Below are 57,340 nucleotides of genomic sequence, written 5' to 3'. Positions count from 1 at the left end.
TGGCGGCGTTGCGGTTGTCGCTGATGAACATCCTGGGCGTGGAAGACGACGCCGAGCGGCAGCACGAGCTGGCCGAGCTGGGCGGCGCGGCGGAGAAGCCGGGGCCGGTGCGCTCGCTGATGCAGGCGCGCGACATGGCGAACATGCTGCGCTTCTTCGATGCCTCCCTGGTGGAGCTTCAGGAGAAGGTCTCCACGACCCGGGCGGATGATCCGAAGATGCCCTACCTGCGCTCGCTCCTGGTGCTGACCAAATCGGTGGAGCTGGAGCTGAAGCGCCAGAACGAGTCGCTCCAGCGGCTGTGGCGCGACCTCGAGGAGGTGCACGACTTCACCCACGAAATCTACCCGAGGGACTAGCACCATGGCCGTCTCCCGCACCGCTCGCATCCTGTCCTCCGCGCCCGTGGGCGAGCGCGGGAGACTCCTCCACCTGCAACTGCAGGGCGAGGAGGAACTCGGCTTCACCGGGGGCCAGTACCTCATCTTCAACACCGGCGTGCCGCGCGCCGATGGCAAGGCGCACAAGCGCGCCTATTCGCTGGTGTCGAGCGACGCGGACCAGCGCACCTTCCGCATCTGTGTCTACCGGCTCGCCGAGGGCCCCGGCTCGGCCATGCTGCACGAGGCCCCAGTGGGCGCGGAGCTGCCATTCAGCGGACCATGGGGCAGCTTCCTCCCGGATGACTCCACGCCCCGGAACACGCTGGTGGTGGCCACCGACAGCGGCATTACCGCCGCGCTGGGGCTGGTGCACGGCCGCGCGTTCGCCCCGCAGCGCGAGCGGACCCGGCTGCTGTGGTTCTCCGAGTCGCCCACGGTGTTCCTGCCCGCCGACAAGGCTCGCGAGGAGGTGGAGGCGCTGGGCTGCCGCTTCCAGCACCAGGACTGCCCGCCGCCGGGCCATCCGGAACGCATCGCGCACATCCAGGCGTTGGCCCTGGAGGCCGCGCGAGCCCATGCGCCCGAGCGCGTCTACCTCGTCGGGGATGGGGCGGTGTTGAGCCCGCTGCGGCAGGCCCTGGTGGAGTCCGGACTGGCGATGGAAGCCATCCGGATGGAGTCCTTCTTCAACAATCCCTCGAAGAAGGCCGCGGGATGAGCGACGCGCCTCCTCCTCGGGACAAGCGCGGCTCACGCACCGGTTTCACCACCGGGGCCTGTGCCGCCGCGGCCGCCAAGGCGGCCACTCGCGTGCTGGTGCGCGGCGAGCGTCTCACCCACGTGGAGACGATGCTGCCCAACCGGCAGCCGGTGACGTTCGCCCTGCACCGTTGCGAGTGGGACGGGCAGAAGGCGCTGTGCAGCGTCATCAAGGACGCCGGGGATGATCCGGACTGCACCCACGGCGCGGAGCTGGTCGCCGAGGTGCGGTTGACGGACGACGAAGGCCGGGTGGTGCTCGAGCGGGGCGAGGGCGTGGGGATCGTCACCAAGGAGGGATTGGGGCTCGAGGTGGGCAGTCCGGCCATCAACCCGGTGCCGCGCCGCAACATCACGGACATGGTGTTGGAGGAGCTGCCCGAGGGGCGGGGCGCCGTCGTCACCCTTCACGTCCCCCGAGGCGAGGAGATGGCCCTGCAGACGCTCAACGCGCGCCTGGGCATCCTCGGCGGCATCTCCATCCTCGGCACCAGCGGCATCGTCCGGCCGTACTCCACGTCCGCCTACAAGGCGAGCGTGGTGCAGGCCATCGACGTGGCCCGGACGCGTGGCAACACCGAGCTCGTCTTCACCACGGGAGGCAAGTCGGAGAAGTACGCCATGGGCCTCTTGCCCCACCTCCCGGAGGAGACCTTCATCCAGGTGGGCGACTTCATCGGCGTGGCCATCCGTCATGCCGCCCGGCGCCAGGCGGCGTGCGTCCACATCGTGGGGATGATGGGCAAGCTGTCCAAGATGGCCGATGGGCGCATGCAGACGCACGCGGCCGGCTCTGAGGTGAACATGGAGCTGCTGGCCACCCTGGCCGCCGAGGCGGGAGCGCCGGAGACCCTGGTGACCAACATCCGGACCGCCAACACCGCCCGCCACGTGCTCGAGCTGTGCGCGGCCAACGGCCTCACCCACATCACCGGACTGGTGTGCCAGCGCGTCGTCGAGCAGTGCACCCGTCACGCGGGAGGGCCGCTCGAGGTTCGCGCCGTCCTCGTGGATTTCAACGGCACCTTGCTCGGGCAATACCCCGAGAGGAGACACGCGGCATGAACGACATGCGGCAGATGACGACGCTCGGGCGTCGCATCGAAGACGAGAGCTTTTCCATCATCGACAACGAGGCCGGTCCGCATTCCTACTCGCCGGGCGAGTGGCAGGTGGTGCGGCGCATCATCCACGCCACCGCGGACTTCGAGTTCAAGGAGCTGGCCCGCTTCTCGCCCGATGCCATCGCCGAGGGCATCCGCGCCCTGCGTGCCGGCAGCCCGGTGCTGGCCGACGTGAAGATGATCCTCGCCGGCCTCAACGAGGAGCGGCTCGCCTCCTATGGCTGCCGGACGCACTGCTTCATCTCGGATGAGGACGTCATCGCCGCGGCCCGTGAGGCGGGCTCCACCCGGGCCATCGAGTCCATGCGCAAGGCGCACCGACTGGGACTGCTCAATGGCGCCATCGTGGCGGTGGGCAACGCGCCCACCGCGCTCCTGGAGGTGGCCCGGCTGGTGAAGGAGGAGGGGGCTCGTCCGGCGCTGGTGATCGGTGTGCCGGTGGGCTTCGTGTCGGCGGCGGAGTCCAAGGAGGCGGTGCTCGAGTTGTCCGTGCCGCACATCGCGGTGCGTGGCCGCAAGGGGGGCAGCACCATCGCCGTGTCCATCATCCACGCGCTGCTGATGCTCAGCGCGGATGGGGTGAAGGCATGAAGCCGGTGGTGGTGGTGGGCATCGGAGACGACGGGTGTCTGGGCCTGTCGGCGCGCGCGGCCAACGCGGTGGCGCAGGCCCGGGTGCTGGTTGGCGGCAAGCGTCACCTGGAGTTCTACCCCCAGTTCTCCGGGGAGCGCCTCTCGTTCAGTGGCGGCATTGGCCCGACGCTGGAGCGGGTGGCCGAGCTCGCCCTGGAGAACCAGGTGTGCGTGCTCGCCTCGGGGGATCCGCTCTTCTTCGGCATCGGCGCGCAGGTCGCCCGGAGGGTAGGGGCCGAGCACGTGGAGTTCATTCCCCATCCGTCCTCGGTGCAGCTGGCCTTCGGGCGCATCGGCGTGTCCTGGGAGGATGCCGAGGTCATCTCCGTGCACGGCCGTCCGCGCGAGGGGTTGTGCACGCGGCTGCGTCTGCTGGCCAAGGTGGCCCTGCTCACCGATGGTGAGAACTCGCCCCCGGCACTGGCCCGCCACCTCCTGGATCACGGCGTGAGCGGCTTCACGGCCTGGGTCTGCGAGAGCCTCGGCAATCCGGAGGAGCGCATCCGCTGCTTCTCGCTGGAAGCGCTCGCGGAGTGCACGGACATCGGGCCCCTCAACGTGCTCGTCCTCCTGCGCACGGATCCGAGCTGGCGCCCACCGCCGCGCATGTCCTTCCTCCACGAGGACGCCTTCGCCAAGCGCATGCCCAAGAAGGGCCTCATCACCAAGCGCGAGGTGCGCCTGCTGTCCCTGGCCCAGCTGGAGATCCGCCCCGACAGCGTGGTGTGGGACATCGGCGCGGGCTCGGGTTCGGTGGGCATCGAGGCGGCGATGCTCGCTCCCAGGGGCCGTGTCTTCGCCATCGAGGTGGACCCGGAGGGTGTGAGCTTGTGCCGGGAGAACGCGCTCGCCCATGGGGTGGACAACGTGCGCGTCATCGCGGGACGAGCCCCGGAGGCCCTCGAGGGACTGGATGCGCCGGACGCCGTCTTTGTCGGCGGCAGCAAGGGCAGCATGCGCGACATCATCGACGTGGCTTTCAAGCGCCTGCGCGAGGGCGGCCGGCTGGTGGTCAACGCCATCACCCTGGACAACGTGGCCGAGGCCTACGCGGCCTTCCGCTCGTACGGAATCACTCCGGACGTGACGATGCTCAACGTGTCTCGCGGCGAGCCGCTCGCGCACTACCTCCGTTACGAGGCGCAGAACCCCATCCACATCTTCGCGGCCACCCGGCCGGCGGCAGCACAGGGAGAAGCGACATGAGTGGCGTGTTGATTGGCGTGGGAGTGGGGCCGGGGGCGCCTGATCTGATGACGCTCCGGGCGGTGAACACGCTCCGCTCGGCGGACGTCATCGCCATCCCCCGGCGCTCTGTCTATGACGAGTCGCTCGCCTGGCGCATCGCCAAGGACAACGTGGGCGAGGTGCCCGGCCAGGAGCGTCTCTTCCTCACCTTCCCGATGACGAAGGATCCCGAGCGGCTGCGGCCCGCCTGGGAGGAGGCCTACGCACAGCTGGCTCCTCGGCTGGCGGCCGGCAAGAAGGTGGCCTTCATCACGGAAGGGGATCCGCTCGTCTACAGCACCTTCATCTACCTGCTGGCGGAGGTGCCCCAGCGCTTCCCCGGAACGCGCACCGAGGTGGTGCCCGCGGTCTCCTCGATCACCGCCGTGCCCGCGGCGGTGCAGATTCCGGTGGCCGATGGCCAGGAGCGCATCGCCGTGCTGCCGGCCACCTACGGGGTGGAGGATCTCACCCGCGTGCTGCGCGACTTCGACACCGTGCTGCTGATGAAGGTGAGCTCGGTCATGCCGCAGGTGGTGGAAGCGCTCGAGCGCGAGGGGTTGCTCGATCGCGCCGTCTACGTGTCGCGGGCCTCCACCGGGCAGGAGAAGGTGGTGCGAGACCTGCGCAGCATCCGCAACGACAAGTGCGATTACTTCTCCATGGTGATGGTGGCGAAGAAGGATCGCAGCGGCGTGCTCGCTGGCCGCTTCGCCCAGACGGCGGAGGTGGCCCGGTGAGTCTCCCCCCGGCACGCAAGCCCTACGCCGTCTACGCCATCACCCTGCACGGGTTGGGCATCGCCCAGCGACTCCTCTCGGGGCTGCCGGGCGCGGAGCTGTATGTCTCCGAGAAGCTCATGGCCAAGGCCCCCGCGGGCGCCCTGCCGATGCCCCTGCCCATGGGGCCCACCCTGTCGCGCACCTTCACCGCCTACGACTGCCACATCTTCATCATCAGCGTGGGCGCGGTGGTGCGGATGATCGCGCCGCTGCTCGAGGACAAGAAGGTGGATCCGGCGGTGGTGTGCGTCGATGACGCCGCGCGCTTCTCCATCTGCGTGCTGTCGGGACACGTGGGCCGGGGCAATGCCTTCACCGATCGGGTGGCCAGCGTGCTCGGCTCCACCCCGGTGGTCACCACCGCCTCGGACGTGCGGGGCACCCTCACGGTGGACATCCTCGGGCGGGAGCTGGGCTGGCGGCTGGATGATCTGGAGCGCAACGTCACCCGTGGCTGCGCCGCCGTGGTGAACGAGACCCCGGTGCTCTTCGTCCAGGAGGCGGGCGAGCCCTCCTGGTGGCCCGAGGACAAGCCGCTGCCTCCGGGCGTTCGCTACACGCGCACCCTCGAGGGGGTGGACCCGGCGGCGTGGGAGATGCTCCTCATCGCCACCGATCGCGACATCCGCGAGACGCACCGTGCCCAGTGGGAGAAGGCCGTCATCTACCGGCCCCGCAGTCTGGTGTTGGGCATCGGCTGTGACCGGGGCACTCCGGAGGAACTGGTGGAGCGGGGCGTGACCCAGATGCTCGCCCAGGCCCTCCTGTCTCCCGCCTCGGTGAAGGCGGTGGCCACCGTGGACCTCAAGGCGGATGAGCCCGCGCTGCTGGCGCTGTGCCAGAAACATGGCTGGGCGCTCCAGACGTACCCGGCCGCCGAGCTGGACGCGGTGCCCGTGCCCACGCCGTCGGAGATGGTGAAGAAGCACGTGGGCACTCGCGGCGTGGCCGAGCCGTCGGCGCTGCTCGCCTCCGGGGCCTCCGAGTTGCTCGTCCGCAAGCAGATCTACACCGAGCCCGGCGCCGGACGCTCCATGACGTTCGCCGTCGCGCGCATTCCTCATTCCCCTCGAAAGGAGCTCACCCATGGCTGAGGGAGGAATCCTGTCCGTCGTCGGCATCGGGCCGGGCGATGGTGCCCACGTCACCCCCGCCGCCCTGGAGGCCATCCACAATGCCCAGGTGGTGGTGGGCTACCGCACCTATATCAAGCTCGTGCGCCACCTCCTCGAGGGCAAGGAAGTGGTGCAGACGGGCATGACGGAGGAGATCGGCCGGGCCCGCGCCGCGGTGGAGCGTGCTCGGGCCGGTGCCAACGTGGTGCTCGTCTCTTCCGGGGATGCGGGCGTCTACGGCATGGCGGGGCTCGTCTTCGAGGTGCTGCGGGAGATCGGTTGGAAGCGGGGGGATGCACCCACGCTCAACCTGGTGCCCGGCATCACCGCGGCCAACTCCTGCGCCTCGCGCGTGGGGGCTCCGCTGGTCCACGACAGCTGCACCATTTCCCTGTCGGATCTGCTCACGCCGTGGGCCGTCATCGCCAAGCGCATCGAGGCCGCCGCGTCGTCCGACTTCGTCATCTCGCTCTACAACCCCGCGAGCGGGCGGCGCACCCGGCAGATCGTGGAGGCCCACTCCATCATCCGCCGCTACCGCGAGGGCTCCACTCCCGTGGCGCTGGTGAAGGGCGCCTACCGCGAGGGGGAGAAGGTGGTGATGAGCGACCTCGATCACTTCCTGGACTACGAGATCGGCATGCTGACCACGGTCATCGTGGGCAACTCCCACACCTTCTTCTTCGAGGGCTACATGGTGACGCCGCGAGGCTACACGCGGAAGTACACCCTCGAGGGAGATGTGCTCCCGGGGCAGCAGCCGGGCCGTTCACTCGTCGTTCGCGAAGAGGAGGTCTGAACCATGGCACGCGTGGGACGTCTTGCGGGTGCGTTGCTCGCCTCCACCGAGGGGGCGTTCTTCCTGGTGGGAGATCTCAAGGAACCGTGTGACTGGGCCGCGGCGGGCTTCGAGCCGCCCGCTCAGCTTCCCGGAGCGGAGTTGCCCTACGTGCGGCTCTCGCCGGTGCGCCCGGTGGAGGTGGCCGCGCCGCTGCTGGTGGTGGAGCTCGAGGGAGAGGCCCTGGCGCGGCTGCTCTTCGAGCGGCTGGTCATCCGCCGCAACGGCTCGGTGTCGGAGCGGCTGTGGCGGCTGGTGACGGAGCACGAGGCGAAGCCGGAGACGGACGCCCGCTGGCTCGGTCTGGTGCCCGGACACGTCTGGGAGCTGGTGCGCGACTCCGTCCTGCGCTGCTCGTGAGGAGAAGACAATGAAGGTCTACATCATCGGTGCCGGACCCGGAGATCCCAAGCTCATCACCGTGCGCGGGGCCGAGCTCGTCGAGCAGTGCCCCGTGGTGCTCTACACCGGCTCGCTCGTCCCGCAGGCGGTCATCGCCCGGGCCCGGCCGGATGCGCGGGTGCTCGACTCCTCGTCCATGACGCTCGAGCAGATCATCGACGTCCTCAAGGAGGCCCATGCCGCGGATCAGGACGTGGCCCGCGTGCACACGGGAGATCCGTCCATCTTCGGCTCCACCGCGGAGCAGATGCGCAGACTCGTCGAGCTCGGCATCCCCTACGAGATCATCCCGGGAGTGTCTTCCTTCACCGCCGCGGCCGCGGTGCTGGGCAAGGAGCTGACGCTGCCCGAGCTGTCACAGACGGTCATCGTCACCCGCGCCGAGGGACGCACCCTCATGCCGGAGGGCGAGAAGCTGGAGGATCTGGCGCGCCACCGTGCCACCCTGGCGCTCTTCCTCAGCGCGGGACTCATCCGCGACGTGGTGGAGCGGCTGCTGCCCTCCTACGGGCCGGACTGCCCCGTGGCGGTGGTGCAGAAGGCCACCTGGCCGGACCAGAAGGTGGTGCGCGGCACCCTGGCGGACATCGGCGACAAGGTGCGCGCCGAGCGCATCAACGCGACCGCGATGATCCTGGTGGGCGAGGTGCTGGAGGCGAAGGACTTCGCCAACTCGCGCTTGTACGACCCGACCTTCACCCACCGCTTCCGAAAGGGGACGGAAGATGCGCCCTGAGCGGCCGTTGCGCATTGCCATCACCGGCGCGGCCGGGGTGGGGAAGACGACGCTCGTGAACGCGCTGGCGAGCCGCCTCGGGCTGCCCATCGTCCCCGAGGAGACGCGGGAGTTCGTCCTGCGCACCGGCAAGCGCCTGGCGCAGTTGCCCGTGCCCGAGCGCGCGCAGGTGCTCCGGGAGCTGTGGGCCGTGCGCCGGCGGCGCGAGGAGGAGCAGCGGGAGGGCTTCGTGGCGGACAACTGCGCCACGGACTTCGCCGCCTATGCGCTCCAGCACGGGTGCGCGGAGCTCGTGCCGGAGTTCTTCGAGACTCCGGCGCTCGGGGGGCACTATGACGCCCTCTTCGTCCTCCCCTGGGGCGTCATCCCCTACGAGCGGGACGGCATCCGGAGTGACAGCCCGATGGACGAGATGCGCTACCAGCTCGTCCTCGAGTCGCTCGTGCGCCGCTCCGTCTCCGCCGCGCGGTTGCACTTCGTTCCGGACTCGCACGCCTCGCTGGAGGAGCGGGTGCGCTTCTGCGAGGAGGCCCTCGGGCGCGGGCGGGACGAACGCCGGGGCGGTTTCGTGTCCCTGGTGGGCGCGGGGCCGGGAGATCCGGGACTGCTCACCGTGCGGGCGCGCACCCTGCTGCAACAGGCGGAGGTGGTGGCCTACGACGCCCTCATCCCCCCGGCGGTGCTCGCGGAGATCGGACCCCAGGCGGAACGCATCCTCGTGGGTCACCGCAACCAGGGCTCCACCCAGGCCGGCTACCGGTTGCACCCGGCGGTGCTCGAGCGGGCCCGCGCCGGGCGGCACGTGGTGCGCTTGAAGCAGGGAGATCCGTTCATCTTCGGGCGAGGCGGTGAGGAGGCGGAGGAGTTGCTCGAGGCGGGCATCGCCTACGAGGTGGTGCCCGGCATCTCGGCCGCGCTCGGCGCCGCCGCCTACGCCGGCATTCCGCTCACCCACCGGCAGTACGCCTCCGACGTGTCCTTCGTCACGGGGCATGACCTCGAGGGGCCTCGCAGCCTCACGAACTGGGAGAAGCTGGGCGCGGCCGGAGGCACGCTGGTGCTCTTCATGGCCACCCGGAAGCTGGAGGCCAACCTGGCCCGGCTGGTGGAGTGTGGACGCAGCCCCCAGACGCCCGCGGCCTACATCGCCGCGGCCACCTCGCCCGAGCAGGTGGTGGTGGTGGGCACCCTGGAGACGCTCGCCGAGCAGGTGCGGGAGCACAACGTGCTGGGGCCGCCAGCCCTGGTGGTGGTGGGCGAGGTGGTGCGGCTGCGCGAGCGCCTCTCGTGGTTCGAACGACAGGAGCGTGGGACGTGAACGCGAGGCCGACGAAGGGACTGCTGGTCGTCTACACGGGAGATGGCAAGGGGAAGACCACCGCCGCGCTCGGCGTGGTGTTCCGCGCGCTCGGCCGGGGGATGAAGCCCGCGGTGGTGCAGTTCATCAAGGGCAAGTGGAAGACGGGCGAGCGCACCTATGCGGAGACCATTCCCGGGCTCGTCTTCCTCACCATGGGCCGGGGTTTCACCTGGGAGAGCGAGGACATCTCCCGGGACAAGCGAGCCGCCCAGGAGGCCTGGGCCGAGGCCCGGCGGCTGATGACGAGCGGCGAGCACGAGGTGGTGGTGCTCGATGAGCTGACGTACGTGCTCAATTACGGCTTCGTCCCCGTGGACGAGGTGATGGAGGCGCTGGCGGCACGGCCCTCCCACGTGCATGTGATCATCACCGGGCGCTCCGCTCCGGAGCCCCTGGTGGCGGCGGCGGAGCTCGTCACCGAGATGCGCAACGTGCGCCATCCCTTCGAGAAGGGCATTCCCGCCCAGGTGGGGCTCGACTTCTGATGGACGGCGCTCCTCTGATTCCCCGGCTGGTGGTGGCGGGCACGTCCAGCGGCGTGGGCAAGACGACCGTCATGGTGGCCCTCACCCGGGCGTTCCAGGCGCGCGGCCTGAAGGTGGCCACCTTCAAGTGCGGTCCGGACTACCTCGATCCGAGCTACCACGCGCGCACCACCGGGGCGCCGTGCCACAACCTCGATGGCTGGCTGATGGGCCGCGATGCCGTCGTCTCCACCTTCCGGCACGCCAGTCAGGGCCACGACGTGGCGCTCATCGAGGGGGTGATGGGGCTCTATGACGGGGCCTCGCCGGACTCGGAGGAGGGCTCGGCGGCGCAGGTGGCCAAATGGCTGGCGGCGCCCGTGCTCGCGGTGGTGGATGTCTCGGGCATGGCGCGCACCATCGCCGCCATCGGCACCGGGCTGGCGGCCTTCGATCCGGAGCTGAAGGTGGCGGGCCTCTTCGCCAACCGCGTGGGCAGCCGCAGCCACCTGGAGCTGCTCCAGCGCGCGGCGCGTGGCACGGCGGTGCCCGTGGTGGGCGGACTGCCCGCCCAGGAGGCACTCGCCTTTCCCGAGCGCCACCTGGGCCTGCTCACCGCTTCCGAGGAGAGCATCCCCTCGGGGCACTTCGACGCCTGGGGCACGCTGCTCTCCGAATGGAATGACCCGGAGACCTTCCTTCGCCTCGCGCGAGAGGCCCCGGCCCTGCCGGAGGCACCGGAGGAGGACCGCTCCGAGGCCCCCATCACCTGCCGCATCGCGGTGGCCCGGGATGCCGCCTTCCATTTCTATTACGCGGACAACCTGCGGCGGCTCGAGCGGCTCGGCGCGCAGTGCGTGCCCTTCTCGCCGCTCGCGGACGCGGCGCTCCCTCCGGACGTGCACGCCGTCTACCTCGGAGGCGGCTACCCGGAGCTGCATGCGCAGCGGCTGGCCGACAACCGCTCCCTGCGGCGCGCCCTCTCCGACTTCGCCGCGCGCGGCGGCCCCATCTACGCCGAGTGCGGCGGGATGATGTACCTCAGCCAGGCCATCCGCACCCTCGAGGGCCGGGACTTCCCCATGGTGGGGCTGGTGCCCGGGGTGGCGGTGATGGCGCCCAAGCTCCAGGCGCTCGGCTACGTGGAGGTGGAGACGACGGTGCGCACCGTGCTGGGCGGAGCGGGGCTGCGCTTCCGCGGGCACCAGTTCCGCTACTCCACGCTGGAGGGAGTCCCCGAGCAGGGGGGCGTCCTGCGCATCCGCAAGCGTCGCGGCGGCACCATCCATACCGAGGGCTTCGGCCCGCCCAACGTGCTGGCCTCCTACGTCCACGCCCACTGGGCCTCCAATCCCCTGGTCGCCGAGGGACTCGTGGCCTCGGCGCGCGCCTTCAAGGAGCAAGGGACATGACGGCCGCCCTCGCCACGCCCGAGGGGGAAGCACCTTCCCTGCGGGGAGGCGGGCAGGTGCTCGTGGTGCGCTTCGCCCGTCCGCATGCCGTCCTCTCGTGGGCCCTCCTCAACGGAGGCCGTCGGCGCGCCCGGGCGGTGGTGTGGCGGCAGGTGCGTGACGACGAGCTGGTGCCGGGCGTGGATCCGCTGGCGCTCCTCACGGCCAGCCTCGGAGAGGAGTCGCCAGGGGAGACGGTGGGCCTGCTCACTTCGCGCGACGTGTCCACCTTCGATGACGTGCACCTCGCGTCCGGGGCGCTCTCGGCGCGCTGCGTGGCCACCGTGGGGCTGGGCAACGCGCTGGCGGCCGGAGATGAGCCCGGGCCCCTGCGGAGCGTGGGCACCATCAACCTGCTGTGTCAGCTGTCCCAGCCCCTCTCGGAGAGCGCGCTGGTGGAGGCCCTGGCGCTCGCGGCGGAGGCCCGGACGGCGGCCCTCATGGAGGCACGAGTGCCCAGCCGCCGCTCGCTGCGGGTGGCCACCGGCACGGGCACCGATTGCATCGTGGTGGCGGCGCCGGAAGGGCCCGGAGGAGAGGAGTACATGGGCAAGCACACCCGGCTCGGCAGCCTGCTGGGAGGCGCGGTGCGAGAGGCCACCGCGCGCGGGGTGCGCCGTTGGCTGGAAGAGCGAGGTGTGCGGTGAGCGGGAAGATCGTCCTGGTGGGCGGCGGCGTGCGTTGTGGCAAGAGCCGCTTCGCGCTCGAGCTGGCCCAGAAGTTGGGAACGCGGCGCACCTTCATCGCCACCTCCGAGCCCTTCGACGATGAGATGCGCGAGCGGGCGCGGCGCCACCGGGAGGAGCGGATCGGTCTCTTCGAGACGGTGGAGGAGCCGCGCCGGCTGTGCGAGGTGCTGGAAGAGGACGCGGCGGACGTGGCGGTGGTGGACTGCGTGACGCTGTGGCTGTCCAACCTCCTGCTTCGGGGGGATGACGCGCAGCGCATCCTCGGCGAGGTGGATCGGCTGGTGGGAGTGCTCCAGCGGAGGCGGAGCGCCACCATCCTGGTGACCAACGAGGTCGGCATGGGCCTGGTCCCCGAGACGCCGCTGGGACGCACCTTCCGCGACGTGAGTGGTGGAGCGCACCAGCGCCTGGCGGCCGCGGCGGACGAGGTGTATTTCGGCGCGCTCGGGCTGCTGCTGCGCATCAAGCCGGGCAACTGGGTGGTGGGGGCGGGCGGATGATGGACGGGGGACTGCATGCGGTCCTGGTGCTGGTGGCCGCGCTCGTGGTGGACCTCACCTGGGGCGAGCCTCCCACGGTGCTGCACCCCGTGGTGTGGATGGGACGCCTGCAACGGCGCCTGCGCCGGCTGGCGCCCCGCGCGCCCGTTCCCGCCTTTCTCCACGGACTGGTGATGGCGGTGACGGGTCCCGTCCTCTTCGGACTCGGAGCGTGGGCACTGCTGCGCCTCGTCTCCCCATGGCCCCTCGTGCAGCTGGCGCTCGAGGTGTACCTCCTCAAGAGCGCCTTCGCGGTGCGGGCGCTCGCCGAGGCGGGCCTGGCCGTCTTCCGCGCGCTGAGCGAGGGGGATGCGCCCGCGGCCCGCTTCGCCTTGCGCAGCCTCGTGTCGCGCGACACCACGGGCCTGGAGCCCCCGCTGTTGGCGGCGGCGGCGGTGGAGTCGGTGGCGGAGAACACCTCGGACTCGGTGGTGGCACCGCTGCTCTTCTACGCGGTGGCGGGCGTCCCCGGGGCGCTCGCGTACCGGGCGGCCAACACCCTGGATGCGATGATTGGCTACCGCGGAGAGCTGGAGTGGTTGGGCAAGGCCGCCGCCCGGCTGGACGACGTCCTCAACCTGGTGCCCGCGCGCCTGTCCGCCGCGCTCCTCGTGCTGGCGTGCGCGCTGTGTGGTGCGTCTCCGGCCCGGGCGGTGCTCTCCTGGTGGCGCGACGGCGCCGCCACCGAGAGCCCCAACGCGGGCCGTCCCATGGCCGCGGTGGCCGGAGGCTTGGGGGTGGAGTTGGAGAAGGTGGGGCACTACCGGCTGGGCGCCGGAGGACGCCAGCCAGGAGCGGAGGACATCCGCCGGGCGGTCTTCCTCATGGTGGCGGCCTCGTTGCTGGCCGCGACGCTGACGGCCGCCTATGTCTATGGGGAGGGGTTCCGTGTTGCCCTCGCCTCGCCCTGAGTTGTGGCACCTGGAGCTCCCCCCGCATGGCGGGGACGCGGCGCCCGGGTGCGTGGACTTCAGCACGGGCATCTCCCCACTGCCTCCCCCGGAAGCGGTGCTCGAGGCCTTCCGTGCCGCCGACGTGCGGCGCTACCCGCACCCCACCGGGCTCCCCCTGCGCGAGCGCGTGGCCGAGCTGCATGGGCTGCCGCTCGATGGGGTGGTGGTGGGCAATGGCTCGGTGGAGCTCATCTGGGCCCTGGCTCGCGCCTTCGCCGGGCCGGGACGGAGCGCGGTGGTGCTCACCCCCGCCTTCGCGGAGTACGCCCAGGCGGTGCGCGCCAGCGGCGCCACGGTGGAGTCCCTCGCCGCCGAGGGGCCGCCCTTCGCTTGGAACCTCGAGGCGTTGCTCGCCATGCTCCGCCGCCACACGCCGTCACTGCTCTTCGTGTGCCGGCCGAGCAATCCCTGTCTCTCCGTCTTCCCGATGGAGGCGGTGCGGGCCGCGGCGGCGGCCTCGCCCGAGACGCTGGTGGTGGTGGACGAGGCCTACCAGCCGCTCTTCGAGGACGTGCCGCCCGTGAGCCCGGGAGGCAATGTCGTGGTGCTGCGCTCCCTCACCAAGGTGTTCGCCCTGCCGGGGCTGCGGCTCGGCTATCTGCTGGGCGAGCCACGGCTGCTTCGCGCGGTGCAGGCGTCCCTTCCGCCCTGGAACGTGTCGGCGCCAGCGCTGGCGGCGGGCCGCGTGGCGCTCGACTGTCTCGCGCAGGTGGATGCGGTGCGGGCCGAGGTGGCCCGGCTGCGGGGCGCGCAGCAATCACTCCTGGCCGAGGCCGGCGCCCGGGTGGACGCCTCCGGGGGCACGTTCCTCCTGTGCCGGGTACCCGAGGCTCGCGCCTTCGCCACGGCCGCGACCCAGGCCGGCATCCGGGTGAGGGATTGCACCAGCCTCGGCCTTCCGCATCACATCCGCCTCGGCGTGAGACCCGAGGCGGACCATCCCCTTCTGCGCGCTGCCTGGCGGCGCGCCCGGGAGTCGCTCGAATGAAGGCCCGTACCCTGATGATCCAAGGCACCGCCTCCAGCGTGGGCAAGAGTCTGCTGGTGACGGCCCTCTGCCGCATCTACGCGCGGCGGGGTTTCAAGGTGGCGCCCTTCAAGTCGCAGAACATGGCCCTCAACTCCGCGGTGACGCCGGATGGAGCGGAGATTGGCCGGGCCCAGTACGCCCAGGCCGAGGCGGCGCGGGCGGTGCCGTGCGCGGAGATGAATCCCATCCTCCTCAAACCGGAGACGACGTCGGGCTCCCAGGTGGTGGTGATGGGCCGGGTGCTGGGCAGCATGCACTTCCGCGACTACCACCGGCGCAAGCCCGAGCTGCGCGAGGTGGTGGGGCAGGCGTTGGACACCCTGCGCGAGCGCCATGAGCTGGTCATCATCGAGGGGGCGGGCAGCCCGGCGGAGGTGAACCTCAAGGATCGCGACCTCGTGAACATGTGGGTGGCCGAGCGAGCCGACGCTCCGGTGGCCCTGGTGACGGACATCGAGCGGGGAGGGGCGCTGGCGGCGCTGGTGGGGACGTTGGAGCTGCTCGAGCCCTCGGAGCGGGCGCGGGTGCGGGCCCTGGTGGTGAACAAGTTCCGCGGCGACCCATCCCTCTTCGAGGGAGGGGTGCGCTTCCTGGAGAAGCGGTGCGGCATCCGCGTGGCCGGAGTCATCCCCCACCTGGGAGACACGGGCATCGCCAGTGAGGACTCGTTGGATCTGCGCAAGGGAGAGCCGGAGGGGCGGGGTGAAGCGCTCGTGTGCATCCTGAGACTGCCGCGCCTGTCCAACTTCGATGAGTTCGAGCCCCTGGCGCGCGAGCCGGGTGTCGAGGTGCGTTGGTGCGAGCGGCCCGAGGAACTGGAGGGAGCGCGGCTCGTCATCATCCCAGGCACCAAGTGCACGGCGAACGATCTGGCCTGGCTGCGGCGCACGGGGTTGGCGGGGGCGCTGGTGCGGCGGGTGCACGAGGGGCAACCGGTGCTGGGCATCTGCGGTGGCTACCAGATGATGGGCGAGCGCATTCTCGATCCGCTGGGTGTGGAGTCGCCGGAGCCGGATGTGGCGGGGCTGGGCCTGCTGCCGGTGGTGACGCGCTTCGAGAAGGAGAAGTCCACCGCGCCGGTGTCCCTGCGGCTCGGGGAGGGGCTGCCGGGGATGCGCGCCGCGGGAGGCGCCGAGGTGCGGGGCTATGAAATCCATTGCGGACAGGTGACGGTGGCGCCGGGCGCACAACCCTTCGGCATGCGAGTGCGGCCTGGCGAGATGGCGGGCCAGGTGCCCGAGGGCTGCGTGACCCGGGGAGGGAGGGTGGCGGGCACCCTCGTGCACGGCCTCTTCGAGAACGTGCCGGTGCGGCGGGCGCTGCTGGCGGAGCTCGGTGTGGAGACGGCGGGTTTCTCACCGGCCGACCCTTACGAGGTGCTCGCCGATCACTTCGCGAGTGCCCTGGATCTCGCGCACCTCGACCAGATGGTGGGGCTGTGAGTCCACGGATTCCGGAGCCGGACCAGGCCGCGGCCGAGCGTGCACGGGAAAGACAGTCGCGCCTCACCAAGCCCCCGGGCAGCCTGGGGGTGCTGGAGGAGGTGGCGGTGAAGCTGGCCGCGCTGCAGGGCACGCCCCTGCCTCGGAGCCGGCCCGCGGCGGCCCTGCTCTTCGCGTCGGATCATGCCGTCACCCGCCACGGTGTCTCGCCCTATCCGCCGGCCGTCACCGGGGCCATGGTGGAGAACTTCCTTCGGGGAGGCGCGGCCTCCAGCGTCCTGTGCCGGCACCTGGGCGTGCCGCTGCGCGTGGTGGACGTGGGGGTGATGCGGCCGCTCTCGCCCCTTCCCGTCGAGGGCGTCTCCTTCCGGCGCGACCCGGTGGCGGACGAGCCGGGGGGAGACCTGCGGGTGGAGGACGCGATGAGCGAGGCCACCTTCCAGCGCGCACTGGCGGCGGGAGCCGCGGAGGTGGACGCGCTCCCGGACGAGGTGCGCCTGGTGGTGCTGGGAGAGATGGGCATTGGCAACACCACCGTGGCGGCCGCGGTGGCGGCGCTGCTGCTCGGACGGGAGGCGGAGGAGGTGGTGGGCCGGGGCACGGGCGTGGACGAGGCGGGCCTGGCGCGCAAGGTGGAGGTGGTACGCGACGCGGTGCGGCGGCTCCGGGGCGCGAGTCCCGAGCGTGCCGTGCGGGCCGCGGGGGGACGGGACATCGCGGCCCTGGTGGGCGCGGCGGGGCGGGCCATCGAGCGGCGCAAGGCCGTGCTGGTGGACGGCTTCATCGTCTCGGTGGCCATGCTGGCGCTGGAGCGGATGGCGCCGGGAGCGCGGGAGTGGATGCTGTTCGCCCACCGCTCGGCGGAGGCGGGCCACCGGCATGTCCTGGAGGCGCTTGGCGCCAGGCCGCTGCTCGAGCTGGGAATGCGGCTGGGGGAGGGCAGTGGCGCGCTCACGGCCCTGCCGCTGGTGGACGCCGCGTGCGCGCTTCACGCGGGCATGGCCACCTTCGAGGAGGCCGGGGTTCCAGACAAGGGACGGGGCTGATGCCGCTTCCTCCCGTGCTTCGGGGCGCCCGTGCGGCCTTCGCCTTCTACACCCGCATTCCCGTGGGGGGCTTTCCCTACGCCCCGGCGGACTGGCAGTGGGCCTCGGGCTGGTTTCCCCTGGTGGGCGCGAGCCTCGGTGGGCTGCTGGCGTTGATCTGGCTGGCCGTCGAGCGGGCGGGGCCGCTGGTCGCCGCCGCGTTGGTGGTGGGCGTGGGGATGCTGCTCACGGGGGCGCTTCACGAGGACGGCCTGGCCGACACCGCCGACGCGCTCGGGGGGGCGTATGACCGCACGCGCCTCTTCGAGATCCTCAAGGACAGCCGCATCGGCTCCTTCGGCGCGGCGGCGCTGTGCGTCGTGCTGGTGCTGCGCATCGCGCTGCTGGCGAGGCTCGATGAGGCCGCGCCCCTGGCCCTCGTGCTGAGCCAGTGCCTGGCGCGCACGCCGCCCATCTGGCTGATGGTGAGCCTGCCCTATGTGTCGAGCAATGCGACCTCACGCAGCCAGAGCATGGTGCGCGTCTCCCGGGCCCAGGCGATGCTGGCCACCGCCTGTCCCGTGCTGCTGATGGGAGCGCTGCTCTGGCGGGGAGGGTTGGAGCCGGCCACGGCGTGGGCGCTCCTGGCGGCCGCCGGCCTCACCGCGCTCGTGTGCGGCTGGCGCTTCTGGGTGCGCGCGGGGGGCATCACCGGGGACTTCCTCGGGGCCACGCAGCAGGTGGGGGAATGCGCCCTGCTGCTCGTCCTGGCGCTGGCACGGGGTGAGGTGGCCTGAGCGAGGTCGTTCTAGGGACCGATGAAGCTGATGGGTAGTCATGGCTCACTCCTTTGAGTGATTCGGCGGGATTCGGCGGTGATTAGGGTGGCCACCGCTTGCACCGTCTTTTGTACAGATGGGTCGATTGACCTGAACCTTGGTATGGGGTCGTTCAAACCCCGGTACGATGGAGGGTCGAAGCCCAGACGTGCAGGATCACGGTTGTCTGTTCCCTCACACGCTGAAAGGAAACATCCATGACCACCCAGACGGATTCGCTCGCCGAGCGCGCGGGCAAGATCTCTGGCAGCTATCTCACCACGCGGGACGGCACCCAGATCTACTTCAAGGACTGGGGCCCGAAGAATGGCAAGCCCGTCGTCTTCTCTCATGGCTGGCCGCTCACCGCGGACGCGTGGGAGGATCAGATGCTGTTCCTGTCGGCGCGGGGCTACCGCACCATCGCCCACGATCGCCGCGGTCACGGCCGCTCGTCACAGCCGTGGGACGGCCACGACATGGACACCTATGCGGATGATCTCGCTCAGTTGACCGCCGCGCTCGGCCTCGAGAAGGCCATCCATGTCGGTCACTCGACCGGAGGCGGCGAAGTCACGCGCTACATCGGCCGTCACGGAACCTCGCGTGTCGCCAAGGCCGTGCTCATCGGCGCCGTGCCACCGATCATGCTCAAGACCGACTGGCACCCGAACGGCCTGCCCATCGACGTGTTCGATGGCATCCGCGCCGGGGTGCTCGGTGACCGCTCGAGCTTCTTCAAGGAGCTGAGCGTGGCGTTCTACGGCTTCAACCGCCCGGGCGTGAAGGTCTCGGAAGGTCTGCGCGACAGCTTCTGGATGCAGGGCATGATGGGCGGGCTGAAGGCCGAGTACGACTGCATCAAGGCCTTCTCGGAGACCGACTTCCGCGCCGATCTCGCCAGGTTCGACGTGCCGACGCTGGTGATGCACGGCGACGACGATCAGATCGTGCCGATCGACGGCGCGGCGAAGCTCACGGTCTCGCTGGTCAAGGGCGCGCGGCTCAAGAGTTATCCGGGCTTCAGCCACGGCATGTGCTCGATCAACAAGGACGTCATCAACCGCGACCTGCTGGCCTTCATCCAGGAGTAGGGCAGGAGGAGGGCACCTCACCTTCCTGTTCGACAACGACGCTACCTCCGCCGAAGCGCGGGGCCTCGCCGGTGCGCCAGAGGAGATTCTTCCTGGCGCACCGGCGTGACCTTACCTGAGGATCTCGTATTGCACGGGGATGACGCCGAGGTCGGTATTGGCGATCTGCGTGAACGCTCCGTAGGTGAGGTCCAGGCACGTCGCGCCGCCAAAGCCTCCGCGATCATTGATGGTCACGGTGACGGACCGGCCCTGGTAGGTCACCTTGACCCGGGTGCCGAACGGCAGGGAGTTGTGCGCGGCCTTGAGCGCCCAGCGGCTGAAGGGCTCACCGCTGGCGGTCGGCCATCCCTCGGGGATTTCGCCCTCCGCGCCGTACCAGGTCGCGTTGCAGGTGGCCAGGGTGCTTGCCTGGGAGGCATTGGCGGAGGGCACGACCAGGGAGCCCGCCAGGCCGAGCAGGCCCATGACGGTCGCGGAAATGGCGGTTCGACGAACGAGCTTCTTGTTCATACGGGCCTTCCTCTCTTGCTACCGGGAATCGGTGTGGGTCGGGTCTCACTGCTTCGAGCAGGGACGCGATGTCGCCTAGGAGCAATCGGCGCATTTTTTCGGGTTTAAGCGCGCGTTCCCGCGAGGACGTGACACAAACTCCACCCTCCAGCGACGGTGACACCCTGCATGTCCGGTACTTGCCACGGGCATGACATCCCTCTTGTCTTCCTTTCGCCCGTCCACCTCGCGGTGGCTGCTGATGAGCCTGCTGGCCTCCGTCGCCGGCTGCAACGAACCCCGGCCACCCCACGCCGAGCCGTTCCCCGACAGGCCCCAGCTCTTCGGCCGCGCCGTGCTCCCGGCGGACACCTTCGCCGAGGGCCCCGCCTCGGGCGAGTTCTCCGGCACCAACAAGAACGGCGTCCAGGTCCCCTTCGCGAAGCAGCCCGTGCAGGGCTTCTCCGCGGTGCTGGACAACCGGGACGGCTCGTTCCTGGTGATGGCCGACAACTGCGCACCGTCCACCTCTTCGGGGACTCGCCGGTGTACGCGGACCCGGCCGTCAAGGGCTCGGACGAGGGCACCAACCTCCAGCCCGAGGGGGCGCACACCACGCCGTGGCTCGGAGGCCTGCCCTGGCCGTACCGCTCCACCGCTCCCGGCTTCACCTTCCGCGTGAATGGCAGTGGCGGCTTCGAGGGCATGGCCCTCACCCCGGACGGCAAGAAGCTGCTGCCGCTGCTGGAGAAGACGCTGGTCGGAGGCAAGGACAAGACCCTGCTCATCCACGAGTTCGACATCGAGAGCCGCCGCTACACCGGCGTGAAGTACGAGTACGTGCTCGAGGAGAAGGGCACCAACATTGGTGACTTCATCCTCGTGGACGACACGCACGGGCTGGTCATCGAGCGCGACAACTTCGAGCGCGAGCAGGCCGTCCACAAGGCCCTCTTCGAGGTGAAGCTGGAGGGGGAGGGGAGGCCCGTGCGCAAGCGGCTGGCGGTGGACCTGATGAAGATCACGGACCCGAATGGCCTCTCCAGCGGCTCGGAGGGCCTGGGACTGGGCGAGACCTTCTCCTTCCCCTTCACCACCATCGAGGACGTGGTCGCCTTCGACCGTCGGCGCATCGGCATCATCAATGACAACAACTATCCGTTCAGCGCCGGCCGTCGCGCGGGCAAGGCCGAGGAGACGGAGTTCATCGTCATCGACCTCGACCAGGAGCTGGGCAGGCTGTGAGGCACGCCCGCTGCCCCGGAGGGAGAATCCTCCGGCAGCGGGCCGGTCTCCATTCGTCTCATGATTTTAAAAGCCGGAACGCTTCGCGCAGGAGCTGAACGCGCCAGTACAGCCCCGATCTCTCTAAATCCCGGAGCTGGGTCTCCTCGAGCGTGTCGATCATCTCCATCATGGCCTCGATCTCCTCTTCCTCCAGGTCGTGCGTCTCGCCATACCACTCGACAAAGCGCCTGGGCTCGATCCAACTCGCGCGAATCCTCGCCTTTGCCTCTAGAGTCCGTACCTTGGGCAATGCCGCGAACAGGCGCCCACGCTCCAGGTAGTACAAAATCAGCACCGCCAAGGGAAAAGCGTCTGTCCATTCGCTAAAATTCACATACACGACGCCAATACTTCGCGAGTAGTAGGAGTCTCCCTCCGTGGCCACCACCCTGTTCAGCAAACCCTGACACTGGGGTCTCAACTCCGGGGCGTACTGGTCAATCAGTGCCAGTGCCTCCCCGGTGAGTTCCTGCTGAGCGGCGTCGCCGCATACCAGCACGCCGCCCATCAGCCGTTGGGGCAGGTCGGTCCCGGCGATGAGAAGCTCCAACCACGAGATGAATCGCACGGCCGCACCTCCCTTCGGGAACTCTCCGCCACGCTACCATGTCCCCTGCTTCGAGGGGGCCTGGGCCGGCGTGTGCCTAGAGGGAACTGCACGGCCTCTCCTCCTGTTCGCGGGGAGCGCGCATGCTCGTGTCGGCGGGGAGGTGGAGTGCGTGGATGCGGCGCACGGTGCGGTCGAGTTGGGTGGGCGCGGCTTCGTGGGGGCGCGGGTCCCGAGAAGGGTGTCAGCCTATTCTTAGGGACGGCTCGAACAGCGCGAGGTGTCGCAACGAGTTCTTTGGCACCTTCTCTGTGTCTTCATTTACTTCGCGGCGTGGCTGGCGCCCGAGCCTGTTTTCACCAAGGCCTTCGTGGTGGCACTGACGCTCCGGCTGACGCTGGCGGTGGGCGCGTGGGAACTCACCCGGGTTGCTCGGGCCTGCCTACAGCTGTACCAGGAGGCAGAAGCGGCGAGAAGTGTGCAGGAACTCGAAGCAGCGGCCGAGCGCTTCGGCAAGGCGATGGGAGGCACTGGGCTGAGGGTGCTGATGCTGGTGGCCAGCATGGGAGTGGCCAGGGGCTTGCCCAATGTCCCCACGGAAGGACTCGGAGCGTTGCTGAGTGCGCCCCGGTTCTCGTTACCCAGAGGGATGACGATGGGAGGCGCGTTGACGGTGCAGATGGCGGCCGACGGCACTGTCATCGTCACGGGAGTGGCGGCGGGCACGGCGGCGGCCACCGTGGGCAGCGCCTGCACGGATGGCTCCGATAGCCAGGACGGCTATCACTGGCACCATCTCGCCACGAACAAGAACGAAGTCTCCGCGCTGAACGGAGGACCCTGGACGCCACTGTTCGAGGAGTTCTTCAAACTGGCTGGAATGAGCCTTGATGCGGCTGAGAACCTCGTCTATCTCAAGGGCCACAAAGGTTCGCATCCAGCGGAGTATCATCAAGAGGTATACAAGAGGCTCGGCGCGGCGACTGAAGACTGTGGAACCACCTCTCAATGCGGGAGGAAGTTGCAAGCGGCGCTCAGGAGGATCGCTGATGAGGTATGCACCCCGGGGTCGCTGCTCCACCGACTGGCGACGAAATCTCGAGACTGAGGCTGGAGTGGAAAACATGTCCAGGTACTACGAGTTGATGGATGACAGGTATCACCCAGGGCGCTGGCACTTGAGAAGCCCCGTGGATGAGAAGGGTGAGCAGATCAATCCCTGGCAATTCTTCAAAGGCAAGCAGATTGAGCTTCAGAGGATAATCCGGTTCCCAGTGAAGCCTGATGGGCTGGCGTTGGACTTCTGCTGGGCCGCTTTCTCCATTCCCGTGGTCCACACTCGATTCGTCCAGCTCTTCGCGCGCCTGGACATCCAGGGCGTGCAGTTCATCCCCGCCCAGGTGGAGGGGCACGCAGGGCCCTTTTTCATCCTCAATACGCTGCGCACAATCCGCTGCATCGACGACGCCCGGTGTGAGGATGTGCAGTACTGGAAGCATGAGGACGGTCAGCCCGAGAAGGTGGGAATGTATCGGGTTGTCGCGGGCTTGCGCATCAATACATCGAAAGTGGGGGACGCGCGCATCTTCCGCACCTGGGGCTGGTCCCAGGGACTCATCATCTCCGAGGACATCAAACAGGCCATGGAGGCGGAGGGTTTCACCGGCACGCGGTTCGTCGAGGTGTGATGCGTCGCTCCAGGAAGGGTCCTGCCTTGCGCACCTGGACAGGACTCGGCAGGAGCGGTGCCTCCTGTGCTGCGGCCCATGGACGGGCTCACCCTGCTCGTCACGGCGAGGTCCGGCGAGCATGGACGAAGCGCACGGCATCCACCACGACTCCTGGCTCCGTGAGTTGCGGGAAGTGCCCGCTTCGGCTGGCGATGATCTGCTTTCCCTGGGGCGACAGTGCGGCCAGACCCCGCTGGTGTTCCGCTCGAGCGGCGAGGGCTCGAGCCGGGGTGGCCCAAGTCATGGCGGGTTTCCCTCCCGTCACCACGACGAGTGGGACGTCTGGGAAGGGGCCCGCGCGCTGGATGAGCTCGACGGTGCGTGAAACGTGTTCCGTCTCTCCGAGTTCATCCTTTCCGAGGAGCGCATCGAGCGTGCGTTGGGCGAAACGCTGAACGCCGCCCTGATGCCTGGCCATGACGCTGACGTCCTCGGGAGCGGTGGCCTCGAGCAGCACCACGCCCGATACCTCCTCTGGGAATGTCCGGGCGAAGAGGTTGACGGCGAGGCCGCCGAGCGAATGACCCACCAGGAGGTAGGGCGGAGACAGGTGGGCGTGACGCAGGAGCGCACGAAGCGACTCGACGATGACCTCTCCGGTCTGCGGGACCACCGGCTTCCCGCTGCCGCCAATCCCTGGGCGGTTGTACGCGAAGACGGTCCCCAGCGTGGACAGCGGCTCCCATACCCTGAACCATCCTTCGATTGGGCCACCGGCACCATTGACGAGCACGAGGGCGGGCGCGCCCTGACCCGCGATGATGTACTCGAGGGTCTGACCGTTGATGTGGGCGTTCTGCTTCGGCGGAAGAGGCTTCATGATGGGAGGGGGCCGTCGATCGGGTTCACAGCGCGAGTGTCCTCCAGCATCCCCTTTTCCCCTGGATTCTGTTGAAGGTCCGTCCCGATGCGTTAGACACCTCCGGCTCGAACTGGAGGTGGCGCGTGGCCGTGCAAGCTGTCGACATCAAGACCTCAGAGGGAACGCTGGACGCCAGGCTGTACCATCCTGACGGAGAGGGACAGTGGCCGGCGGTGCTCCTGGTCACGGATGCCATGGGCATCCGTCCCGCGTTCGAGTCCATGGCGAACCGGCTGGTGGCGGCGGGCTACGTCGTGCTGCTGCCCAACGTCTACTACCGGGAAGGCCGCGCGCCGCTGCCCGGCCTGACGGAGGGCTCGTTCGAGGACGAGGCGTTCCGCAAGCGCATCTTCGGGCTCATCGCCTCGCTCACGCCCGAGCGCATCAGGACCGATGCCGCCGCGCAGCTCGACTTCCTCGCCGCCCAGCCCCAGGTGAAGGGCTCTCGCGTGGGCGTGGTGGGCTACTGCATGGGTGGCGCCGTCGCCATGCGCGTGATGGCCGACTTCCCGGACCGGATTGTCGCGGCGGCCTCGTACCATGGCGGGCGGCTGGCCACGGATGAGCCCTCCAGCCCGCACCTCCTCGCCAGCAAGCTCAAGGGCGAGGTCTATTTCGGCCATGCCGATCAGGACTTCTTCATGCCCGCCGAGGCCATCTCGCGGCTGGAGGCGGCGCTGAAGTCGGCGGGTGTCAAGCATCAATCCGAGCTCTACGTCGGCGCCCGCCATGGCTTCGCGGTGGAGGGCTCGCCCGTCTACGACAAGGATGCCTCCGAGCGGCACTGGCAGACGCTGCTCGCGTTGTTCGGCCGGACGCTCAAGGGCTGAGGCGTTCAGTCCCAGGCGAGCAGGAGCTGTTCGTGGTGGCGCACCGGGCCAGGGACCAGCCGGGGCGGTTCCACGATCCGCAGCCCGGGCAGTCGACGGGCGAGCACTTCCAGCATCACCCGCGCCTCCAGCCGGGCCAGGCCCGCGCCCACGCAGACGTGGATGCCCCGGCCGAAGGCCAGGTGTTGCCCCAATTGGGGCCGCTTGGGGTCGAAGCTCTCCGGCTCGGGGAAGCGCCGCTCGTCCCGGTTCCCCGAGAGCACCACCATCAGCACCCGCGCTCCGGCCGGGATCGTCACCCCTCCCAGCTCGGCCTGCGTGGCGGTATGGCGGGCCAGGATGGCCATCGGCGTCTCGTAGCGCAGCACCTCCTCGACCACCCGCGGAAGGGTGTGCGGCTCCTCGCGGAGCTGTCGCCAGCGCTCGGGCTGCTCCAGCAGGACGCGTACCGCCATTCCCATCAGGCTGGAGGTGGTCTCGTGGCCGGCGGAGATCAGTAGCATCACCATGGCCGCCAGATCCGCCGCCTCCAGGGTGGTTCCCTCCATCAGCGATTGGGACAGCACGGTCAGGCCATCCTCGCGCGGGTGGGCCACGCGCTCGGAGATGAGCTCCGCCACGCAGCGCTGCATGTCCGTCACCCCGCGCACGCACTCGTTCTGCAGCTCCAGCGTCCGGGCCTGGAGCGACAGCATCAGGGTGAGATGGTGGGACCACTTCTTGAAGTTGTCCATCAGCTCCAGCGGCAGGCCCATCCACGCGAAGATGACCCGGATGGGCAGCGGGTAGGCCAGTCGGCTGACCAGCTCCACCTGCCGGTCCTGGGCGAACCCGTCCACCAGCTCCTCGGTGATGGAGCGCACGAGCGGCTCCAGCGCGGCGAGGTTCTCCTTGGAGAAGAGCCGGGCGACGATCTGCCGGGAGCGCGCGTGCTCGGGGGGGTCATCGTAGATCAGGGGCATCTTGCGGTAGCCCACGTCCGCCATGTACGCCCGGGGCTCCGGCAGCAGCGCCTCGAAGATCTGCGAGTCGAGTTTCGAGGAGAAGCGCTGCGTATCCTCCACGGCGGCGCAGATGTCCTCGTGGCGCGTCACCACCCAGGCGCCCATGACCTCACTGAAGAAGACGGGCTGCTCGCGCCGGGCCTGGGCGAAGAGGGCCTGCATGTTCTCGTGATGGGGGGGCGCGAAGGGGTTGAAGGTCCTGCCCGAGAAGGGGCAGCCGGATGCGCTCGCGGCCTCTGGACGCGGGGACGTGGGGGAACTCATGGCTTCTCCTGGCGGGCGGCCCGGCGTGGAGGAGACGGTGGCCGGGTTCGCCTCGGGCAGGAACTATGGACGAGGGAGGCCACTGCCTCAATCCTCGAGGGGGAGCCAGATCCGACTCCATGTCCTGGTCTCTCGCCGTCCGGCGGAGGGTGTGCAGTCCCCTGGGGGATGAACACCCTCCGCGGCGGCGGAGGCGTCCGAGCCAGGACGGTGCACGAGGGCCCTGGCGTCGGTTTCTTCGTCTTGCTCGCCGGGAGGGCTAGGGGGTGCGTGTCAGCCGCAGCTCCGAGCCCGCGCGATCGGCGGGAATCGAGAGGCGCAAGGTGCGCGTCGCGGCGTCGTAGCGGACGGAGGGGGAGCCGCCCCGGGCGAGGGTCGCGGAGGTGCGGGCCTCGGGCCAGTCGTGGACCACGATGTCCACGCTCTTCCACCAGGCCGGGTAGCTGCCCGTGGGCCGGGCCAGCGTCACCTTCAGCCCGTTCGCCTCGACCTGGCAGGAGAAGCGCTGCCGCAGCCAGGCGCCCTTCTTGTAGGCGAGGCTGTGGCCGTCATCGAGGTAGAGGTCGCCCTGGCAGTCCGGTCCCGGGTAGACGCGCAGCTCCAGGGGGCCCTGGGGAACTTGCGCCGTGTGCTGCACCAGCGGCTGAAGGGGAAGGATGCTGCCGGCCCGGACGAACACCGGCAGCTCGTCCAGCTTGGGCGTCACCTTCAAGGTCGAGGGCGTGGATGCATTGGCTGGCGCGGTGCCGCTCCGGGTGCCCTCGGCCTTCCGGCCCGTCCAGAAGTCGAACCAGTCCCCGGGGGGCAGGGTGACGGGGTACACATCCGGGTTCTCGGGGAAGGGCGGGGGCGCCACCAGCAGGGCGCGGCCGAGCATGAACTCGTGGCCGGCATCGAGATCCAGCGGATGCTTGTCCTCGGTGGCCACGGGGAACTCGAGGAAGAGGGGACGCATCATGGGCAGGCCCGTGCGCGAGTTCTCCTCCGCCAGGGTGTAGAAGTAGGGCAGCAGCCGGTAGCGCGTCTCGATGTAGCGGCGGCGCACGGCCGCGGGCGCGGGGCCATGGGCCCAGACCTCGTGGTCGCCGGTGCCCTTCTCGGCGTGGCTGCGGAAGAGGGGATTGAAGGCGCCGACCGCATACCAGCGCGTCAGCAGCTCTTCCGGGGGGGTGCCCGAGTATCCCCCGACATCGACCCCCGAGAGCGAGAAGCCGCTGAGCCCCAGGTTCAAGAGCATGGGCGTGCTCAGGCGCAGCTGGTTCCAGGTGGCGCTGTTGTCGCCCGTCCAGGTGGCGCCGTAGCGGTGGCCTCCCGCGTAGGTGGCGCGGGTGAGGACATACGGCCGTTCCTCGGGCTGGAGCTTCAACAGTCCCTCATAGGTGGCGCGCGCGTTCAGCAGGCCGACGACGTTGTGCACCTCGGCGTGAGTGGCGTTCCGGCTCTCGAAGCCGGGCTCCTCGATGCGGTGCACCGAGTCGAGCGGCAGGGTCTTGAGGGGAGAGAAGACCGAGGGCTCGTTCATGTCGTTCCAGTGGCCCGCCACGCCCTGCGCCACCAGCTCCTTGTAGAGCGAGCCCCACCAGGCACGCGTCTGGGCGCGGGTGAAGTCGGGGAACACCGAGTCGCCGGGCCAGACACGGCCGGCGAAGAGGCTGCCGTCCGGGTTGTGGACGAAGTGGTTGCCGGCGACCCCCGTGTCATACGGCGCGTACCCGGCGTCGGGCGCCTTCGCGATGTGCATGTCGGAGATGGTGATCACCCGGAAGTTCTGCTGGCCCAGGTCTCGGATGAGTCCGGGCAGATCCGGGAACTTGCTCTTGTCGACGGTGAAGGCGCGGAAGCGATCCAGGTAGTCGATGTCCAGGAAGAGCACGTCCGAGGGGATCTGATCGGCCCTCAGGCGCGAGGCGACTTCCCGCACGCGGGACTCGGGCTCGTAGCTGAAGCGGGACTGCTGGAAGCCGAGCGCCCAGCGCGGGGGCAGGGGCGCGGGACCGGTGAGGAAGGTGTAGCCCTCGAGCACCTTCCGGGGCTCGGGCCCGTGCAGGAAGTAGTACTCGAGCGGGCCGCCCTCGGCGCCGAAGGAGTAGGCGTCGCGCCACTGCTTGCCGAAGTCGAAGTGGGTGCGCCAGGTGTTGTCGAGCAGGATGCCGTGGGCGCGGCCCGCGCGGACGGCCATGAAGAACGGAATGCTCTTGTAGATGGGATCGGTCGACTCCTGGTTCCGGTAGGCGTCGGTGTTCCAGAGGGTGAAGGCCTGGTCGCGGCGGTCGAGCGGGCCCGCCTTGTCGCCCAGGCCGAAGTAGTGCTCGTCCGCGGGCATCTGCTTGGTGAGCTGGAAGCCGCCTCCGAGGAACTGCGTGGGGCGGCCCACCGCGTCGGCCGACAGGAGGTTGCCCTGGAGATCGAGGATGAGCAGCCGCAGGGGATTCTTCTCGACCCGGACCTCGAGCGCCGCGGTGCGGAAGCCGACGGCGGCCTCGCTCTCCGGCAGGGCCTTCACCTTGACGCGCTGGGTGCGGGCCTCGCGAAGCACGGCCCACGAGGCGTCTTCCGGCGCGGTGGCCCCCGGGCTGACGCGGATTCTCAGGATGTCGTCACGCAGGGCGGAGATGCGCAGGGTCGCCTCTCCCGCGCGCAGCTCGAGTCCATCGGACAGGGCGCGGGAGGAGGTGACGGATGTGAGTGCTTGCGGAGCCGCGGGGAGCGGGGCCGCGGTGAGCCAGAGGGCCGCGAGGAGTGGGAGCATGGAGCCGCTCCCTACCAAAACCCGTCATCCCCGAGTGGGACGGTTCGGCGGATTGCCAGAAGGAAGACGCTGCTTCAGGCGGAGTGGGCCTCCGCCCCATCCGGTGCCTGGCCCTCGGCTCGCGGGGCCCTGTCCCGCGCCGGGGGGTGGCTGTGGCTGCCATGGCTGCGGGCGTACACCTGGGTGAACTCGGCCCCGAGGAAGAGGATCTGCGCGGAGTAGTAGACCCAGAGCAGCACCACCGCCAGCGAGCCCGCCGCGCCGTAGCTCGACGCCACGGCGCTGCGGCCCAGGTACAGCCCGATGAGGAACTTGCCCAGGCTGAAGAGCAGCGACGTCACGGCGGCCCCCAGCCACACGTCCCGCCAGGACACGTGGGTGTCGGGCAGCAGCTTGTACATCATCGCGAAGAGCACGGTGATGACGCCGAAGGAGATGAGCAGGTTGAGGCCCTGCCACATCATCGTCCAGCCGGGCAGCAGGTTGGAGAACCAGGCGCCCAGCGCCGCCAGCACGGCGCTCACCACCAGCGACACCAGCAGCAGGAAGCCAATCACCAGCACCATGGCGAAGGACAGGAAGCGGCTGCGCAGGAAGGCGATGACCCCGTTGCGCGGCTTGGGCTTCACGTTCCAGATGTGGTTGAGCGAGTCCTGCAACTGCACGAACACGCCCGTGGCGCCGAAGATGAGGGCGACGAGGCCAATGGCGGTGGCGAGGATGCCCGCGCCCGGCTTGCGCGCGCTGATCATCATCTGCCCGATGACCTCGGCGCTGCTGCGGCCCACCAGGTCCTCCAACTGCGCCTGGATCTGCCCCCGCGCCGCTTCCTCGCCGAACACCATGCCCGCCACGCTCACGGCGATGACCAGCACCGGGGCGATGGAGAAGAGGGTGTAGTAGGAGAGCGAGGCGGCGAACATCGGAGCGTTGTCGTCACTCCACTCCGAGACCGCCTGCTTGCCGAGCTTGAAGATGTTCCGGGCACGACGCGCGATCGTCATGCCCGTGCGTCCAGCACATCGTGTGCCAGCGGCCCGGTGGGCCCGCCCGGCCCTCGCGTCCGAGGGAAGCCCTGCCCCCGGGGACGAGGACTCCCGCGCGAAGCCGTAATTCTTTCAGGCCTCTTCCAACACTTCGACCGGATCGCCCACGCGCAACACCCCTCCGTGGCGCGCGATGACGTTCTGGCCGAACAGCACCTTGTTGCCGTGGTTGCGGTACGTGGCGAGGGTGCGCAGGGGCTGCTGGGCGGGGTCGGGCCGGGCCGTGCTCGCATCCACGTTGATGAAGACACAGCGGGCGCACGGCTTGACGAGCATCAGCTCCACCTCGCCGATGCGCAGCCGCTTCCAGCGATCCTCGGCGAAGGGCTCGCAGCCGCTCACCACGAGGTTGGGGCGGAAGCGGTTCATCCGCACCGGCTGGGGCAGACGCGTGTTGAGGTCGGTGAGCGAGGCCTCGGAGATGAGCAGGAGCGGATAGCCGTCGGCGAAGCCGACCCGGTCGTCGGGCGCGGCGTACTTGGGATCCACGGGGCGCAGCATGCGCGCGTCCACGTACACGAGCCGCGCGGGCTCGCGCAGGTACGCGGAGAGCCACCGGTCCGCCTCCTCCCCGGCCCAGGCGGCCGAGCAGGTGTCACTCCAGACGATGACCTCGAGGCGGGGCGCGTCGGCCGGAGGCACGGCCACCACGAGCTCGGACATGCCGGGCGCCGACAGGTGGAGGCCCTCGGGCACCGGCACGGCCCGCAGGTGCACGAAGCCGGGCAGCTCGCGCCCCGTCATGCAGGAGCCGTCCGGCCGCACCGCCATCCAGCGGCGATCATGTTGCAGCCCGAGGGGCTCCACCGTGGCGTGGGTCAGCGGCAGCTCCGCGCAGGACTTGAGCGGGTAGATGGAGAGGGAGGAAAGCGTGGGCACCTGTCCTTTGTGCCTGATTTCACGCCCAGGCGCACCTGGGTGCCCGCCCTCCAGGAAGGCAGGAGGAGTCCGTCCGCCATATTGGCGTTCTGTCCACCTTGACGGAGAAAGGCCCGGGCGGTAATTACCGCTCTACTCATGCTGTGTCGCGCTTCTCTGGCCGCCGAGGATCGGGGGCGCGGGTGAGGAATCTCGCCGAGGGCATCGGTCCACGGGGCCGTTGTCCGGCGACACGTACGGCCCGGCCTCGCACGAGGGGCGGGCCGTTCTTTTTTTCGTCGGGGTCCGCCATGTCCGCGTCTTCCTTGTCATCTCCCGCGTTCTCGCCCGAGGAACTGCGCGCCACCTCCGAGGAACTGCTCGACGCTCCCGCCGAGCGGGTGCTCGCGTGGGTGGAGCGGCGCTTCGGAGCCCGCGCGGTCATCGCCTCGAGCTTTGGCGCGGAGGACATGGTCCTCATCGATCTGGCACGCGCCCACGCGCCGAGCCTGCGCCTGTTCACGCTGGATACGGGACGGCTGCCGCCGGAGACCTACGAGGTGATGGACGTGGTGCGCCGCCGCTATGGGGTGGAGATCGAGACGTTCTTCCCCGAGCGCGCGCGGGTGGAGGCGCTGGAGTCCACCAAGGGGTACTTCTCGTTCAAGCAGAGCATCGAGGAGCGCAAGGAGTGCTGTGGCGTGCGCAAGGTGGAGCCGCTCAGGCGCGCGCTGGCGGGGCGGGAGGCGTGGGTGACGGGGTTGCGGCGCGAGCAGTCCGTCACGCGCACGGAGGTGCAGGCGCTCGAGGCGGACGGGACGCATGGCCTGCTCAAGGTGAACCCGCTCGCTCGGTGGACGTCCCGGGAAGTGTGGGCATACATCAAGGCCCACGGAGTCCCCTACAACGCGCTGCATGATCGCGGCTACCCTTCCATCGGCTGCGCGCCCTGCACGCGCGCGGTGAAGCCGTATGAGGACGAGCGTGCGGGCCGCTGGTGGTGGGAGTCACCCGACAACCGCGAGTGCGGTCTGCACGTGAAGCGCTGAATGAATTCCAGGATCCAGTTCCGAGTGTCAGTCTCATGAGCACGCCCGTGGATTTTCCCGTCTGCCTTCGTCTGGAGGGCCGGCGGGTGCTTCTGGTCGGCGCCGGCACCATCGCCGAGGAGCGCGGCCGGCAGCTCGTGGAGGCGGGAGCCCGGCTGCGCGTGGTGGCGCCGGTGGTGGGCCCCTCCATCCGCCAGCTCGCGGACGCGGGCCGTCTGGAGTTGCTCGAGCGCGCCTGGCGGCCCGGGGACACGCGGGGACAGGAGTTGGTGTTCGTGGCCACGGATGACTCGCGGGTGAGCGAGGCCGTGGCGGCGGAGGCCCGCGCGAGCGGCGTGTGGCTCAACACGGCGGACGTGCCGGAGCTGTGCGACTTCACGCTGCCGTCGGTGGGCCGGCGCGGGCCCATCGTCGTGGCGGTGTCCACCTCGGGCCAGTCGCCCGCGTTGGCGCGGCTGCTGCGCAAGCGGTTCCTGGATCAGGTGCTGCCCGGGCACGTGCGGCTGGCGCGACTGACGGGGTGGCTGCGCAGGCGTCTGCCGCAGGGGCCCGCGCGGATGCGGCTGCTCAAGCACCTGGTGGAGGGCGAGGCGGGGGAGTTGCTGATGCGCGGACGGAGCCGGGAGGCGTGGGCCCGGGTGCGCGCCGCGCTCGAGACCTTTGGAGAGACGACATGAGTCAACACGTCGAGGGCATCGTGTACCTGGTGGGCGCGGGTCCGGGAGATCCCGGCCTGCTCACGCTGCGCGCGGCCCGGCTGCTCGCGAGCGCGGACACGGTGGTGTACGACCGCCTCATCCACCCGGAAGTCCTCACGCATGCCCGGCCCCACGCGCGGCTGGTGTTCGTGGGCAAGGAGGGCGGGGGAGAGTCGGTGGCGCAGGAGGAGATCCACGCGCTGCTCATCGCCCAGGCGCGGCTGGGCCGCTCGGTGGTGCGGCTCAAGGGGGGAGACCCCTTCGTGTTCGGCCGGGGCGGGGAGGAGGCGCTCGCGCTGGAGGCGGCGGGCATCGCCTACGAGGTCGTCCCGGGTGTCTCCAGTGGCCTGGCGGCGCCGGCGGCGGCGGCCATTCCCGTCACCCACCGGGGCGTGTCGGGCTCGGTGACGTTCGCCACCGCGCACCGCACGGGCCAGGCGCCCGACTGGGCGCACCTGGCGGGCGCGGAGACGCTGGTGCTCTTCATGGCGGGCCGCCGGCTGGAGGAGGTGACGCTCGCGCTCATCGCCGCGGGCCGCGCGCCGTCCACTCCGGCGGCGATCGTGGAGGCGGGCACCTGGGCGCACCAGCGCGTGCTCGAGGCGCCGCTGGCGTCCATCGCCGCACGGGCCCGGGAAGAGGCCGTGGGTTCTCCCGCCCTGCTGGTGGTGGGCGAGGTCGTTTCCCTCCGGGCCCAACTGCCCACGCTGGCCAGGACGCGGCCGGGCGTGGCCGGGCCGGAGCAATTTCTCAAGGTCGAGGCGGGACATGAGTGAGACGTTGGCGGCGAGGCACTCGCACCTCGCGGTGCTCGAGGCGGAGAGCATCCACATCCTCCGGGAGACGGCGGCGGAGTTCGCCCGCCCGGTGATGCTCTACAGCATTGGCAAGGACTCGCAGGTGCTCTTGCACCTGGCGCGCAAGGCGTTCCATCCGGCGCCCCTGCCATTTCCCCTGCTCCACGTGGACACCACGTGGAAGTTCCGGGAGATGTACAGGTTCCGGGACGAGTTCACGTCGCGCCACGGGTTGAACCTCCTGGTGCACCAGAACAAGAAGGCGCTCGCCGAGGGCATCAACCCCTTCGACCATGGCAGCCAGAAGTACACGCACGCCATGAAGACGCAGTCGCTGCTCGAGGCGCTCGCGCTGCACGGCTTCGACGCGGCCTTCGGCGGCGCCCGCCGCGACGAGGAGAAGTCCCGGGCCAAGGAGCGCGTGTATTCCTTCCGCGACCGGCACGGGCAGTGGGAGCCGCGCAAGCAGCGGCCCGAGCTGTGGAACCTCTACAACGGCCGCATCGACGCGGGCGAGAGCATGCGCGTCTTCCCGCTGTCCAACTGGACCGAGCTGGACGTGTGGCACTACATCCTCAAGGAGCGCATTCCCGTGGTCCCGCTGTACTTCGCCGCCGAGCGCCCGGTGGTGAGCCGCAACGGCCAGTGGATCATGGTCGATGACGAGCGCATGCGGCTGCGGCCGGGCGAGAAGCCCGTGCTCAAGCGGGTGCGCTTCCGCACCCTGGGCTGCTATCCGCTCAGCGGCGCCGTGGAGTCCTCGGCGGCGTCCGTCGAGGAGATCATCACCGAGATGGTGGAGTCCCGCGTGTCCGAGCGGCAGGGTCGGCTCATCGATCACGACGAGGAAGGCTCGATGGAGCTCAAGAAGCGCGAGGGGTATTTCTAAGATGAGCGCCGAGACTCAGGTTCAAGGTAGGACGGACGTCCAGGGCTTCCTCGCCGAGCACGCCGAGAAGGAGTTGTTGCGCCTGGCGGTGGTGGGCTCGGTGGACGATGGCAAGTCCACGCTCATTGGCCGGCTGCTCTACGAGTGCAACGGGCTCTTCGAGGATCAGGTGGCGGCGGTGAAGCGCGCGAGCGCGGGCGGGGAGATCGACTTCTCGCTCTTCACCGACGGGCTGCGCGCCGAGCGCGAGCAGGGCATCACCATCGACGTGGCCTACCGCTACTTCTCCACGAAGCGGCGCAAGGTGATCGTCGCGGACACGCCGGGACACCTCCAGTACACGCGCAACATGGCCACCGGGGCCTCCACGGCCGACGCGGCCGTCATCCTGGTGGACGCGCGCCTGGGCATCCTCCCGCAGACGCGGCGGCACGCGTACATCGCCTCGCTGCTGGGCATCCCCTACCTGGCGGTGGCCATCAACAAGATGGACCTGATGGACTTCGACCCGGCGGTGTTCCAGCGCCTGGCCACGGAGTTCGAGGCCTTCTCCCGCACGCTCGGCTTCGAGCAGGTGCGCTTCTTCCCCATCAGCGCGCGCACGGGCGACAACATCACCCAGCCGAGCGCCCGCACCCCCTGGCACGACGGCGAGACACTGCTCGGGTGGCTGGAGACGCTGCCGCACGAGCGTCGGCAGGAGGACGCGGCCTTCCGCTTCCCCGTGCAGTACGTGCTGCGGCCGGACCTGGACTACCGCGGCTTCGCCGGGCAGATCGTCTCCGGCAAGGTGCGCCTGGGGGACGAGGTCGTCGTGTATCCCTCCCGGAGGCGCACGCACATCGCGTCCATCGACACCTTCGAGGGCCGCCTGGAGGAGGCCAGCGCGCCCGCCTCGGTGACGCTGCGCCTGACGGACGAGGTGGACATCAGCCGGGGAGACCAGATCGCCCATGCCGAACAGCCGCCGCGGGTGCTCCAGGACATGGAGGCCATGCTGGTCTGGTTCGGCGAGGAGCGTCTGGACACCTCGCGCCGCTACCTCGTGAAGCACACCTCCAAGTACGTCCCCGCCCACATCGAGCAGGTGCTCTGGCGCAAGGAGCTGGAGGACCTGTCCGAGCAGCCCGCCCCCACGCTCGGGCTCAATGACATCGCCAAGGTGCGGCTCGTCTGCAAGCGGCCGGTGGTGTGCGATCCCTACCGGGACAACCGCCGCACCGGGGCCTTCATCGTCGTGGATCCGCTCACCAACGACACCGTCGCCGCGGGGATGATCCTCGGCGGCGCGGGCGGGCAGGGCGCCGACGAGACGCGCTCCCTCGTCTCCGCCAGCGAGCGGCGCGAGCGCCTGGGTCAGTCCGGAGCGGTCCTCCTGCTCACGGGAACCCCCGAGGTGCGTGACGCCGCGCTCCGCCTGGAGCGGGCCCTCTTCGATCAGGGCCGGCACACCGCCACCGTGCGCGGCGACGCGGAGAACGCCCTCGCGCTGGCCGAGGCGGGTCTGCTCGCCATCCTCTACACCCCGGTTCCCCAGGCGCGTCTGGGCTTGAGGGAACAGCTTCGTGGCGCCGGCGTCCCCTGGCTCGAGTTGGAGCCCTCGGAGGACGTGGACACACAGGTCAAGCGCGTGCTCGACGCGCAGGAGAAGACGCCTTGAGTGCCTCCGTGAATGCATCCTCCATCGCCACCCTGGCCACGCCGCTGGGCGCGGACAAGGGCGCGTTGCTCCAGCGCCTCGTCGAGGGGCTCGATGCCCCATCGCTCAACTGGCTGAGCGGGTACTTCGCCGGGCTCGCCGCCCGGTCGCTGCCGGTGTCCGTGCCCCTGTCCCCGCTGGCGGCCGCGCCCCAGGCCAGGCCCCAGACGCCGGTGACCGTGGTCTACGGCACCCAGACGGGCAACAGCCGACAGCTCGCCGAGCGCCTCAAGCAACGCCTGGAGTCCGCCGGGGTCGCCGTGCGTGTCTTCCGCGCCGGGGAGTACCCCACGCGCGAGCTGAAGAACGAGCGGGTGTTGTATGTGGTCATCAGCACCCAGGGGGATGGAGATCCCCCGGATGACGCGCGCGGCTTCTTCGAGTTCGTGATGGGCAAGCGCGCCCCGGCGCTCAACCAGCTCCAGTTCTCGGTGCTGTCGCTCGGAGATTCGAGCTACGCGAAGTTCTGCGAGGTCGGCCGGGTGCTCGACGAGCGCTTCGCGCAGCTGGGCGCCGCGCGGCTGTTCTCGCGCGCCGACTGCGACGTGGACTTCGAGCCGGTGGCCGAGCCCTGGCTGGGACAGGCCCTGGAGCGCGCGCGCACGGAGCTGGGCGCTCCCGTCGCCACCGTCACGCAACTGCCCACCGCGTCCGTGGCGCCCACCTTCAGCCGGGAGAATCCCTATCCCGCCCAGGTGCTGGCCAACCAGCGCATCACCGGCCGCGGGGCCCTCAAGGACGTGCGCCACGTGGAGCTGTCGCTCGAGGGCTCGGGCCTGCGCTACGAGCCGGGAGACGCGCTCGGGGTGGTGCCGCGCAATCCCCCCGAGCTGGTGGACGCGGTGCTCTCCACGCTGAAGCTCGACGGTGCCACCGAGGTGTCGCGTGACGGCCGCGCGCTGCCGCTGCACCGCTGGTTGTCCGAGGGGCTGGAGATCACCCGCCTGAGCCGGCCCTTCCTGACGAGCCACGCCTCGCGCTCCGGAGACAAGGAACTGGAGCGGCTGCTCGCCCCCGAGAACGCCGCGGGCCTGCGGAAGCTGCTCGACAGCCATCAGGTCATCGATCTGCTCCGGGCCCATCCCGCCGAGTGGGACGCGAAGGAGCTGGTGGGCGCGCTGCGCCGTCTGACGCCGCGGCTCTACTCCATCGCCTCCAGCCAGAAGCGGGTGGGGGACGAGGTGCACCTGACGGTGGCCCGGGTGGACTACGAGGCCTTTGGCACCCGGCACTTCGGCGCGGCCTCCTCCTATCTCTCGACGCGCACGGCGGAGGAGGATGTGGTGGAGGTGTTCATCGAGTCCAACGAGCGCTTCCGCCTGCCGGCGGATCCCTCGCGGGACATCCTGATGATTGGCCCGGGCACGGGTGTGGCGCCGTTCCGCGCCTTCGTGCAGGAGCGGGCCGAGACCGGAGCGAGCGGCCGCAACTGGCTCTTCTTCGGCGAGCAGCACTTCCGCAGCCAGTTCCTCTACCAGGTGGAGTGGCAGGAGGCGGTGAAGAAGGGCGAGTTGCACCGGCTGGACGTGGCGTTCTCGCGGGACCAGGGCCAGAAGGTCTACGTCCAGCATCGCCTGCGTGAGAAGGGGCGTGACGTCCACGCCTGGCTGGAAGGCGGCGCCTCGCTCTACGTCTGCGGCGAGGCCCAGCGCATGGCCCCGGACGTCCACGAGGCCCTGATCGACATCTACGTGGCCCATGGCGGCAAGAGCCGAGAGGACGCCCGGGCCCATCTCGAAACCCTGCGCGAGCAGCAGCGCTATCTGCGCGACGTCTACTGAGACAAGGTCATCCCATGAGCAAGAATCCGACGTCCGCCCCCCTGGCCGAGGTGGAGCACATCAAGGCGCGCAGCCGTCACCTGCGCGGCACGCTGGCGGAGAGCCTGGCCGATCCGCTCACCGGCGCCATCGCTCCGGCCGACACCCAGCTCATCAAGTTCCACGGCAGCTACCAGCAGGACGACCGGGACATCCGCGAGGAGCGCCGGCAGCAGAAGCTGGAGCCCGCCTACAGCTTCATGCTCCGCACCCGCCTGCCTGGCGGGGTGTGCACCCCCAAGCAGTGGCTCGTCCTGGACGAGCTGGCGCGCACCCACGCCAACGGGACGCTGCGGGTGACCACGCGCCAGGCGTTCCAGCTCCACGGCGTGCTCAAGGGCGATCTCAAGCCCACCATCGCGGCCATCAACGCCACGCTGCTCGACACCATCGCCGCTTGCGGCGACGTCAACCGCAACGTGATGTGCAATCCCAATCCGGTGGACTCGCGCGCGCACGCGCTGGTGCAGCAGTGGACCCAGCGCCTCTCCGAGCACCTGCTGCCCAAGACGCGCGCCTACTACGAGATCTGGCTGGACGAGGAGAAGGTCGCGGGGGGCGAGGAGGAGCCCATCTACGGCTCCACCTACCTGCCGCGCAAGTTCAAGGCGGCCGTCGTGGTGCCGCCCCTCAACGACGTGGACGTCTTCTCGCAGGACCTGGGCTTCATCGCCATCCTGGAGGCCGGGGAGCTGGTGGGCTTCAACGTCGTGGTGGGCGGTGGCATGGGCGCCACCCATGGTGACAACGCGACCTTCCCCCGGCTCGCGGACGTGATTGGCTTCATCCCGCCCGAGCGCCTGCTCGTGGTGGCCGAGAACGTGGTGAAGGTCCAGCGTGACTACGGGGACCGGACCAATCGCAAGCACGCGCGGCTCAAGTACACCATCGAGGATCGCGGCATCGCCTGGTTCGTGGGCGAGCTGGAGCAGCGGCTCGGCTTCAAGCTGGAGCCCGCGCGCCCCTTCAAGTTCGAGCACAACGGGGACCGCTTCGGCTGGACGGAGGGGTACGACGGCAAGTGGAACCTCACGCTCTTCATCGAGAGCGGCCGGGTGGCGGACCGCGAGGGGAGCACGCACCTGACGGGCCTGCGGGAGATCGCCCGGGTGCACCGGGGTGACTTCCGGCTCACGCCCAACCAGAACCTCATCATCGCGGGCATCGCCTCCGAGGATCGGCCGGCCATCGAGTCCCTGGTGGCGGCGCATGGCCTCATGGGCTACCAGCGCGCGAGCCCCCTGCGCCGCAACGCGCTCGCCTGTGTGGCGCTGCCGACGTGCGCCCTGGCCATGGCGGAAGCCGAGCGCTACCTGCCCGACCTCGTGGGCCTGCTGGAGACGCGTATGGCGGTGCATGGGCTGGAGAAGGACAACATCCACCTGCGCATCACCGGCTGCCCGAACGGGTGTGCCCGGCCCTACCTCGCGGAGATCGCGCTCGTGGGCAAGGCGCCGGGCCGCTACAACCTTTTCCTCGGCGGAGACGTGCGCGGGCAGCGCCTCAACCGGCTGTACCGTGAGAACATCGACGAGGCGGGCCTGCTGGAGGCGCTCGAGCCGGTGTTCGCCGCGTACGCGAAGGACAGGCGGCCGGGAGAAGGCTTCGGCGACTTCACCGTGCGCTCGGGCCTCGTCGCCAGCCCCTCCCGCGAGGTGAGCGGGTAGAGCAGGTTGCCCGGCATGGCTGGGAGCGGTGAGCTGGCTTGAGCATGGGAAGGAGGGACGGCGTGTGGAGGGATGGAGCGCAGGGGCCGAGAGGATTTCTCAGCGCCCTTTCCGCCTCACTCCTTCCCGCCGCGGGTTGTGCCAAAGCGCGTCGCTCGAATTCTTTGACACCCTCTCGGAGAGACACCCTCTCGGGGATCGAGTCACCCGCCCGGGACCGAGTGCCCTTCTCCGTAACGGAGCTTCCGCTCTATAGTGGCGTGCCATGCTGCCCGCTCCTGGAACGGGCGCTGCGCTCAGGAGAAGGACACATGCGCTGGCGAGGTGTGCTCACGTTCACGGCATGGATGGCGATGGGGATGGGGTATCCAGATACGTGGCGGGAAGGCGGCACCATCGACCGGGCGATGGCGGAGGACCTCTCGGAGGAGATGCACCGGCACGACTGCTACTTGAGTGAGGAGGAGTGGAAGAAGCGATGTCGAGTTCCCCCTGAGGAGTGGAATCAGTCCGGGTGCCCTCATGCGTGTCAGTTCAGGGCCGACCCGTGATGCGTTGGCGTACGCTCCTTGCCGTTCTGCCAGGTCTTTTCCTGGTCCTGCCATTGGCCTGGGTCATCTATACGGCCATGCTGGGAGGATTGCGGTCGGCTCCCGCGGCGAGGCTTGTCCCGATGCTCTCGCCCGGAGAGCGCCACAGCCTGATGACCTACGAGCGCCCCTGCGCGGGCCGCAAGGACTGCGAGCCACCGCTCGCCTGCTTCTTCAATGCACGGTCCATGTGGACGTACTGCACCGACAGCCGGTGCATGACGGATCAGCAATGCGCAGAGGACATGGTGTGCCGCACGGTGGAGACGGTAAAGGGAGGGCCTCGACTCCGCCAGTGCACGCTCGTGGGTGTGCGAAAGGAGGGGGAGCCCTGCTTGGACATGTCCGATTCACGTGAAGCCGCATGCGAACGGGGCCTTCTCTGCCAGGACCGCCGGTGTGGCCGGCCGTGCCGGGTGGAAGAGCCCGGGAGCTGTCCAGAGGGATTCTTCTGCCGCGAGGGCCTCGATGGCCCTTCCTGCCTGCCCACGTGTGAGGGCCGTACGTGTCCCGAGGGCCAGGACTGCATCCGGCCCAACAGAGAGGAGGGCGTGTCGGTCTGCACGCAGGTGTATGGCCAGAACTGCCAGGAGACCCCCTGTCCCGAGGGCCAGAAGTGCCATATGTGGAATACCTACAGCCACCCCCGCGAAGCCTGGGGGACGTGTCTCATCCGTTGTGGTGAGGAGCACACGCCTGCCTGCTCCGAGGGCTTCGTCTGCCAGATGAGCTATTGCAGGAAGGCCTGTGACCCGGCCGTCCCCGAGGTCTGCGGCCCTCATTACAAATGTGACCGTTACTACGAGAAGTTCGCCTGGACGTGCGAGCCGGACATGTGAGGCATGCGAGGACAGCCCTTCTCTGCATCCGAGGTGAGAGCTTGGTGCGCCAAGCCAGGGAAATTAAATCCGTTCAGGGGTAACTCGGAGAGCCAAGGGGGCCATCCGACCTGAGTGGCGCAACCTTCGTAGCAACCGGTTCGAGCACAACGGGGACCGCTTCGGCTGGACAATGGCACGGGCTTGTCGGAGCCGGGTTCACGCCCGGCCATGGCGAGCCGTGCCGAGCCTCACGGGAGAGCTTCGGGGTCGTCCGCGTTTGCCCGGATGCGCTGCGAGAGTTGCAAGCTTTGGTCAGCTCTGGAGCGCCTCCGCCACTGGCCGGATGACTTCAGAGGCATCGTCCACTGCCACAAGCGCCTCGTAGATTGCCTCGTGGAGCTGTCCGGGGTCCTCGGAGAGGGCGAACCCGAGAGCGGAAGCTGCGCGAGCCTTCGAGAAGAGCCGAAGCACCTCCGGCCTCGTTGTTTCATCGCCTTCCTCCTCCAGGCAGAGGTACTCGTCATCGAGCCGGGCCGCGAGGCTCTCGAGCTTCCGGAGCAGAGCGCGATCCACCTCCCCACCCTGGCGGAGGTGCTCGAGTGCGGCGACAACCTCTTCACCTTCAAGACCAACCCGCGAGGCTACAAGCGTGCAGGCAACCAGCGCGGCCTTGCGTCGGTGCGCGGGTGCCGCGTGCCTGAAGCTCTCGGCCAGGTCGGGAGAGATCGAATCCAAGCGGAACATGATCACGGCACCTTCAACGGCGTCACGGGGACCGCTCCGGCTTCCTCGATGGCAGCCGCGCAGGAGGGACAGATCGGACGAGTCGCGCCGACCTCGAGGAGGCGCAATCCGTTCTGCTGAGTGAAGTTCACGATGTCACTGCTGAGCGGAAGGGAGCGCGGCCCGCAGCTCTGCCTCTCTGGCGGTCGTTCCTCCTGACGGCGAGCTGCGCGCCTGAGGCAGCAGCGAAGCCGGAGGGGACGGTGCTATACGAGGCCGTGAGGGAGAACCTGGCCACGGCACCATCGGTCTGCGCGGCCTCAAGCAGTTGCCCGTGCACCTGTCCTGACTGCGGCCTCCTCTGGTGCTTGCCTTCCCGAGACAGGACGGCGACGGTACGGAGGCTCGGCACCGCGCACCCAGGAGCCACTCCTTGCCCTCCCCCTCCCGGCGACTCTTCACGACGGTCATTGGCACCTTCCTGCTGTGGAGCCTTCCCATGCCGTCATGGGCCCAGGCTCCCTCCTCCCCGGAGCCCACGCGCATCGCCCTGCGCGCCGCGAGGCTCTTCGATGGGAAGAGTGACAGGGTCCTGGCGGATGCGGTCGTGCTCATCGAAGGCTCGAGCATCCAGGCCGTGGGCACCGGCCTCTCCATCCCCTCGGGGGCACGGGTCATCGACCTGGGCGACGTCACCCTGCTGCCTGGGCTGATCGACGCGCACTCGCACCTGCTGCTGGAACTCGACGAGAGCGGCGGCGACAGCATGATCTCCATCGTCGCCCAGAGGAGTACCGCCGAGCGCGCGCTCCTGGGAGCGAAGCTGGGCCGCGAAATGCTCGAGGCTGGCGTCACCACGGTGCGCGACGTCGGCAACTCCGGGCTCAACGGGGACGTGGCGCTGCGCGACGCCATCCAGCGTGGCTGGGTGCAGGGCCCGCGCATCTCCGCCTGCACCCGCGCGCTCGCTCCCCATGGCGGGCAGTTCCCCACGCTCCAACCGCCAGCTCAGGCCCTCATCGAGCAGGAGTACGTCACCATCTCCGGCGTGGAGGAGGCCCGGCGCGCCGTGCGGCAGGCCATCTCCGACGGCGCGGACTGCATCAAGGTCATCGTCGACAACGGGCACAACCTCCTCTCGCTGGAGGAGCTGAAGGTCATCGCCGAGGAGGCCCACCGCAAGAAGCGCCCGGTGGCGGCGCACACCACCACCGACGAGAGCATTCGCATCGCGGTCCAGGCGGGCGTCGACTCCATCGAGCACGCGTACTCCCTCCCCGATGACGTGCTGGCGCCCATGGCCCGCAAGCGCATCTTCATGGTGCCCACCGAGGGCTCGATGGACGCGTGCGACTTGTTCGATGCCAAGACGGGCGACGCGGAGCGCCAGCGCAAGATGAAGGAGCGCTGCAGGAAGCTCATCACCAAGGCCTATGACCGCCTCCGTCGCGCGGTGACAGCGGGCGTTCGGGTTGCCGCGGGCTCGGACATGTACATCGTGATGCCAGGGCTGACGCGAGGACAGGCCAGCGTGAAGTCGTTCAGCGCCTATGCCGAGGCCGGCCTCAAGCCCGTGGACGTCCTGCGCGCGGCGACAGTGAACGCGGCGGAGTTGCTCCGCATGCAGGACCAGATTGGCTCGCTCGAGCCGAACAAGCTCGCGGACCTGCTCGCGGTGGAGGGCGACCCGCTGAAGGACATCGGGGCGCTGAAGCAAGTGCGGTTCGTGATGAAGGACGGACAGGTGATCCTGGACGCCCGGAGTCAGAAGGAGCGAGTGGATGAATCGACACGCTGAGCGGCTCGCCTCCTCCCCACCTGTGGCCTGAGCCGGCTCTCCGGCCCCACTCGGGTCAGCCGGCGGGGACGAGCGTCTTCCCCTCGCGCCGCCAGGACACGGGCAGCAGGACACGGACCTCCAAGGAGGCGCCGTTCTCCTGTCGCTCCACGCGAAGCGTCCGCTCCTCCGGTGTCACCTTCCAGCGCACTCCCGTGGAGCCACGTGCCTCCAGGTTCGGCTCCGGGGGAGGCACGCGGGGCGGTTGCTCGAGGTTGCTCCAGGTCCGGCCTCCGTCCTTCGTGGCGATCGCGCGAACGGGGGCATTCTCCTCGTTCGCGTCCGTCAACCACACCGTCCCCTGTTGACCATCCTTCCAGGCCATCTGCTCCGGCCACTCGGACCAGATGGCCTTGGGGAGCCTGCCCCGGCGCCTCCACGTCGCCCCGCAGTCGGAGCTCGCGAACAGCGTGAGCCGTCCGGGGCCTTCCGTGCTCCAACCCACGAGGGCGCGGCCCTGGCAGCCCATGAAGCGCACGAAGAGCACCTCGCTGTGCTCCTCGGCTGGGAGCACCTCGCTCCAGTGGGCTCCGCCATCGGTACTGCGGAGCAGGAGCGCCCGGAGCGGATGTGAGGACACGCTGAGCTTGCCGAAAAGGTAGATGCCCGCTTCTGAACGCGCGGGCACCGCGATACCGTTGACGGTCAGGGAAACCTCCTCACCGGGCTCGGCCGCGCCTGCTTTCAGGCTCATGGGCGCAGGGGGCGCCGCGGCGAGCAGCGCGCAGAGGAAGAGCGTGAGCATCGGGTCTCCTGACGGCTGGTGAGGCATGCCTGGGCGCGCTGCTACCGATGCCAGCGGCGCTCGTTCTCGACGAATTCGTACCACTTATTCCAATCGACCTGGCCCTCCTCGTCGAGAAGCTCCTGAAGGAAGACGTCGCCGTCGCTGGTTTCCGGGTGTTGCGTCTCCTCGTTCTCGGACGTCACCATGCCGTGCGAGCTGTAGAAGACCTCCGCCTTCAGCTCGCCGATGACGGTCATCGAGTGGCCTCGCTCGACCAGCTCCCTGACTTCCAGGGTGTCGCAGACCAGCATGTTGTTGCAGCCCGACTGGCCGACGACGCGGTTCGCACGGAGTGCTCCCGAGACGAAGATCCACCCCGAGGTCCACAGCTCGCGGCAGCGCAGGTTTCCCGCCACGAAGATGAACTGGCGATTCTCGAGATCATTGAGCACTGCCTCGGGGACTTCGAGATCGCCCATCACCAGATGCACGCCCTCGCGCTCGAAGTCCGGTTGCTCGCCCGGCTCGTACACGAACGTCGGGAGCGCGAGGTACTTCTCGAGGTAGCAGAACGCCTCGGCAGCTGGCTCGAGGTTGGAGACGAGGCGATCCACCAAAGCCTTGGCTTCCGCGTTCTCTTTGGCGGGGGGCAGCGTTTTCATGTGTCGCGCAGTACGCGAGACGCGCATCTGGGGTCAAGACTTGACCCCCTCCTGGGGGACGGAAGCGCGGCGACGCTACTTCGCGCGCGCCCGCTCCTGCGCACGCCGCCTGACCTCGCGCTATTCTCGGTTCGCGGCGGCGCGGGCCGCGATGTCCAGCGCGGGCTCATCGACACCAGGCCGTTGTTCAGCTGGGCGCTTCCACAAGCCAGCGTTCTTGATGCCGAGCTTGTCGGGGTCGAACACCGGCTCGAGCCCGGCCTTCTTCTGGGCCTCATAGTCCTTCAGCGCCACCAGCGCGGGCTTCTGGATGATGAGGATGGCGATGATGTTGAGCCAGGCCATGAGACCCACGCCGACGTCACCCAGGTCCCAGGCCACTCCCGCGCTCTTCACCGAACCGTAGGCCACCGACGCCATCATGGTGATGCGCAACACCATGAACATCCATGGCCGGTGCGCCTTCCGGTTGATGTAGGTGATGTTGGTCTCGGCCATGTAGTAGTAGGCCACGATGGTGGTGAAGGCGAAGAACATCAGCGCCAGCGCCACGAAGCTCGCACCGTAGCCGGGCAGTACCTGCTCGAAGGAAGCCTGCGCATAGGCGGGGCCCGCACCGACGCCAGGCAGGTTCTCCACGATCGCTTTGCCGCCCGGAGCCACCACGTTGTACATGCCGGTCGACAGCAGCAGGAAGGCGGTCGCCGAGCACACCAAGAGCGTGTCGACGTAGACCGAGAACGCCTGCACGTAGCCCTGGCTGGCCGGGTGTGACACCTCGGCGGCCGCCGCCGGATGCGGGCCACTGCCCTGGCCGGCCTCGTTGGAGTACACGCCGCGCTTGACTCCCCACTCCACCGCCAGGCCCAGCACCGCACCGAACGCCGCCTCCATGCCGAAGGCGCTCTTGAAGATGAGCGCGATCATGCTGGGGATTTTTCCGGCGTTGAGGAACATGACCCCCAGCGCCACCACGATGTAGGCGAGCGCCATGAACGGCACCACGACCTCGGCGAAGTGGGCAATGCGCTTGACGCCACCAAAAATGATGAACCCGAGCACCACCACGAGGGCGGCTGCACTGACGCTGGTTGGCACCTTCCAGGCGTTCTCTACCGCGACGGCGATGCCGTTGGCCTGCACGCCGGGGAGCAACAGGCCCATGGCCACCACCGTGGCGACGGCGAAGATCCACGCGTACCACCTCTGCCCCATTGCCTTCTCGATGTAGTAGGCCGGGCCGCCGCGGTACTGGCCCTTCTCGTCGACCTCCTTGTAGATCTGTGCCAGCGTCGACTCGACGTAGGCGGTGGAGGCGCCGAGGAAGGCCGTCATCCACATCCAGAAGACGGCGCCAGGGCCACCGAAGGTGATGGCGGTGGCCACGCCCGCGATGTTGCCGGTGCCCACGCGGCCAGCCAGTGCCATGGTGAGCGCCTGAAACGACGACACGCCGGCCTGCGACTTCTGGCTCTTGAACATCAGCCGCACCATCTCGCCCAGACCACGCACCTGCATGAATCGGGTACGGAGCGAGAAGTACAGCCCCACGCCCAGGCACAGGTAGATCAGCGGACGGCTCCAGATGATGTCGTTGAGCTGTCGGATGAGGTCGGTCATGAGTGCTCCTCTTGATGGATGTCGGCCGGTGGCGAAGCCGACGGGCGCCGGACCCTAACCCGGCGGAAGCCGGAGCAGGGGTCCCAGTTTTCCTTGGAGGGAGCCTCGGAGACGAAGAAGCGGCGTTGGCTGCGGCGCACAGCCCACGGACTCGCAGGAGATCGTCGACAACCTGCTGCAGGCCGGATTCCCCGCCGACGACATCCTGGTCGTCGGTGATGCCGTCTACGTCGGGCGAGACGCGGAGGTCACCCTGGCGGCGTCTCGCGAGATGCATCCCCACGACTGGGACGACAACTCGCGGTGAGCGAGCGCTTGGTCGAGGGGGGGCGCTCAAGGCCGGATGGCGACCTTGATGACGCCCTCGCGCCGCTCGCCGAAGAGCGCATAGGCGCTCCGGATATCGTCGAGCTTGAAATGATGCGTGAGCAGCGGTGTGAGATCCACCCGCTTGCCGCGCACCATCTCCATCAGCCGCCGCATGCGCTCCTTGCCGCCAGGACACAGTGTGGTGACGACGTGGTGGTCCCCCAGGCCCGCCGCGAAGGCGTCGTAGGACAGCTCCAGCTTCCCCGAGTACACGCCCAGGCTGGAGAGGGTGCCCCCGGGCCGCAGGCAGCGCAGTGCGTTCTCGAAGGTGCCCTGTGTACCGAGCGCCTCGATGGCCACGTCCGCGCCACCCCCCGTGAGCCGCTTCACCTCCCGCACCACATCCACCTGGCGGTAATCGAGCACCTCGTCCACGCCCATGCGGCGCGCCATCTTCAGGCGGTTCTCGTCTCCATCCACGCCGATGACGAGGGCCGCGCCCATGAGCCGGGCCCCGAGGGAGGCGCACAACCCGATAGGCCCCTGGGCGAACACCACCACCGCGTCGCCGATGCGCACCCTGCCGGACTCCGCACCGCTGAAGCCGGTGGAGGCGATGTCCGCCAGGAGCACCACCTGCTCATCGGTCAGCTCGTCCGGGATGGGGGCCAGGTTGGCCTGGGCCGAGGGCACGCGCACGTACTCGGCCTGGACGCCATTCAGGGTGTTGCCCAGGCGCCAGCCACCGAGCGCCTCGTGGCCTCCGCCATGTCCGCACTGCGAGAGCAGCCCGGAGAGGCAGGCGCGGCACTGCCCGCACGGAGTGACGGCGCCCACGAGGACGCGCTGCCCGGCCTGATAGCTCTCCACGCCGGGGCCCAGCTCCTCGATGACTCCCACGAACTCATGGCCGATGACGAGCCCTGGCTTCACCGGGTACTCGCCCCGCACGATGTGCAGGTCCGTGCCACAGATGGTGGTGAGCGTCATCCGCACCACGGCCTCTCCCGGTCCCGCCTTGGGTCGCTCGACCTCTTCGATTCCAAACTGATTCACACCGCGAAAGACGTTGGCCCGCATGGCTCGCTCCCTCCTCGAGGAGCGGGGCACACGGTGACACCGCGCTTCGTCGTCCCTACTCGCCCCGGAGGAGGGGTCGCGGCCTTCCGTACAGAGCCGGCCCGTGCACCGTCGGGTGGCACACGTCACCCTGCCTCCGCGGACGATGGTCCCCTGGCTGGTCGCGGGTCGGAACACGGCTCGGCCAGGATCCAAGCGGAACATGATCAGGCGAAGCGCTCCTTGAAGCGCCGCTCGCCCTCCGCGGTCCCGATGAGGATGAGCTCGGCGCCCCCGGGGATGGGCTGGCTCGGGTCGGGGTTCACCACCGTCTGCTCCGGCATCTCCAGCGCGATGACGCTGCAGCCCGTCTCCTCGCGGATGCGCGTCTCGCGCAGCGAGCGGCCGATGACCTTCGCCGAGGCGGGGTAGCGGAAGACGTCCAGCCCCTCGGCCAGCATCACGACGTCTCCCTGCTCCAGCACGTTGAGGATGGCGTTGGCCCCCATGGACGCGTAGGACATGACGAAGTCCGCGCCGGCGCGGTGCAGCGTGGAGACGTTGCGCTCCAGCGTGGCGCGGCTGATGATCTGCATGTCCGGCCGCAGCCGCCGGCAGTAGATGGTGAGGTAGATGTTGATGGCGTCGTTGCTGGTGGTGACGAGCGCGGTGGGCGCCTCGTCGATGCCGGCCCGCTTGAGCACCTCCAGGTCCGCGGCGGAGCCCACCACCGCGTGCTCGAGCCCACGCGCGTTCTCCGGCTTCTCCTCGACGATGCGGTAGGGCACCTCGCGCTCGCGCAGGCTGGCGGCGACCGCGCGGCCCACGCGCCCGCCGCCGAGGATGAGCACCGGCCGGTCGAACACGTTGTAGATGACCACCAGGCTGTCGAAGGTCTCCAGCTGCGCGTCGGTGCCGGCAAGCACCAGCACGGTGCTGGACTCGATGCGGGTGTCGGGACGGGGGAGGGAGAACTGCCCGCGCTGCCACATGCCCACCACGTTGACGCCCGTCACCTCGCGCAGGCGCGTCTCCGCGAGCGTCTTGCCCACGAAGGGTGTGCCCGTCACGGGCGCCTCGGCGATGACCAGCTGCCCGAAGCGCCCGATGACGTTGGCGCGCACTTCGCCGGCGAGCGTGCGCCGCGCGAGCGAGCGCCCGAGCATGTCCGGCAACTGGATGACGTGGTTGGCGCCGGCCAGCTCCAGCACGTCCACCGACTCCGGCTTGCGGGCGAGGCTCGCGATGGGCACCTGCTCGGTGAGCTCGCGCGCCGTGAAGGCGATGTTGGTGTTGAGGAAGTCGTCGCCGGTGGCCACCAGCAGCGACGCGGCCTGCACCCGCAGCCGCCGGTACGTCTCCTGGTCGTCCTTGGGCCCCACCATCACCCGCACGCCGCGGTCGTGCAGCTCCAGCGCCCGCGCCACGTCGTCCTCCAGCACCACGTAGGGGTGCCCGTAGAATTCGAGCCGAGGGATGAGCGACATCGTCACCGCGTCGTAGTGGCTGAGGATGACGTGGCCGCGGGTGTCCTCGGGCAGCTCGCGTGGCGCGCGGCTCTGCCGCTGCGCCTCCATCCACGGCGCGTAGAAGAACTGGATGAAGGTGAAGGGCAGCAGCACCAGCAGGAAGACGACGCCGGACAGCAGCACGACGACGGAGAAGGCCCGCCCCATGTCCGAGTGGAAGGTGATGTCGCCGAAGCCCAGCGTGGTCATCACCGTGAGCGTCCAGTACAGCCCGGTGAGCCACGAGTGCTCCTGGCCCTCGCGCTTCATCAGCACGTGGAAGAGCACGGTGAAGACCACCACCAGCAGCAGGAGGACCGCCAGCAGCTGCAGCAGGGCGCGCACGTTCTGGCGCGCCTTCGCATCCCGCAGGAAGTACGTGAGCTCCGAGGTCAGGAACTTCATGGGGCGCACCTTCCGTCGCGGGCCGCTGCGTGTCGAGTCCCCGCCGCGGGTGCCCCCGCCCGGGAATCCACTTGCAGTGGAGGGATCGCCTCTATGCCGAGCGTCGGCCCACACCCGGGGCACCCCGCGCCCGGCCGTGGCCGCCGCCGGGTAACCGTCCGAGGTTGCGCGGAGCACGAGCCACGAGGAGTACCCTCGTGGCCCGAGAGGCTACTCCATGCGCAGCAGCTTCATGCCCGAAACGTTCGCCCGGTTGACCGGACCGCCGGAGCCCCCCGCCCCTCCGTATGTCGCGTTACTCTCCAGATAGGACATGTTGTAGAAGTCCTTCACGCGAATCTTGTACGTGGCACCCGCGGTCAGTGAGAAGCGCGCGAAGCTGGAGTCACCCCAGACATCCCAGTTGCTCAACTGCGGCATCATCACCACATCGGAAGCAACCACCTGGCCCGCGGCATTGACCACCTCGATCCGCTTCACGGCCGCGGTCACACCGGAGTTCACCGGGCCGAACGCGTTGCCATACACCAACTGCACCCCATAGCTTCCGGTGAGCCCCGGCGTGAACGCCGCTTCCAGGACCTGGTTCGTGGCTCCCCAATCGTTGAAGTGCGGGCGGCCGTGATCGGTCGCGGTCGATGCTCCGTCCAGGCTGTTCAAGCCCGCGCCGGTGTTGAAGATGGTGCCGGTGCCGGTATGCCAGTAACAGATCGGTTCCGAGTGGTGCGACAGGTTGGCGACCGCATCGCCGCCGGTGTACTGAGACTCGACGCTGTAGCACAGGGTCTTCGACGCATAATTGGTCGAGGTTGGATCCGTCCAGCGGGTCGTCGTCAGATTGCTCGCTACCCGTGTCCCGTTCCGGTAGATGTGGTGCACCACGCCCGTCTCGCCGTTCGAGCTGAAGCCGATGCTCAGCAAGCCGCCACTCAACGTCACGGAGACTCCCGTCGGTTCCCTCGGCGCCCAGAAGCGCCTGTAGTCCCCCGTGTCTTCCACCACCGTCATCGTCGTTCGAGGCGCATTCGCATCCACGAGCTGGATCTGGACGTTGTACGTGTCACTGGCCGAGGTGGAGGCCGTGAAGTAGGTGTCGTTGGCCACCGGGGTGCCATTGAGCTTGACGCTGGCGACATGGTAATAACCGCTGTTCGCGCCATCCCTTGCCGGCAACAGCACCTCCACGTTCAGGATCTTGCCCTTGTAGGGCAGGTTCTTCAATTGGATGCTGTTGGCGGTCGAGAACAGCGTGTTGCGCATGTATTTGGTCACGAACGGCTGGAAGCGCAGACCGGTCTGGGTGGCCTGACGGCCGAAGACCACGTCCAGCACCGAGGACATGTAGCCCCCGACGGACCACAGTTGTGCTTCCGAGTTGATGACCGGGCCCGCCCTGTTCCCATTGTCCTGATCCTGATGATTGCCTGACAGGCTGATGAACTGGAAGTTCTCCATGTTCGACAGGTTCAGGCCCGCCCCACGGATCAGCGTCTTCAGGTTGTGGTTGACCACCGCGTCATTCTTCCCGAGCACCGCGGCACGCAGCCAGTAGGCCGACGCGAACGGCCAGATGGCCTGGTTGTGATAGATGGGAGTATCCCGGATCTGCGGCCACACCACGGGAGCACCGGCCACGGTATGCGGATACGTCTGGAGGAGCGAGGCGGTCTTGTCCGCATCCGCGATGCCATCGATCACCGCCAGTGCCTCTCCCAGCAGCTCATGGCGTTGCACCGAGGAAGGATCCAGCTCGGTGGTCTTCATCGTGCTGTACATGCCCGCCTGGGACAACCACAGGTTGTTGTTCAACGCGGCCTTCAGCGCGTCAGCCCAGCTCCGGTACCGGGTGCTCGTGGCGGCATCGCCTTTTTCAGCGGCGAGTCTGGCGGCGACATCGAGGATCATCCAGTGATTGACGTTGGTGGACAAGGTCTTGGACATGCCGATGTGCACGACGTTGCTCGCGGTCCAACTGGGATAGGTCTGTTCACGCCAGTCGAGGAACGACTGTTCGCCCGCGTAGAGACCCGTGCCTGCGTCATGGACCGCGATGCGATCGTTCTCGATGGTATTGACCATGGCGGCGTAGGCCGCGTCACGGAACTGCGTGCGAGAGTCGCCGCTCAGGTACTTCAACACCTCCCAGGCCCCGCGCGCCCAGACCACGCGGTCCGTACTGACCGGCCAGCTGCCCCCGGACCCGGTGTCCTGAACGATCTCCGGTCTGCCCGGGTTGCCGCGCCGATCCGAGATCTTGAACTTCAGGGTGTTGGCCGAACGCACCGGATCCATCTGCGCCAGGGACAAGTCGATCGCGTACGCGCTGTCCCGTGTCCACACGTAGGACCACTTCACGCCGGTCTTGAAGCAGCCACCACTCCCGCCGTCCTTCGGACAGGCGATGGGTTTGCCTCCATTGTAGGCGCCATCACCAATCTGGTTCACGGAGAGGGTATTGGCCATCTCGTCGTAGGCCAGCGCGAACAAGCTGTCGAAGAGCGGGTTGCCGGTTCGAACGACCGGCTTGCCCAACGTCTCGTTGAGGGTCCGCGTGGTTCCCTTGTTTTCCACATCGGACCGGCGGACCGCGTTGGAGCTCAGCACGTAGGTCCGCGCATCCGTGTTGGGATTGGACACCGTCACGTTGACGGTATCCTTGCCATTCTTGAAGCCGTAATTGGAGACCCAGTTCAACGTCGTCGGGCAGATGTCACCGTCCGCCACGTTCACGCTCGCGGCGTAGTCCGAGCCCCCGTTGTTGTCCCACTTCGAGGGGTTGGTCGCTTCGATCGCGTAACGAATCCTGCTGCCACAAGGCAGCCTGCCCAGGTTGACGTGCCATTTGTCGTTGTTACCGCTGACCCCGTTCTTCGTCATCGCCACGGTCAGCCAGTTGGCCCCCTCGTCCAGGCTGTACACGGCCCGTACGCTCGCCGCGCTGTCCAGGGGATGGGTCTCGGTGTTGAGCCACACGTCGCTGGACGAAGTGATGCTCCCATTGGCGGGGAAGATGGACGAATTGCCAATCCACTGCACGTCCGCGGCCCGCACGTCCGTGGCCCGGGCCGAGCAGCCCAGAACCAGCGCGAGACAGACGGTTGAAAGGCGATAGGCCGCGACAGCGACCGCGCCGGACCGAGGGAAGAGCCGATTCTTTTTCATTCGCATGTCTCCTCATTACGACAGCGAGGAGGTTCAAGGATAGCATCCCAACTCACCTGGGCACGTTCCCCGGCAGGGTGATGGGCCAACAAGCGACGACCATCGAGAGGCCGTCTCGCCGGGACTGGCGGCGCCATCGGACGCTGTTGCCCAACGGGGACTCGTCTTGTGGGCGTGGGCCCGGCGGCGGATGCCACCCGCACTGCTCGCCGTGGTGGACGCGCTGCGCCATGTGTCTGGGGGAGGGCGGCTCCCCTGGCGCGCCCTTCCTCCCCATAAAGTTGTTTTAACGGTTTTTAATTGAAACCATGATTTCCTGGTGTCATGATTCCAGAGACCCCCGGTAGGGGGTCCTGACTCTGGCAGCGCGTCCGCGGCTTCTTTCCGCTCCGGTCGGGCTCCGCCGTTCGGCCTTCGCGCGCTGCGTCGTGCGCATCCCATTGCCATCCCGGGAGGTTGTCCCATGTTCGAATCCCACCGCCGCCGAGCGAGGTTTCTCGCGGCCACGTTGTTCTCCACCATGGCCGGAATCGGCCTGTCGGCCCTGCCCGCTCAGGCCGCCCTTGGGTCCGTCACCAGTGCGTCCCTCTCGGGTGACACCCTCACCCTCGTCGTCGGCGCCGACAGGCTCCTCGTCCAGGTCCTGCGCCCGGACATCGTCAAGGTGGACTACCGCCCCGGTGGCGTCGTCGATCCCCCCACCGCCGTCATTGATCCCGCCAAGACGTGGGCCACGGGCAACATCACCTCCGCCGACACGGCGTCCAATCCCATCGTGGTCACCACGGCGCAGCTGACCGTGAGGATCAGCCGGAATCCCGCCCGCGTCTCCGTCTTCGACGCCACGGGAGCGCTGGTGCTCAGCGAGCAGGCCGCCGAGGGTGTGTACGCGGACGGGGTGAAGTTCAACCATGCGTCCGGACAGGCGTTCTACGGCATCACCGGCAACCCGGTGCCCTGGGCCGAGAAGGATCCCAAGCAGAACCTCGCCGAGGGCATGCAGCGCAACGACGGCGGCCGGGTCAACGCCAACATGCAGGGGGACGGTGGGGCTCCGCTCGCCTTCACCAACCGTTATGGGTTGCTGGTGGACTCCATCGATGGGGACTTCGCCATCACCGACACCGCCCTGGAGTTCAGTGGCGTGTCGACTCGCAACGTCGCGTACTACGTCCTGGTCGGTGCGCCCCGGCAGGTGATGGCGGGCGTCGCGGAGATCTCCGGCAAGCCCGCCATGTCCCCCAAGTGGGCCCTGGGGCTCAACAACAGCGAGTGGGGCACCACGCAGACGGAGGTCACTTCGATCGTCCAAGGCTACCGGGATCGGAAGATTCCCCTGGATGCCTTCACCCTGGACTTCGACTTCAAGGCCTGGGGCGAGGACGACTACGGCGAGTTCCGGTGGAACTCGACCTCCGCCAGCGGCAACGTGAACCCGAACAAGTTCCCCAGTGGGGCGTCCGGGACGTTCGCCCGGGACATGGCGGCCAGGGGCGTCATGTTGATGGGGATCATGAAGCCCCGGGTGATCGTCGGGAAGGCGGGCGGAGGCATCACGGCGCAGGGACAGTGGGCGCGCACCAACAACTGCTTCTACCCGGGCCTGGCGGATTACATGGAGTACTTCTCCGGTCGGCCCGCCAACGACGTCGACTTCTCCAAGCAGACGTGCCGTGACTGGTATTGGCAGCACTCCCGGACGCTGTTCGATGGGGGCATCGCGGGCTGGTGGAACGACGAGGCCGACGAGGCGAACGGGTTCATCTTCAACAGCCTCCAGCACACCAACATGCAGCGGTCGCTGTATGACGGGCAGCGGGCCTACTCGGACCGGCGGGTGTTCTCGCTCAACCGCAACTTCTACCTCGGCGCCCAGCGCTACGGCTACGGCATGTGGTCCGGCGACATCGAGTCCGGATTCGGCAATATGGCCGATCAGCGCACCCGCATGCTCACCAGCATCAACATCGGCGAGAGCAAATGGGGCATGGACATCGGCGGCTTCTTCGGGGATCCGTCCTCGGAGAACTACGCGCGCTGGATGCAGTTCGGCGCGTTCGTGCCCATCTACCGGGTCCACGGCGTAGATGGCAAGCAGCGCCAACCGTGGGTCTACGGGGCCACCGCGGAGAGCGCGGCCAAGGGCGCGATCGAGCTGCGCAGCCGGTTGATGCCCTACCTGTATGCCCATGAGCGGATCAATCACGAGACGGGCCTCGGTCTGGTTCGGCCCCTGTTCTACGACTACCCCACGGATCCGAACGCCGCGAACATCACCAGCGAGTGGATGTTCGGCGAGTCGCTGCTCGTGGCGCCTGTCGTCGAGCAGGGTGCGGCCAGCAAGCAGGTGTACCTGCCCGCGGGCACCTGGATCGACTACACCCGTGGCTCCGTCTACACGGGCCCCCTCACATTCAGCTACCCGGTCAACGCGTCCACCTGGCAGGACATCCCGCTGTTCGTCAAGGCGGGCGCCATCCTCCCGACCCAGGAGGTGCTGCAGTACGTGAGCGAGAAGCCTGTCAGGCAGATCGACCTCGAGGTCTTCCCCACCACGGCCCGGAGCGAGTTCACCCTCTACGACGACGACGGCCTGACCCGGGCCTATGAGAACGGGGTCTTCTTCAAGCAGCGCATCACCGCGCAGCGCACGAGCACCTCCGTCACCGTGGAGACCCAGGCGAAGACCGGCAGCTTCAGCCCGGCGCTCACCCACTACATCGTGAAGGTCAACGCCACGGTGGGCACGGCGGCGCGGATCAACGGGACGGCCCCCACCCGCTACGGCGACCTCGCGGCGCTCAAGGCCGCCACGGGCGAGGGGTGGACGACGGGGGTCGATGTCTACGGTCCGTACACCGCGGTGCGCGTCGCGGCCGGGGTGGCGCGGACGGTCGTGGTCGACGGCACCCCGAGCACTCCCCCCACTCCCCCCGTGACGAGAGTGCTCGAGGCGGAGGACGCGGCGCTGTCCTCGGGCGCGCTCGCCCTGAACGACCACCCGGGCTACTCCGGGCGCGGGTTCGTCGCCGGGTACTGGAACTCCGGAGCGAGCACCGCGCTCACCGTGCAGGCCAGCACGGCGGGCACCTACTCCGCGACCCTGAAGTACAGCAACGGCGACGGCCTGGCCCGGACGCTCTCCATGGTGGTGAATGGCGTGCGCACCCAGATCACCCTGCCCGCGACGGCGGACTGGAACTCCTGGTCGACCTACACCGCGCGAATCCCGCTGAACACGGGCACCAATACCCTCGCCTACGTCTACGGCTCGGGAGACTCGGGCCACGTCAACCTCGACTCCGTGACGATCGCACCGTAGCGGACCACGGGATGCTCGTCCTCGCCCCCGCCACCGCATGGCGGGGGCCCGCCGGTAAGCCAGACAGCCTCCAGGCGGGTTTGCTCTACCCCGGACCTGTCCACTCGAGTGAACAGGTCCTGTCCTGAGGAGAGGACAGGGCGCGAACAGGGCGTGAACAGAGCGCACCGGAAATACTCGAAATCATTGAAGTACGGAGTTGGCACTACGGTTGCTCCAGGCCCGTGCGAGACCGCGAGGTCCTTTTCCTCACCCGAGAGCAACGCATGCACACCCTTTCCATCCGTCATCGACTCACTGGACTCCTCGTGTTGTCCCTCCTGGCCGCGTGCAACGCGCCCCTGGAGGAGAGCGAGGAGGGGCTCTCCACGGGCACGAGCACGCTGGCGCCGGCCAACTTCCTCTACCGCCAGGGCAAGCAGCTGTACCTGAATGGCGCGCCGTACCAGATGGTGGGCGTGAACGCCTTCCCGCTGACGGGCTGCGGCGCGGCCCCCAACGACGCGCAGCTCGATGCGTTCTTCGCCGGGCTGCGACCCAACGGGCTCACCCGCGCCTGGGCGTTCAAGCCTCAGGGCCTGGCGAACCTGGAGCGGGTGGTGGCCGCGGCCGAGAAGTACAACCAGAAGCTGATCCTCACCCTGGCCGATGGGCGCAGCTACTGCGGCGAGTGGGACGGCTACAACGGCTCGGACGGCAGCGGCAAGCAGAGCTCGTGGTACTCCAGCGGGTACAAGACCAACTATGTGCCCTGGGTGAAGCAGGTCGTCACCCGCTTCGCGAACTCGCCCTCCGTGGGCATGTGGGAGCTGATCAACGAGCCGGGTGACACCGACAACACCACCCTGAAGGCCTTCTTCAACGACGTCAGCACGACCATCAAGCAGCTCGATCCGAACCACCTGATCAGCTCGGGCTCGTGGGCGCCGTGGGCGTACGGAGGCCAGTCCGGGTTCCAGTCCATCCACGACGTGCCGAACGTGGACGTGGGCAGCCTCCACGAGTACGACTACGACTACAACAACGGCAACACCATCGTCTCGCCGCACTTCACGCCCGCCATCAACGCGATGAACGCGCTGAACAAGCCGCTCATCGTCGGAGAGACGGGCATCAACGCCGCCGACAGCGGCTGCCGGACGAACCGCACCCAGCGCCGGGACGCCATGCGCCAGAAGTTCCAGCAGTACCTCGCGGGCGGAGCGGCGGGCGTCTTCGTGTGGACGTGGCAGGCGACGAACGTCACCAGCTGCGAGCTCAACTTCGGGCCGAACGATCCGATGCTCCCGATGATCCGCGACTACCCGCTGGCGTCGGTGCCGCCGCCCCCCACGGGCGACTCGGTGCAGCTCAATGACAGCGTGGTGGGCACGGGCCAGGAGCAGTTCGAGTACACCGGCACCTGGGAGGCGGGCACCGGCACCGGCAAGTTCCAGGGCGATGA

The 57,340-nt window shown here is 68.8% G+C and carries 50 protein-coding genes and 1 pseudogene (2 of these 51 only partly in view); 37 read left to right on the top strand and 14 right to left on the bottom strand.

The genetic code is table 11. The features are described from left to right. The 21 genes from D187_RS45295 to D187_RS45195 form a co-directional block, all read left to right on the top strand. Nucleotides 1-359: the 3' portion of a DUF3209 family protein gene (locus D187_RS45295; protein ID WP_002628301.1), read on the top strand. The gene continues 16 nt to the left of window position 1, outside the view; only the last 359 of its 375 coding nucleotides appear in the window; its start codon lies off the left edge, out of view; the stop codon is at nt 357-359. Between the two features lie 4 nt (nt 360-363). Further along, nucleotides 364-1,101 (top strand): FAD-dependent oxidoreductase, encoded by a 738-nt coding sequence (locus D187_RS45290; RefSeq protein ID WP_002628302.1) that lies wholly within the window; start codon nt 364-366, stop codon nt 1,099-1,101. Further along, nucleotides 1,098-2,207: a cobalt-precorrin-5B (C(1))-methyltransferase gene (locus tag D187_RS45285; RefSeq protein WP_002628303.1), complete on the top strand. Its 1,110-nt coding sequence runs from the start codon at nt 1,098-1,100 to the stop codon at nt 2,205-2,207. Before D187_RS45290 ends, D187_RS45285 begins: the two co-directional genes overlap by 4 nt. Further along, entirely contained in the window at nt 2,204-2,857 is a 654-nt protein-coding gene (locus D187_RS45280; RefSeq protein WP_002628304.1) for a precorrin-8X methylmutase, read from the top strand. Before D187_RS45285 ends, D187_RS45280 begins: the two co-directional genes overlap by 4 nt. After that, nucleotides 2,854-4,104, top strand: coding sequence for a precorrin-6y C5,15-methyltransferase (decarboxylating) subunit CbiE (gene cbiE / locus D187_RS45275; protein WP_002628305.1), 1,251 nt, complete (start codon nt 2,854-2,856; stop codon nt 4,102-4,104). Before D187_RS45280 ends, cbiE begins: the two co-directional genes overlap by 4 nt. Beyond that, complete coding sequence (gene cobI / locus D187_RS45270) at nt 4,101-4,865, top strand: precorrin-2 C(20)-methyltransferase (RefSeq protein ID WP_002628306.1); 765 nt, start codon at nt 4,101-4,103, stop codon at nt 4,863-4,865. Before cbiE ends, cobI begins: the two co-directional genes overlap by 4 nt. Beyond that, entirely contained in the window at nt 4,862-6,001 is a 1,140-nt protein-coding gene (locus tag D187_RS45265; protein WP_002628307.1) for a cobalt-precorrin 5A hydrolase, read from the top strand. The genes cobI and D187_RS45265 overlap by 4 nt, the downstream gene beginning before the upstream one ends. After that, the gene (gene cobJ / locus D187_RS45260) at nt 5,994-6,821 is read left to right on the top strand and encodes a precorrin-3B C(17)-methyltransferase (protein ID WP_002628308.1); all 828 of its coding nucleotides are present in this window, start codon (nt 5,994-5,996) and stop codon (nt 6,819-6,821) included. Before D187_RS45265 ends, cobJ begins: the two co-directional genes overlap by 8 nt. A gap of 3 nt (nt 6,822-6,824) precedes the next feature. Next, nucleotides 6,825-7,220, top strand: a complete 396-nt coding sequence (locus tag D187_RS45255) for a hypothetical protein (RefSeq protein ID WP_002628309.1) — start codon at nt 6,825-6,827, stop codon at nt 7,218-7,220. 10 nt (nt 7,221-7,230) lie between these two features. After that, entirely contained in the window at nt 7,231-7,998 is a 768-nt protein-coding gene (gene cobM, locus D187_RS45250; RefSeq protein WP_002628310.1) for a precorrin-4 C(11)-methyltransferase, read from the top strand. Further along, the gene (gene cobA, locus D187_RS51360; protein ID WP_051256821.1) at nt 7,988-9,316 is read left to right on the top strand and encodes a uroporphyrinogen-III C-methyltransferase; all 1,329 of its coding nucleotides are present in this window, start codon (nt 7,988-7,990) and stop codon (nt 9,314-9,316) included. The genes cobM and cobA (D187_RS51360) overlap by 11 nt, the downstream gene beginning before the upstream one ends. After that, entirely contained in the window at nt 9,313-9,843 is a 531-nt protein-coding gene (gene cobO, locus D187_RS45240) for a cob(I)yrinic acid a,c-diamide adenosyltransferase (protein ID WP_002628312.1), read from the top strand. The genes cobA (D187_RS51360) and cobO overlap by 4 nt, the downstream gene beginning before the upstream one ends. Then, nucleotides 9,843-11,234 (top strand): cobyrinic acid a,c-diamide synthase CobB, encoded by a 1,392-nt coding sequence (locus D187_RS45235; RefSeq protein WP_002628314.1) that lies wholly within the window; start codon nt 9,843-9,845, stop codon nt 11,232-11,234. The genes cobO and D187_RS45235 overlap by 1 nt, the downstream gene beginning before the upstream one ends. Next, the gene (locus D187_RS45230) at nt 11,231-11,920 is read left to right on the top strand and encodes an adenosylcobinamide amidohydrolase (protein WP_002628315.1); all 690 of its coding nucleotides are present in this window, start codon (nt 11,231-11,233) and stop codon (nt 11,918-11,920) included. Before D187_RS45235 ends, D187_RS45230 begins: the two co-directional genes overlap by 4 nt. After that, nucleotides 11,917-12,462, top strand: coding sequence for a bifunctional adenosylcobinamide kinase/adenosylcobinamide-phosphate guanylyltransferase (gene cobU, locus D187_RS45225; protein WP_002628317.1), 546 nt, complete (start codon nt 11,917-11,919; stop codon nt 12,460-12,462). The genes D187_RS45230 and cobU overlap by 4 nt, the downstream gene beginning before the upstream one ends. After that, entirely contained in the window at nt 12,459-13,412 is a 954-nt protein-coding gene (gene cbiB, locus D187_RS45220) for an adenosylcobinamide-phosphate synthase CbiB (RefSeq protein ID WP_002628319.1), read from the top strand. Before cobU ends, cbiB begins: the two co-directional genes overlap by 4 nt. Further along, the gene (locus tag D187_RS45215) at nt 13,390-14,442 is read left to right on the top strand and encodes a pyridoxal phosphate-dependent aminotransferase (protein ID WP_002628320.1); all 1,053 of its coding nucleotides are present in this window, start codon (nt 13,390-13,392) and stop codon (nt 14,440-14,442) included. Before cbiB ends, D187_RS45215 begins: the two co-directional genes overlap by 23 nt. Beyond that, nucleotides 14,439-15,926 carry a cobyric acid synthase gene (locus D187_RS45210; RefSeq protein ID WP_002628323.1) on the top strand — a complete coding sequence of 496 codons (1,488 nt, stop codon included), beginning with the start codon at nt 14,439-14,441 and terminating at the stop codon, nt 15,924-15,926. Before D187_RS45215 ends, D187_RS45210 begins: the two co-directional genes overlap by 4 nt. Next, a complete protein-coding gene (cobT, locus tag D187_RS45205; protein WP_002628325.1) occupies nt 15,923-16,972 on the top strand; it encodes a nicotinate-nucleotide--dimethylbenzimidazole phosphoribosyltransferase in 1,050 nt (349 codons plus the stop codon). Before D187_RS45210 ends, cobT begins: the two co-directional genes overlap by 4 nt. Further along, complete coding sequence (locus tag D187_RS45200; RefSeq protein WP_002628327.1) at nt 16,972-17,748, top strand: adenosylcobinamide-GDP ribazoletransferase; 777 nt, start codon at nt 16,972-16,974, stop codon at nt 17,746-17,748. Before cobT ends, D187_RS45200 begins: the two co-directional genes overlap by 1 nt. Nucleotides 17,749-17,987: 239 nt before the next feature. After that, nucleotides 17,988-18,863: an alpha/beta fold hydrolase gene (locus D187_RS45195; protein ID WP_002628329.1), complete on the top strand. Its 876-nt coding sequence runs from the start codon at nt 17,988-17,990 to the stop codon at nt 18,861-18,863. Nucleotides 18,864-18,974: 111 nt separating this feature from the next. Here D187_RS45195 and D187_RS45190 read toward each other — a convergent pair whose 3' ends face one another. Then, nucleotides 18,975-19,376, bottom strand: coding sequence for a septal ring lytic transglycosylase RlpA family protein (locus D187_RS45190; protein WP_002628331.1), 402 nt, complete (start codon nt 19,374-19,376; stop codon nt 18,975-18,977). Between the two features lie 525 nt (nt 19,377-19,901). Here D187_RS45190 and D187_RS45185 point away from each other — a divergent pair. Further along, entirely contained in the window at nt 19,902-20,600 is a 699-nt protein-coding gene (locus D187_RS45185) for an esterase-like activity of phytase family protein (protein WP_002628332.1), read from the top strand. A gap of 58 nt (nt 20,601-20,658) precedes the next feature. On the opposite strand, the gene D187_RS45180 is transcribed toward D187_RS45185, so the two are convergent. Further along, nucleotides 20,659-21,210 (bottom strand): hypothetical protein, encoded by a 552-nt coding sequence (locus D187_RS45180; protein ID WP_043434993.1) that lies wholly within the window; start codon nt 21,208-21,210, stop codon nt 20,659-20,661. 286 nt (nt 21,211-21,496) lie between these two features. Here D187_RS45180 and D187_RS45175 point away from each other — a divergent pair. Then, nucleotides 21,497-22,297, top strand: a pseudogene (locus D187_RS45175) (AHH domain-containing protein); the annotation flags it as partial. Nucleotides 22,298-22,313: 16 nt separating this feature from the next. Beyond that, nucleotides 22,314-22,877 (top strand): imm11 family protein, encoded by a 564-nt coding sequence (locus D187_RS45170; RefSeq protein WP_043434990.1) that lies wholly within the window; start codon nt 22,314-22,316, stop codon nt 22,875-22,877. A 100-nt stretch (nt 22,878-22,977) separates the two neighbouring features. On the opposite strand, the gene D187_RS45165 is transcribed toward D187_RS45170, so the two are convergent. After that, nucleotides 22,978-23,739 (bottom strand): alpha/beta fold hydrolase, encoded by a 762-nt coding sequence (locus D187_RS45165; RefSeq protein WP_002628336.1) that lies wholly within the window; start codon nt 23,737-23,739, stop codon nt 22,978-22,980. A gap of 125 nt (nt 23,740-23,864) precedes the next feature. On the opposite strand from D187_RS45165, the gene D187_RS45160 reads away from it, so the two are divergent. Then, the gene (locus D187_RS45160; protein WP_002628337.1) at nt 23,865-24,611 is read left to right on the top strand and encodes a dienelactone hydrolase family protein; all 747 of its coding nucleotides are present in this window, start codon (nt 23,865-23,867) and stop codon (nt 24,609-24,611) included. A 5-nt stretch (nt 24,612-24,616) separates the two neighbouring features. On the opposite strand, the gene D187_RS45155 is transcribed toward D187_RS45160, so the two are convergent. The 4 genes from D187_RS45155 to D187_RS45140 form a co-directional block, all read right to left on the bottom strand. Continuing rightward, on the bottom strand, nt 24,617-25,879 hold the full coding sequence (locus D187_RS45155) for a cytochrome P450 (protein ID WP_002628338.1): 1,263 nt from the start codon (nt 25,877-25,879) through the stop codon (nt 24,617-24,619). A gap of 259 nt (nt 25,880-26,138) precedes the next feature. Then, nucleotides 26,139-28,628 carry a glycoside hydrolase family 31 protein gene (locus tag D187_RS45150; RefSeq protein WP_002628339.1) on the bottom strand — a complete coding sequence of 830 codons (2,490 nt, stop codon included), beginning with the start codon at nt 28,626-28,628 and terminating at the stop codon, nt 26,139-26,141. 74 nt (nt 28,629-28,702) lie between these two features. Further along, entirely contained in the window at nt 28,703-29,632 is a 930-nt protein-coding gene (locus tag D187_RS45145) for a YihY/virulence factor BrkB family protein (RefSeq protein WP_002628340.1), read from the bottom strand. A gap of 114 nt (nt 29,633-29,746) precedes the next feature. After that, the gene (locus tag D187_RS45140) at nt 29,747-30,553 is read right to left on the bottom strand and encodes an MOSC domain-containing protein (RefSeq protein ID WP_002628341.1); all 807 of its coding nucleotides are present in this window, start codon (nt 30,551-30,553) and stop codon (nt 29,747-29,749) included. A gap of 290 nt (nt 30,554-30,843) precedes the next feature. Here D187_RS45140 and D187_RS45135 point away from each other — a divergent pair, with 290 nt between their 5' ends. From D187_RS45135 to D187_RS56115, 9 genes are all read left to right on the top strand, one after another. Then, nucleotides 30,844-31,581, top strand: coding sequence for a phosphoadenylyl-sulfate reductase (locus D187_RS45135; RefSeq protein WP_002628342.1), 738 nt, complete (start codon nt 30,844-30,846; stop codon nt 31,579-31,581). A 35-nt stretch (nt 31,582-31,616) separates the two neighbouring features. Continuing rightward, nucleotides 31,617-32,258, top strand: a complete 642-nt coding sequence (locus D187_RS45130) for a precorrin-2 dehydrogenase/sirohydrochlorin ferrochelatase family protein (protein ID WP_002628343.1) — start codon at nt 31,617-31,619, stop codon at nt 32,256-32,258. Further along, entirely contained in the window at nt 32,255-33,055 is an 801-nt protein-coding gene (gene cobA, locus D187_RS45125) for a uroporphyrinogen-III C-methyltransferase (protein ID WP_002628344.1), read from the top strand. The genes D187_RS45130 and cobA (D187_RS45125) overlap by 4 nt, the downstream gene beginning before the upstream one ends. Then, entirely contained in the window at nt 33,048-33,965 is a 918-nt protein-coding gene (gene cysD, locus D187_RS45120; protein WP_002628345.1) for a sulfate adenylyltransferase subunit CysD, read from the top strand. The genes cobA (D187_RS45125) and cysD overlap by 8 nt, the downstream gene beginning before the upstream one ends. Before the next feature lies 1 nt (nt 33,966). Continuing rightward, complete coding sequence (locus D187_RS45115; protein WP_002628346.1) at nt 33,967-35,625, top strand: GTP-binding protein; 1,659 nt, start codon at nt 33,967-33,969, stop codon at nt 35,623-35,625. After that, entirely contained in the window at nt 35,622-37,445 is a 1,824-nt protein-coding gene (locus D187_RS45110) for an assimilatory sulfite reductase (NADPH) flavoprotein subunit (protein WP_002628347.1), read from the top strand. Before D187_RS45115 ends, D187_RS45110 begins: the two co-directional genes overlap by 4 nt. A 14-nt stretch (nt 37,446-37,459) precedes the next feature. Further along, complete coding sequence (cysI, locus tag D187_RS45105; RefSeq protein ID WP_002628348.1) at nt 37,460-39,151, top strand: assimilatory sulfite reductase (NADPH) hemoprotein subunit; 1,692 nt, start codon at nt 37,460-37,462, stop codon at nt 39,149-39,151. Between the two features lie 311 nt (nt 39,152-39,462). After that, entirely contained in the window at nt 39,463-39,702 is a 240-nt protein-coding gene (locus D187_RS45100) for a hypothetical protein (RefSeq protein ID WP_002628349.1), read from the top strand. A gap of 590 nt (nt 39,703-40,292) precedes the next feature. Beyond that, nucleotides 40,293-40,580, top strand: coding sequence for a hypothetical protein (locus D187_RS56115; protein WP_002628350.1), 288 nt, complete (start codon nt 40,293-40,295; stop codon nt 40,578-40,580). Between the two features lie 294 nt (nt 40,581-40,874). On the opposite strand, the gene D187_RS45090 is transcribed toward D187_RS56115, so the two are convergent. After that, on the bottom strand, nt 40,875-41,306 hold the full coding sequence (locus D187_RS45090; protein WP_155894032.1) for a hypothetical protein: 432 nt from the start codon (nt 41,304-41,306) through the stop codon (nt 40,875-40,877). A 412-nt stretch (nt 41,307-41,718) separates the two neighbouring features. Between D187_RS45090 and D187_RS45085 the strand changes: the two genes are divergently transcribed. Continuing rightward, nucleotides 41,719-43,083, top strand: coding sequence for an amidohydrolase family protein (locus D187_RS45085; protein WP_002628352.1), 1,365 nt, complete (start codon nt 41,719-41,721; stop codon nt 43,081-43,083). 55 nt (nt 43,084-43,138) lie between these two features. On the opposite strand, the gene D187_RS45080 is transcribed toward D187_RS45085, so the two are convergent. From D187_RS45080 to D187_RS45055, 6 genes are all read right to left on the bottom strand, one after another. Beyond that, complete coding sequence (locus tag D187_RS45080) at nt 43,139-43,867, bottom strand: WD40/YVTN/BNR-like repeat-containing protein (RefSeq protein ID WP_002628353.1); 729 nt, start codon at nt 43,865-43,867, stop codon at nt 43,139-43,141. A 41-nt stretch (nt 43,868-43,908) separates the two neighbouring features. After that, the gene (locus tag D187_RS45075) at nt 43,909-44,463 is read right to left on the bottom strand and encodes a hypothetical protein (protein WP_155894031.1); all 555 of its coding nucleotides are present in this window, start codon (nt 44,461-44,463) and stop codon (nt 43,909-43,911) included. Between the two features lie 168 nt (nt 44,464-44,631). Beyond that, entirely contained in the window at nt 44,632-46,131 is a 1,500-nt protein-coding gene (locus D187_RS45070) for an alanine/glycine:cation symporter family protein (RefSeq protein WP_002628355.1), read from the bottom strand. 333 nt (nt 46,132-46,464) lie between these two features. Then, entirely contained in the window at nt 46,465-47,520 is a 1,056-nt protein-coding gene (locus tag D187_RS45065; protein WP_002628356.1) for a zinc-binding dehydrogenase, read from the bottom strand. A gap of 206 nt (nt 47,521-47,726) precedes the next feature. Beyond that, nucleotides 47,727-49,412, bottom strand: a complete 1,686-nt coding sequence (locus tag D187_RS45060; protein WP_002628357.1) for a potassium channel family protein — start codon at nt 49,410-49,412, stop codon at nt 47,727-47,729. A gap of 210 nt (nt 49,413-49,622) precedes the next feature. Further along, nucleotides 49,623-52,574 (bottom strand): glucosidase family protein, encoded by a 2,952-nt coding sequence (locus tag D187_RS45055; RefSeq protein ID WP_002628358.1) that lies wholly within the window; start codon nt 52,572-52,574, stop codon nt 49,623-49,625. Between the two features lie 463 nt (nt 52,575-53,037). Here D187_RS45055 and D187_RS45050 point away from each other — a divergent pair, with 463 nt between their 5' ends. Beyond that, nucleotides 53,038-55,896 carry a TIM-barrel domain-containing protein gene (locus tag D187_RS45050; protein ID WP_020918713.1) on the top strand — a complete coding sequence of 953 codons (2,859 nt, stop codon included), beginning with the start codon at nt 53,038-53,040 and terminating at the stop codon, nt 55,894-55,896. Between the two features lie 266 nt (nt 55,897-56,162). After that, nucleotides 56,163-57,340 carry the 5' portion of an Ig-like domain-containing protein gene (locus D187_RS45045; protein ID WP_002628361.1) on the top strand. 985 nt of this gene lie beyond the right edge of the window, so the window shows 1,178 of its 2,163 coding nt (coding positions 1-1,178); its start codon is at nt 56,163-56,165; its stop codon lies off the right edge, out of view.

Source organism: Cystobacter fuscus DSM 2262, from assembly GCF_000335475.2.
GTDB classification, from domain to species: Bacteria; Myxococcota; Myxococcia; order Myxococcales; family Myxococcaceae; genus Cystobacter; species Cystobacter fuscus.
This window is presented reverse-complemented; position numbering and strand designations above follow the sequence as displayed.

Coding starts and splice junctions, on each gene's coding strand:
- D187_RS45290 (WP_002628302.1), top strand. CDS start 364: ATGGCCGTCTCCCGCACCGCTCGCATCCTGTCCTCCGCGCCCGTGGGC.
- D187_RS45285 (WP_002628303.1), top strand. CDS start 1,098: ATGAGCGACGCGCCTCCTCCTCGGGACAAGCGCGGCTCACGCACCGGT.
- D187_RS45280 (WP_002628304.1), top strand. CDS start 2,204: ATGAACGACATGCGGCAGATGACGACGCTCGGGCGTCGCATCGAAGAC.
- cbiE (WP_002628305.1), top strand. CDS start 2,854: ATGAAGCCGGTGGTGGTGGTGGGCATCGGAGACGACGGGTGTCTGGGC.
- cobI (WP_002628306.1), top strand. CDS start 4,101: ATGAGTGGCGTGTTGATTGGCGTGGGAGTGGGGCCGGGGGCGCCTGAT.
- cobJ (WP_002628308.1), top strand. CDS start 5,994: ATGGCTGAGGGAGGAATCCTGTCCGTCGTCGGCATCGGGCCGGGCGAT.
- D187_RS45255 (WP_002628309.1), top strand. CDS start 6,825: ATGGCACGCGTGGGACGTCTTGCGGGTGCGTTGCTCGCCTCCACCGAG.
- cobM (WP_002628310.1), top strand. CDS start 7,231: ATGAAGGTCTACATCATCGGTGCCGGACCCGGAGATCCCAAGCTCATC.
- cobA (WP_051256821.1), top strand. CDS start 7,988: ATGCGCCCTGAGCGGCCGTTGCGCATTGCCATCACCGGCGCGGCCGGG.
- D187_RS45235 (WP_002628314.1), top strand. CDS start 9,843: ATGGACGGCGCTCCTCTGATTCCCCGGCTGGTGGTGGCGGGCACGTCC.
- D187_RS45230 (WP_002628315.1), top strand. CDS start 11,231: ATGACGGCCGCCCTCGCCACGCCCGAGGGGGAAGCACCTTCCCTGCGG.
- cbiB (WP_002628319.1), top strand. CDS start 12,459: ATGATGGACGGGGGACTGCATGCGGTCCTGGTGCTGGTGGCCGCGCTC.
- D187_RS45210 (WP_002628323.1), top strand. CDS start 14,439: ATGAAGGCCCGTACCCTGATGATCCAAGGCACCGCCTCCAGCGTGGGC.
- D187_RS45200 (WP_002628327.1), top strand. CDS start 16,972: ATGCCGCTTCCTCCCGTGCTTCGGGGCGCCCGTGCGGCCTTCGCCTTC.
- D187_RS45195 (WP_002628329.1), top strand. CDS start 17,988: ATGACCACCCAGACGGATTCGCTCGCCGAGCGCGCGGGCAAGATCTCT.
- D187_RS45190 (WP_002628331.1), bottom strand. CDS start 19,376: ATGAACAAGAAGCTCGTTCGTCGAACCGCCATTTCCGCGACCGTCATG.
- D187_RS45170 (WP_043434990.1), top strand. CDS start 22,314: ATGTCCAGGTACTACGAGTTGATGGATGACAGGTATCACCCAGGGCGC.
- D187_RS45165 (WP_002628336.1), bottom strand. CDS start 23,739: ATGAAGCCTCTTCCGCCGAAGCAGAACGCCCACATCAACGGTCAGACC.
- D187_RS45155 (WP_002628338.1), bottom strand. CDS start 25,879: ATGAGTTCCCCCACGTCCCCGCGTCCAGAGGCCGCGAGCGCATCCGGC.
- D187_RS45150 (WP_002628339.1), bottom strand. CDS start 28,628: ATGCTCCCACTCCTCGCGGCCCTCTGGCTCACCGCGGCCCCGCTCCCC.
- D187_RS45145 (WP_002628340.1), bottom strand. CDS start 29,632: ATGACGATCGCGCGTCGTGCCCGGAACATCTTCAAGCTCGGCAAGCAG.
- D187_RS45135 (WP_002628342.1), top strand. CDS start 30,844: ATGTCCGCGTCTTCCTTGTCATCTCCCGCGTTCTCGCCCGAGGAACTG.
- D187_RS45130 (WP_002628343.1), top strand. CDS start 31,617: ATGAGCACGCCCGTGGATTTTCCCGTCTGCCTTCGTCTGGAGGGCCGG.
- cobA (WP_002628344.1), top strand. CDS start 32,255: ATGAGTCAACACGTCGAGGGCATCGTGTACCTGGTGGGCGCGGGTCCG.
- cysD (WP_002628345.1), top strand. CDS start 33,048: ATGAGTGAGACGTTGGCGGCGAGGCACTCGCACCTCGCGGTGCTCGAG.
- D187_RS45115 (WP_002628346.1), top strand. CDS start 33,967: ATGAGCGCCGAGACTCAGGTTCAAGGTAGGACGGACGTCCAGGGCTTC.
- cysI (WP_002628348.1), top strand. CDS start 37,460: ATGAGCAAGAATCCGACGTCCGCCCCCCTGGCCGAGGTGGAGCACATC.
- D187_RS45100 (WP_002628349.1), top strand. CDS start 39,463: ATGCGCTGGCGAGGTGTGCTCACGTTCACGGCATGGATGGCGATGGGG.
- D187_RS45090 (WP_155894032.1), bottom strand. CDS start 41,306: ATGTTCCGCTTGGATTCGATCTCTCCCGACCTGGCCGAGAGCTTCAGG.
- D187_RS45080 (WP_002628353.1), bottom strand. CDS start 43,867: ATGCTCACGCTCTTCCTCTGCGCGCTGCTCGCCGCGGCGCCCCCTGCG.
- D187_RS45070 (WP_002628355.1), bottom strand. CDS start 46,131: ATGACCGACCTCATCCGACAGCTCAACGACATCATCTGGAGCCGTCCG.
- D187_RS45065 (WP_002628356.1), bottom strand. CDS start 47,520: ATGCGGGCCAACGTCTTTCGCGGTGTGAATCAGTTTGGAATCGAAGAG.
- D187_RS45060 (WP_002628357.1), bottom strand. CDS start 49,412: ATGAAGTTCCTGACCTCGGAGCTCACGTACTTCCTGCGGGATGCGAAG.
- D187_RS45055 (WP_002628358.1), bottom strand. CDS start 52,574: ATGAAAAAGAATCGGCTCTTCCCTCGGTCCGGCGCGGTCGCTGTCGCG.
- D187_RS45050 (WP_020918713.1), top strand. CDS start 53,038: ATGTTCGAATCCCACCGCCGCCGAGCGAGGTTTCTCGCGGCCACGTTG.